Origin of the sequence: Pseudomonas laurentiana, assembly GCF_014648275.1 — a bacterium.
GTDB lineage: Bacteria > Pseudomonadota > Gammaproteobacteria > Pseudomonadales > Pseudomonadaceae > Aquipseudomonas > Aquipseudomonas laurentiana.
The window spans coordinates 1-55,538 of record NZ_BMQU01000022.1; the positions used below are offsets into that span (position 1 = coordinate 1).

The following is a 55,538-nucleotide window of genomic DNA, read 5'->3' on the forward strand; positions in this document are numbered from 1 at the left end:
GGGGTTTCCCCATGTGAGAGTAGGTCATCGTCAAGATTAAATTCCGAAACCCCTATCTGCACATGCAGGTAGGGGTTTTGTCTTTGTGGCGTTTCAGATACTTAGCCTTAGCCAACCTGTTCTAAAAGGAATTAGACATGGAAGTTGATCACCTCTTTATCTGCGTAACCAACCCTACTCAAAGTGCTGCCGCGCTGAGTGCTCTGGGACTTATCGAGGGCACACCGAACGCTCACCCTGGGCAGGGCACCGCGAACCGCAGGTTCTTCCTTCAAAACACATTTATTGAGCTGTTGTACCTCACGGATGCCCAGGAAGCTCAAAGCCCATTAACGGCCCCCACGCAGCTCTTCGAGCGTCTCAGCAGAGCAGATAGCAACGCATCACCCTTTGGTGTGTGCTTCAGGCCTGCTACGGTAAACGAGGTACTGCCTTTTCCCAGCTGGGCGTATCGTCCTGCTTACTTGCCAGTCAGCCTGAAAGTAGATGTAGGCCATGCGCCTGCCGCGGAACCCATGTGGTTCTTTCTGTCTTTCGCCAAACGTCCAGACCAGATGCCGCCCGAGCGAGCGCAGCCTATTGAGCATCCCAATGGCTTTCGCGAAATCACCGCAGCACGGGTGACTACAACCAGCGGATCAGCATTTTCCGCAGCGGCCTCTTGTGCAAATCACCTGAGCGAATTTGAGATCATCCAGGGCGACGAGCACTTGATGGAGCTGGAGATCGACCACGGTGTTCAAGGGCAGACACACGACTTCCGGCCTAGCTTGCCGCTGGTGATGAACTGGTAGTAAGCGTAGGAGCACGACCTGGCTCCGCAGGTGTTGGCCTTGCCGACTAAACTACCGTCTCCCCAAGAAGGGCTATCAAATTGACGCATATTTTCTCGGGAAGTTGCCTGTGCGGCGCGGTGGCGTATCGAGTTTCGTCTCGTCCCAAAGCGGTATCTCACTGCCATTGCAGCCAGTGTCGAAAAGGGCATGGTGCTGCATTTGCCAGCTACGGAAGTGTGCCGCGCTCAGACCTGCACATCATCAAGGGCCGTGAGAGCCTCAACACCTACCAGTCCTCTGCCACCGTTGCGCGGCAGTTCTGTTGCCAGTGCGGCTCGTCATTGTTTTGGTCGACAAGCGAAGGTGACTTTTCCGGGTGGATATCAATAGCCCTGGGTTGCCTCGACACGCCTTTCACCCCTGGCCATCAAAAGCATCTGCATCTAGGGGCGAAGGCAACGTGGTATGAGATTCAAGATCACTGCCCGGAATCGGATTAACCGCTGCAAGTAAGCCTGCCGCAAGGCGTGTGCGTGGATCTCCTGCAATGCAGTATTTCTAGACACAAAAAAGGCCGCCTTTCGGCAGCCTTCTTTTGAACTCAAGCCAGCATCAATCCCAGCTCAAAGCCCCACCAGTCTGATACTCGATAACCCGGGTCTCAAAGAAGTTCTTCTCTTTCTTCAAGTCCATGATTTCACTCATCCACGGGAACGGGTTGGTGGTACCTGGGTACTCTTCCTTCAGGCCGATCTGCGACAGGCGGCGGTTGGCGATGAACTTCAGGTAGTCTTCCATCATCGCGGCGTTCATGCCCAGTACACCGCGTGGCATGGTGTCACGGGCGTATTCGATTTCCAGTTGGGTGCCTTGCAGAATCATCTGCGTGGCTTCTTCCTTCATCTCGGCATCCCACAGGTGCGGGTTTTCGATCTTGATCTGGTTGATCACGTCGATACCGAAGTTCAGGTGCATGGATTCGTCACGCAGGATGTACTGGAACTGCTCGGCAACCCCCGTCATCTTGTTGCGACGACCCATGGACAGGATCTGGGTGAAGCCGCAGTAGAAGAAAATGCCTTCCAGTACGCAGTAGTAGGCGATCAGGTTGCGCAGCAGTTCCTTGTCGGTCTCGACGGTACCGGTGTTGAATTCGGGGTCGGAGATCGAGCGGGTGTAGCGCAGGCCCCAGGTGGCTTTTTTAGCGACCGATGGGATCTCGTGGTACATGTTGAAGATTTCGCCTTCATCCATGCCCAGCGATTCGATGCAGTACTGGTAGGCGTGGGTGTGGATCGCTTCTTCGAAGGCTTGGCGCAGGATGTACTGGCGGCACTCCGGGTTGGTGATCAGGCGGTACACGGCCAGTGCCAGGTTGTTGGCAACCAGGGAGTCTGCAGTGGAGAAGAAGCCCAGGTTGCGCATGACGATGCGGCGTTCGTCGTCGGTCAGGCCTTCCGGGTTTTTCCAGAGGGCGATGTCCGCGGTCATGTTGACCTCTTGCGGCATCCAGTGGTTGGCGCAGCCGTCCAGGTACTTCTGCCAGGCCCAGTCGTATTTGAATGGGACCAGTTGGTTGAGATCGGCGCGGCAGTTGATCATGCGCTTTTCGTCAACGGCCACACGGGCTGCGGAGCCTTCCAGCTCGGCCAGGCCTTCGGCGATGTCGAGTTCATCCAGTGCCGCTTTGGCACGGATTACGGCAGCCGAGTCGGCTGCCGTCACGGCACGGGCTTCGAGGGCGGCGGCACCGCCAGCGCTGTCGAGTTTGTCGATACCGTTTTCGCTTGCTTGGGCAGCACCAGCGGTTTTAGCGGCAACTTCGCCGTCTTCTTTGTCGAATTCGTCCCAGCTCAGCATGGTGGGTCTCCTGCATGAGGGCCATATTCAGTATGGCCTGATGGATCTTGGGTTGCGTAGCTCGCGTCGGGTACAGCAGTGCACGCAAAACTTTTGGAATGCTTGAGGGGAAAGGCCCCTCGGGTGGCGAAGGGGGCTGCTTGGCAGCCCTGTCGCCGACAAGGCCGGTTCCTGCTGGAACCGGCCTTGCGCGCCTTATTGGCAGGCTTCGCAGTCGGGTTCGTCGATTGCGCAGGCTTTAGGCACAGGGGCCGGTGCCGGGGCAGCCTGCACCGGGGCGCTGTCGCCACCGCTGGATACGGCGTTGAGCTTGCCGGTGTTGATGGTCGACTTCTCGGTGCTGGTGGCGGCCAGGGCACGGAGGTAGTAGGTGGTTTTCAGACCACGGTACCAGGCCATGCGGTAGGTGACGTCCAGCTTCTTGCCCGAGGCGCCGGCGATGTACAGGTTCAGCGATTGAGCCTGGTCGATCCACTTCTGGCGACGGCTGGCGGCGTCGACGATCCACTTGGTTTCCACTTCGAAGGCTGTCGCGTAGAGCTCTTTGAGTTCTTGCGGGATGCGCTCGATCTGCTGAACCGAACCGTCGTAGTACTTCAGGTCGTTGATCATGACCGCGTCCCACAGGCCACGGGCCTTAAGGTCGTGAACCAGGTACGGGTTGATCACGGTGAATTCGCCCGACAGGTTCGATTTCACGTACAGGTTCTGGTAGGTCGGCTCGATGGACTGCGATACGCCGGTGATGTTGGCGATGGTCGCGGTCGGCGCGATGGCCATGATGTTCGAGTTACGGATACCTTTCTGAACGCGCTCGCGAACGGGTGCCCAGTCCAGGGTCTCGTTCAGGTCGACGTCGATGTACTTCTGGCCACGGGCTTCGATCAGGATCTGTTGCGAATCCAGCGGCAGGATGCCTTTGGACCACAGCGAGCCCTGGAAGGTCTCGTAGGCGCCACGTTCGTCGGCCAGGTCACAGGATGCCTGGATGGCGAAGTAGCTGACCGCTTCCATGGAACGGTCGGCGAACTCGACGGCCGCGTCCGAACCATAAGGAATGTGCTGCAGGTACAGCGCGTCCTGGAAGCCCATGATGCCCAGGCCGACCGGGCGGTGCTTCATGTTCGAGTTGCGTGCCTGCGGTACCGAGTAGTAGTTGATGTCGATCACGTTGTCGAGCATGCGTACAGCGGTGTTGATGGTGCGCTGCAGCTTGGCGGTGTCCAGCTTGCCGTCGACGATGTGGTTCGGCAGGTTGATCGAGCCCAGGTTACATACCGCAATCTCATCCTTGTTGGTGTTCAAGGTGATTTCGGTGCAAAGGTTCGAGCTGTGGACCACGCCCACGTGCTGCTGCGGGCTACGCAGGTTGCACGGGTCTTTGAAGGTCAACCATGGGTGGCCGGTTTCAAACAGCATCGACAGCATCTTGCGCCACAGGTCTTTGGCCTGGACGGTCTTGAATACCTTGATCTTGTTGTACTCGGTCAGCGCTTCATAGTACTCGTAGCGCTCTTCGAAGGCCTTGCCGGTCAGGTCGTGCAGGTCTGGCACTTCCGAAGGCGAGAACAGGGTCCACTTGCCGTCATCGAAGACGCGCTTCATGAACAGGTCAGGGATCCAGTTGGCGGTGTTCATGTCGTGGGTACGACGACGGTCATCACCGGTGTTCTTGCGCAGTTCGATGAATTCTTCGATGTCCAGGTGCCAGGTTTCCAGGTAGGCACAGACAGCGCCTTTGCGCTTGCCGCCCTGGTTAACGGCAACGGCAGTGTCGTTGACGACTTTCAGGAACGGTACGACGCCCTGGGACTTGCCGTTGGTGCCCTTGATGTAGGAACCCAGAGCACGTACTGGCGTCCAGTCGTTGCCCAGGCCACCGGCGAATTTCGACAGCATGGCGTTGTCGTGGATCGCGTGGTAGATGCCCGAGAGGTCGTCCGGGACGGTGGTCAGGTAGCAGCTCGACAGCTGCGGACGCAGGGTGCCGGCGTTGAACAGGGTCGGGGTCGAGGCCATGTAGTCGAAGGACGACAACAGGTTGTAGAACTCGATCGCGCGGGCTTCCTTGTCTTTCTCTTCCAGCGCCAGGCCCATGGCCACACGCATGAAGAACACCTGTGGCAGCTCGAAACGTACGCCATCCTTGTGGATGAAGTAACGGTCGTAGAGGGTCTGCAGGCCCAGGTAGGTGAACTGCTGGTCGCGCTCGTGGTTGATCGCCTTGCCCAGTTTTTCCAGGTCGTAGTCGGCCATGGCCGGGTTGAGCAGTTCAAACTCCACACCCTTGGCGACGTAGGCCGGCAGGGCCTTGGCGTACAGGTCGGCCATTTCGTGGTGGGTGGCGCTTTCGGCAACTTGCAGGAACCCCAGGCCTTCGGCGCGCAGGGTGTCCATCAGCAGGCGAGCGGTCACGAAGGAGTAGTTCGGCTCACGCTCAACCAGAGTACGGGCGGTCATCACCAGGGCGGTGTTGACGTCCTTGATGGCCACGCCGTCGTACAGGTTCTTCAGGGTTTCGCGCTGGATCAGCTCGCCATCGACTTCGGCCAGGCCTTCGCAGGCTTCCGAAATGATGGTGTTCAGGCGGTTCATGTCCAGAGGCGCCAGGCTGCCATCGGCCAGGGTGATACGGATGCTCGGGTGTGGCTGTACGGCTACATCGCCGTTGCTGCGGGTGGCACGTTCCTTGGCGCGTTGGTCGCGATAGATCACGTAGTCACGGGCAACTTTCTGTTCGCCAGCACGCATCAGGGCCAGTTCGACCTGGTCCTGGATTTCTTCGATGTGGATAGTGCCGCCCGATGGCATGCGACGCTTGAAGGTCGCTGTTACCTGTTCGGTCAGACGGGCAACGGTGTCGTGGATACGCGACGAGGCAGCAGCAGTGCCGCCTTCAACTGCAAGGAACGCCTTGGTGATGGCAACGGTGATCTTGTCATCGGTATAGGCGACGACAGTACCGTTACGCTTGATCACGCGCAGTTGGCCCGGAGCGGTGGCAGCCAGATCCTGGTTCGAATCAGCGGCCTGCGGCGCCTTGGCCTGCGGGTTCTCGCGAGTTGTGTCGGTTTGCATGGGGGTCTCCACGTTTTCTAAGTTTGTTTAGGCACCGTACAGGTGCCAACCGTTCCGTCCAAAAGCTCGACAACCGACCCGCAGGCATGCGCAAGGGCAGCGTGCGGGGCAGGGCTTACCTACTTCGGGACAGATCAGGAAAAAGGGGCAATTGCTCGCCGCTCCCTGGCCGAAGTCAAAGGTCTCGGGCCAATGCCCAAAACTGTTGCTGTCGGATGTGCGTTTGTCTGCAACACCCGTACCCGAAACAAGCCCTCTGGTGGACTTGCAACGGTCGCCTCCGCAGGAGCGGTTTGGCTGCTGATTTCTTTCAAAGTTCAAGCAAAAAAAGCATTTTGCAAGGCTTGAGTTTAACGCTCGACTTGTGCTTGGGAATTAAGTGAAAACCCAAGATGTAGTGTTTTGTTTCGATAGGGATACAAGATAATGCGGTATCAGGGGTATTGCAAGGTGATGCTCTGTGGATAACTTGTGCGTAGTTTGTGAGTGATTCAGGGCAACGCCTTGTAGGCCGCGTCTCACCGCCATTGTGCCGTTGGTCACTCTTTTTTTACGTCGGCCATGACTCGAACGCGGAATTTTGCGGGCGCGAACCCTATCACAAAAAGCCCCATTGTCCAGCGCTCTTGGCACGGCTTTTAAGCATCGTCGGCGGCGGTTGGAATGTGTGGGTTCGCGTCGTAGTATCCGGTGCCATTATTGCCCTTTGTTGACGGGCGGTTTTCCAAGAACAACAAGCCCAGCAGAGGTGTCCGTGGAGCAGCAGCGCAGCCAGGTGTTGATCGTCGAGGATGACCAGCGATTGGCCGACCTCACGGGCGAGTACCTGCAGGCCAACGGTTTTGACGTGGCGGTGGAGGGCGACGGGGCCAAAGCGGCCCAGCGCATCATTGATGAGCAGCCTGATCTGGTAATCCTCGATCTGATGTTGCCTGGCGAGGATGGCCTGAGCATCTGTCGCAAGGTACGCGAGCGTTATGCCGGGGTGATACTGATGCTCACCGCTCGCAGCGACGATCTCGATCAGGTGCAGGGCCTGGACCTGGGGGCCGACGATTATGTGGTCAAGCCCGTACGCCCGCGCCTGTTGTTGGCGAGGATCAATGCCCTGTTGCGTCGCAGTGATGTGCCGAGTGGCGAGCGTCAGGCATTGGCGTTCGGCCCGTTGCGTGTCGATAACACGCTGCGCGAAGCCTGGTTGCGGGGTGCGAGCATTGAGTTGACTAGCGCCGAGTTCGATCTCCTCTGGCTATTGGTGAGCAATGCCGGGCGTGTGTTGTCTCGCGAAGAAATCTTCACCTCGTTGCGTGGTGTGGGCTATGACGGCCAGGACCGCTCTATCGATGTGCGTATTTCGCGCATACGCCCCAAAATCGGTGACGATCCGATCCAGCCGAAGATGATCAAGACCCTGCGTAGCAAAGGTTATCTGTTTGTAGCCGAGGCAGCGCAGGCCATGAGTCACGAGGCATGAACTCGATTTTCCTGCGCATCTATGGCGGTATGCTGGCTGCCTTGGTGCTGGTGGCGATGCTTGGTGCCTTGAGCCTGCACCTGCTTAACGAGGTGCGTGCGGATCAATACCGTGAGCGACTTGCCCACGGTACCTTTACCCTGATGGCTGACAGCCTGGTGCCGCTCAGTGAGGTCGAGCGCACACGGGCGCTGGCGATCTGGGAGCGCTTGCTGGGCATTCCGTTGACGCTGCAGTCGCTGGCCCACACCGGGCTTGATGGGCGCCAACGCAGCGTGTTGCAGCGTGGCCAGGTACTGGTAGAGAAGACTGGGCCTCATGCGGCCAGGGTGATGCGTCAGGTGGGTGACCAGCCGTTTTTGCTCATGGGTGAAGTCAAGCAGATCAGTGAGCAGTTGGCCCGCGCCACGATTTACCTGCTGGCCGATGAGTTGGTGCGTTATCCGGTTGCGGAGCAGCCTCGACGGCTTGAGGAATTGAGGGAAGCCAAGGGGTTTGGCTTTGATCTGCGTCTGCTGTCGATGACCAAGGCTGACCTGGATGAAGACCAGCGCCGACGGGTCGAGGAAGGCGACACGGTGATGGCGTTGGGCAAGGATGGTGATTCGATTCGTGTGTTCTCCGGCCTTGCCGGTACGCCCTGGGTACTGGAGCTTGGCCCGTTGTACCAGATGAATGCCTACCCACCGCAGTTGCTGGTGATGATTGCCGTGCTCGGGCTGTGTCTGATCGGTTTGATTGTCTATTTGCTGGTGCGCCAGCTAGAGCGTCGGCTATCGACCCTTGAGGTTGCTGCGACACGTATCGCGCAGGGTAGCCTGGAGACCCGTGTGGCTGCCGATGACGACGACTCGGTCGGTCGGCTGGCTGCGGCTTTCAATGGCATGGCTGAGCATTTGCAGCGCTCATTGAGCATCCAGCGTGAGCTGGTGCGTGCCGTGTCCCATGAACTGCGTACGCCGGTAGCCCGTTTACGGTTCGGCCTGGAGATGATCGCCGCAGCCAGCAACGATCAAGCTCGGGAAAAGTACCTGGATGGCATGGATGGTGACATTCAGGACCTCGACAAGCTGGTAGACGAAATGCTCACCTATGCGCGCCTGGAGCAGGGCTCGCCGGCGTTGCAGTTCCAGCAGATCGACCTGGACGCTCTGCTCGATCAAGTGATAGCCGAACTGGCGCCCTTGCGTCGCGAGGTGACGGTGGTACGTGGACCGTGCCAGGCGGGAGAGGAGGCCAAGGGGGCCTGGGTAGAGGCTGAGCCGCGCTACCTGCACCGGGCCCTGCAGAACCTGGTGAGCAACGCCATGCGCCATGCGGAGTCACAGGTCAGCCTGAGTTATCAGTTGGGCGCGCAGCGTTGCCGGATTGATGTGGAGGATGATGGGCCGGGCGTCCCTGAGCATGTCTGGGACCGGATCTTTACCCCCTTTACCCGTCTTGATGACAGCCGCACCCGGGCTTCCGGTGGGCACGGTCTGGGCTTGTCCATCGTACGCAGGATTATCTATTGGCATGCAGGGCGTGCCTCGGTCAGCCGTAGCGAGCGCCTGGGCGGGGCGTGTTTCAGCCTGAGCTGGCCGCGAAGCCAGGCCTCTGGTGCATCATGACGCAGACCGTGAGGCTGAGTGAGCTACTGCGTCCGGCGTACTTTCACAGGCTGCTGCTGGCGCTCTATGGGGCTGATTTGATGCCAGCCCAGTTGCCTGTACTGGTGTCGCAGTGGTCCAAGTACTATTTCTCGATGTTCTGGCGCGAGGCCGTGTCAGCTCGGTGTGCCGGGCGAGGGCTGGCGCTGCCAGGCAATGTCGGTGTGAGCCTGGACGAGCGCGGTCTGCCGCTGGCGTTTGAACCAATGGACGCAGGCAGCGAGGATTTGCAGGGGCTGTTGGAACAACACCTGGCGCCACTGATCCAGCAACTGGCCGCCTTGGGCTCGGTGCCGGTCGCCGTGCTCTGGGGTAATGCTGGCGATTGCCTGGAACAGTGCCTGCAGGCGCTTGAGGTCGACCTTGTCGAGGCGCGCGACCTACTGGATCGCCCTGGTGGCCCGTTGTTTGCGGCGGTCAGCTATGACGCGAACGGTCTGCGGCGTCGGCGAACCTGTTGTTTGAGTTACAAGGTGGCGTGGGTGGGGCACTGTGCGCATTGCCCGCTTAACCCCTGACTCAGACGCTGACCAAGGTCAGGATTTGGTCATTTTGTACGCTGAACTGACTTTCCAGTTCGTGGCCCTGACGCCAGTCGGTCGAGAGGTCTTTCAACAGGCGTAGCCGCGCATGGCCATCGGTGGACCATTCCAGTACCTCCGCGTGTTCAAAGTAGAAGCGCTGTTGCACGATGGGGTAGAGGGCCTTGAACAGGCTTTCCTTCAGGGAAAACGTCAGGGTAACCGCCAGGGCGGCAAGGTCCGGGTCCATCCGTTGCAGTTCATCGACCGTGAGAATCTCTGCTGCCAGGCGCTGGGCGCGTTCGTGGCTGAGCAGGGTTTCCTGATCCAGGCCAATGCCTGCGCACTGGTTGTTATGGGCAACCACCGCAGCGGCCCAGCCGTGGCTGTGGGTGATGGATCCGCGGATATCGTTTGGCCAGACCGGCGCACGGTCTTCACCGGTACCGGGGATGTACTCCCGGCCATCCAGCGCTTGCAGCGCTGCACGGGCACAGACCCGACCCGCCAGGTACTCGGCCTGACGCTTGGCAACAGAGCGTTGCAGGCTGCTGGTGTATTCGACACCGGCATGGATGAAGTCATCGGCAGCCAGTTGAGCGGGGTCGAAAGGGCAACTGACCAACACTGCACCGGGTACTGCCCGAGGCAGAGGCCAGTGGTGCTGGAGTGGTGAGCAGCAAGATGGGAGTCTGTTCATGGTCATTATTGTGCCGTTCTCCATGACGTCCGGCCAGCGCCCATTCCAATCCGTTTTTTTCTGCCCAAGTGCCGCCCCGCAGGGCTTCAGTTCAGCTTGAACACCTTCTTCAAGAAAACCTGCAAGTCCGCCCAAGCGCTTTCGTCGGCGCTTTTGTTGTAGGCAATGTCCGGTCCACCGTGCTCGCCGTGGCTGAGTCGGTCAGCATCCGGGTTAGTGAAACCGTGTTTGGCGCCCTGGATGCTCACGAACTCATAGGACGCACCTGCTGCATTCATTTCGTCTTTGAATTTATCCACCTGCTCTTGGGGGACCATGCTGTCGGCTGCACCGTGCTCCACTAGAATCTTGCTCTTTACGCTGCCGGGGGTTGCCGGGCTGCTGGTTGCCAGCGGGCCATGGAAGCTGACGACTCCCGCCAGCGGCTCGCCTCGCCGTGCAGCATCAAGCACGACTTTTCCGCCGAAGCAGTAGCCGATGGCCGCAATCCGATTGTTATCGGTTTGCGGTTGGAGTTTCAGCAGTTCAACACCGGCATCGAAGCGTTTGGCCGCTGCGACAGGATCTTTCATGGCGGCTTGCATGAAGGACATGGCGTCTGCAGGGTGCTCGGTGTGCTTGCCGTCGCCGTACATGTCGATCGCGAGCGCGCTATAGCCCAGCCCCGCCAAATCACGTGCGCGACGTTTAGCGTAATCGTTCAGGCCCCACCACTCATGCACCACCACCACGCCGGGGCGCTTGTCGTCGACCGCATCATCATAGGCGTAGTAGCCAACCAGACGCTTGCCGTCGGCATCCTGATAGGCAATTTCACGGGTCTGTATGGCAGCCTGAGCCAGGCCTGTGGCGCCGATCAGGGCAAGGGCAAGCAGATAGCGCATGGAGGGTACTCCTTGTGTGAGTCGATGCATCTGTTCAGCCGCGGTGTGGGGCGGGCTCAGCGACGACAGGGGATGTCCTGCTTACTCTAGCTTCCAGGCTCCATCCTGCAACGAATTGAACACATACCTTGGCTAAGTGGGCGGATAACCGCCATTGGCGAAGTCTTTTGGCGGACCGCGTGCGGAAATCCGCCAATGCGCACCGTTCTTCGTGCCACCTCCTAGTGCATGCAGGCCCCGAAAACCGGGGGGTTGCACCCATAAAGCGCACATTGGCATCGGGCTTGCTAAATAGCCACCAGAGCCCTGCCAGGCCGCTCGACAAAACAAATCCCTCCAGTGCAGGAGGGTTCGCGCTTTTGGTACCGCCACATCCTGGGAAGGATGACGGTGGGTACGCTTGAGGAATTAGCCATGACGACGCGTCAGCCGCTGTACAAATCGTTGTATGTCCAGGTGATCATCGCGATCACCATCGGTATCCTGCTGGGTCACTTCTATCCTGAGACCGGCGTGGCACTCAAGCCACTGGGTGACGGGTTCGTGAAGCTGATCAAAATGGTCATCGCCCCCATCATCTTCTGCACCGTGGTCAGCGGCATTGCCGGTATGCAGAACATGAAGTCGGTCGGCAAGACCGGCGGCTACGCGCTGTTGTACTTCGAGATTGTCTCCACCATCGCACTGATCATTGGCCTGGTTGTGGTCAACGTGGTCAAGCCGGGTGCAGGCATGCACATTGACGTGTCGACCCTGAACGCCAGCAGCATCGCAGCTTATGCGGCGGCAGGCGCGCAGCAGACCACCGTTGGCTTCCTGCTCAACATCATCCCGAACACCGTCGTCGGTGCCTTCGCCAACGGCGACATCCTGCAAGTACTGATGTTCTCGGTGATCTTCGGTTTCGCCCTGCATCGCCTGGGTGCTTACGGCAAGCCACTGCTGGACCTGATCGACCGTTTTGCCCATGTGATGTTCAACATCATCAACATGATCATGAAGCTGGCACCGATCGGCGCCTTCGGTGCCATGGCCTTCACCATCGGCCAGTACGGCGTGGGCTCGCTGGTTCAACTGGGCCAGTTGATGATCTGCTTCTACATCACCTGTGTCGTGTTCATTCTGGTGGTACTTGGCGGTATCGCCCGTGCCCACGGCTTCAGCGTGGTCAAGCTGATCCGCTACATCCGTGAGGAACTGATGATCGTGTTGGGCACGTCGTCTTCCGAGTCGGCCCTGCCACGCATGCTGATCAAGATGGAGCGCCTGGGTGCGAAGAAGTCGGTTGTCGGACTGGTAATCCCGACCGGCTACTCGTTCAACCTCGACGGTACCTCGATCTACCTGACCATGGCCGCCGTGTTCATTGCTCAGGCCACCGACACCACCATGGACATCACCCACCAGATCACGCTGCTGCTGGTGCTGCTGGTGGCCTCCAAGGGGGCGGCTGGCGTGACGGGTAGTGGCTTCATTGTACTGGCTGCCACGCTATCGGCCGTTGGCCACCTGCCGGTTGCCGGTCTGGCGCTGATCCTGGGTATCGACCGCTTCATGTCTGAAGCTCGCGCCCTGACCAACCTGATCGGCAACGCTGTAGCGACCGTAGTGGTAGCCAAGTGGGTCAACGAACTGGACGAGGACAAGCTGCAGGCCGAGTTGGCGTCTGGCGGCACGTCGATCACCGACACCCGTCCAGTCGACGACCTGGGTGTAGCTGAAGGTGCTGCCCGCTAAGCATTCGGGGTGTACTTGATCGCCGGCAAGGTCGGCTCCTGCATCAGGAGTCGGTCTTGCCGGCGATGTCGTTTATTCCACCCGCGTTTCTCCGGTAAACACTAATGTTTGCCGGCAGCGTCTGCACAGGTAGCGCCGCCCTTGGCGCACCAGGCCATGACGCTGGGCAGAGAACGGGAAGTCGCTACCCGCACAGGGGCAGCGGTAGATATAGCGGGTCATGCTACGGCGCTTTACTGCGTAGTTATGGCAGCGGTTCGGTGGAAGTTCATACACCCCGCGCATGATCAGTTGCCACTCTTCGCCATGAGGTTGGATGCTACCGCCGAACAGTTGGTGGGCGATCAGGTGGGCCACCTCATGGGCGACAGTCTGCGTCAGGAAGTCTTCACGGTTTTCCATGTACAACTGCAGGTTGAAGCGCAGCAGGTTTTCATGCAGATGTGCCACGCCGGCCTTCTGCCCGCGCAGTTTGAAACTCACTTCGGGGCGTTGGAAGGGGCGTTTGAAAAAGGCTTCAGCCTGCTGGAAACAGCTTTCGACGCGGGATTTGAGCAGATCGGGCATATCGGGGAACACTCCTGACCGGCAATTATGCCGCAACCTTGGCATTACTGCCGAGGCCGCCGGTCCGCGTACGGCATCAGGCCGCCCTGCGGCGGCCTGATGTTTGTTGCACCTATGTTGTTGCAGTGTTTCTAATTTGTTAGTTGGTATAGACGGGCCCCACGCCCAGTCCCCAGACGATCACCGTGAAGGCCATGATGGCTACCAGCACCACCAGGCCCACCGCCAACACTGAACTCGAGAACAGGAAGCCCTCGTCCGAAGGTATGTTCATGAAGGTCGGCAGGCCGACATAGAGCAGGTAGACCGTGTAGCAGATGGCTGCCGTACCGACAATCATCCCCAGCCACAGGTGTGGGTAAAGCGCCGCCAGCCCTCCGACGAACAGTGGGGTGGCGGTATAGGTTGCAAACGCGATGCATTGCGCCAGGCTTGGGTTGGCATCATAGGTGCGGGCCATCCAGTGGATGAATGCGCCCATGACCGCAACGCCGCCGAGCATGGCCAGGTACGACATGATGCTCATCCAGAGCGCACTTTCCATGGTCAGCATGACGGGCGCGCGCTCGCCGATGACCCAGCCTACCTGGGTGGTGCCTATAAATGCCGATACGGCGGGAATGGCCGCCAATATCAGGGTGTGGGTCAGGTACATGTGGCTGATGCTTTCCTCTTCGCCACGAATTTCTCGCCATTCCTGATCGGGATGGGTAAACAGCCCCAGAACGTGATGGATCATGCCAGTCACTCCTTTCGTTGTTGCCATCGCCCCCCAGAGGAGCGCTTGCTGGCCCGAGGTCCGGACCATACGACCAGGTCACATACACGGTGGCCCTATGTCGCAGTATAGGAAGGAGTTCGCTGCATAAAACCTGGCTTTTTAGAGCAAATTGCGCTGTCAGGCGGTTGCTTAATCACGATGCAGTCTTTATCGGATTGGCCTACGCCGCCAGTCGGTTTATGCGTAAAATAGGCCGCTTTTGTCATACCTCGCGGATTCCAAGCGCTATGGGCACCCTTTCGGTCAATCAGAACAAACTGCAAAAACGCCTTCGCCGCCTCGCGGGTGAGGCTGTCACCGACTTCAACATGATCGAAGACGGTGACAAGGTCATGGTCTGCCTGTCGGGCGGCAAAGACAGCTACACCATGCTCGATGTTCTGCTGCACCTGCAGAAGGTGGCGCCGATCAAGTTCGAGATCGTCGCGGTGAATATGGACCAGAAACAACCGGGGTTCCCCGAGGACGTGCTGCCGGCCTACCTCAAGACCCTGGGCATCGAGTACCACATCGTCGAGAAGGACACCTATTCGGTGGTCAAGGAATTGATCCCGGAAGGCAAGACCACCTGCTCGCTGTGCTCGCGCCTGCGCCGTGGCACCCTGTACACCTTCGCCGATGAAATCGGCGCGACCAAGATGGCCCTGGGTCATCACCGTGATGACATCGTCGAGACCTTCTTCCTCAACATGTTCTTCAATGGCACGCTCAAGGCCATGCCGCCAAAACTGCTGGCCGACGATGGCCGCAACGTGGTCATCCGGCCATTGGCCTACTGCAGCGAGAAGGACATCCAGGCCTACTCGGACATGAAGGAATTCCCGATCATCCCGTGCAACCTCTGTGGCTCGCAGGAAAACCTGCAGCGTCAGGTGGTCAAGGACATGCTTCAGGAGTGGGAGCGCAAGTCGCCAGGGCGTACCGAGAGCATCTTCCGTGGTTTGCAGAACGTGGTTCCGTCGCAATTGGCCGACCGCAACCTGTTCGACTTCGTCAATCTGCGTATCGACGACACCGCGACACCGCGCTTCCTCGACGTGCTGAACATCTGACGAACTTTCTGGCAAGGAACCGCCATGCGCGACTATCAATGGCTGCATGAGTACTGCCTGAACCGCTTCGGCTCTGCCGCTGCGCTGGAGGCACATCTGCCGGTGCCGCGAACCCCGGCGCAGTTGCGCGCTATCAGTGATGACCGTTACCTGTCGACCCTGGCCCTGCGCGTGTTTCGCGCGGGGCTCAAGCACAGCCTGGTAGATGCCAAGTGGCCGGCGTTTGAGCAGGTGTTCTTCGGTTTCGATCCGGAAAAGGTCGTACTGATGGGGGCCGAGCATCTGGAGCGGCTGATGCAGGACACCCGCATCATCCGTCACCTGGGCAAGCTCAAGAGCGTGCCCCGTAATGCGCAGATGGTGTTGGATGTGGCGAAGGAGAAGGGCAGTTTCGGCGCCTTGATCGCCGATTGGCCAGTGACAGACATCGTCGGTTTGTGGAAATACCTGGCCAAGCATGGCAACCAGCTTGGTGGCTTGTCTGCACCACGCTTTCTGCGCATGGTCGGCAAGGATACGTTCATCCCCACGGATGACATGGTTGCGGCCTTGGTGGCTCAGGACATCATCGACAAGGCACCGACCAGCCAGCGCGACCTGGCGCTAGTGCAAGCGGCGTTCAATCAGTGGCACGCCGAAAGTGGGCGGCCACTGTGCCAGCTCTCGGTAATGCTGGCGCATACCGTCAACCATTGAGTTAAGTACTGGCACTGCTCGGCAAGTCGAGCAGTGTCACGCCGAGCCTTCACCCGCCAGTTTGCGGTCGTACTGGAATCGCCAGCGTACATACAGCAATGCGCTGATGAACAGTGACAGGCTCAGCAGTACCTCCAGCCAGCCAAACAGCGCCCGATCCGGGACGAAGGCTGCCTGTACACCGCTGATGAAGTACAGGTTCACCACGAAACAGGTCCAGGCATGAGCGCGGGCACTGCCCAGCAGCATGCCTGGCAGCAATATCAGCAACGGCACCAGTTCGACCCCAAGAATCACCCAGGAACGTGCACCATGCAGGTCGGCGACCAGCAGGGTGTTGAGGCTCAGCAGGGCGATCAGACCGAAGAATGTCGCCAGGCTCAAGGCCCGGCTGATACGTACACGTGGGGCCAGCCATTCCAGTGGGGGCAGGATTTTCGGCTTCTTAGCCACGGCCATTCTCCAGTAGCGTGGCGGTGCTCGCCAGACGTTGGCCGAGCGCCCGGCACAGGGCGATTTCGTCGGGATCCAGGGCGCGTTTGCCGTCGGCACCGGCGTGGTGGCTGGCGCCATAAGGGGTACCGCCGCCACGGGTTTCCAGCAGTGCCGACTCGCTGTAGGGCAGGCCCATGATCAACATGCCGTGGTGCATCAGCGGCAGCAGCATGGACAGCAGCGTCGACTCCTGGCCGCCGTGCAGGCTGGCGGTAGCGGTGAACACTGCTGCAGGCTTGCCGACCAGGCCACCGCTCAGCCAGAGGCTGCTGGTGCTGTCGATGAAGTACTTGAGCGGCGCGGCCATGTTGCCGAAGCGGGTCGGACTGCCGAGCGCGAGGCCGGCACAGTTGCGCAGGTCGTCAAGGCTGGCATACAGCGCACCGTTTTCCGGAATGGCCGGGGCGACGGCTTCACACTCGCTGGAAATGGCCGGTACGGTACGAATACGGGCCTCCAGGCCACCCAGTTCAACGCCACGGGCAATTTGCCGGGCCATTTCGCTGGTGGAACCATGGCGGCTGTAATACAGGATCAGGATATAGGGCGTGCTCACGAGAGGATCTCCAGCACCTTCTCGGGTGGCCGGCCAATGACGGCTTTGTCGCCAGCGACCAGAATCGGTCGTTCGATCAGTTTCGGGCAACTGACCATGGCGGCGATCAGTTCATCTTCGGACAGGGCAGGGTTTGCCAGGTCAAGGGTCTTGTACTCGTCTTCGCCGCTGCGCAGCAGTTCACGGGCCGTGATTCCCAGTTTACCGAGCAGGCTACGCAGCGTCGCGGCGTCCGGCGGCGTTTCCAGATAGCGTACTACGGTTGGCGCCAGGCCACGGGCCTCGAGCAGTTCCAGCGCGCCACGGGATTTGGAACAGCGTGGGTTATGGTAAAGCGTCAAGTCGGTCATGTTCGGGTCGCATTCAGCATGAAGTGGCGGCTATTCTAACCGCAGCGACTTTGCATTTTGCTTGAATATTCAATAAGGATTGACCCATGACAAGGCGATTGGCAGCAGTACTGGCGATCACTACGAGCCTGTTGCTCGGCGGTTGCGGCGCAGACTATGGGCTGGATCAGAATGGCCGCAAAGTGGCCGCAGAACAATTGGACGGGCGCTGGCTGGTGCTTAACTATTGGGCCGAATGGTGTGGCCCCTGCCGGACGGAAATTCCAGAGCTCAATGCCGCGGCCAAAGAGCTGCAGGCCAAAGGTGTGACGGTGCTCGGGGTGAACTTCGACGGCTTGCGCGGCGATGAGTTGAAAAAGGCCAGTGACGCGCTGGGGATCGGTTTCACCGTGCTTGCTGACGACCCTGCCGAGCGCTTTGAGCTACCGCGTAGTGAAGGCTTGCCGGTCACCTACATCATCGATGACAAGGGCAAGGTGCGCGAGCAGTTGCTGGGTGAACAGACCGCTGCGGGGATTACCGAGAAATTGACGGCACTCAAGGGCGCCTGATGCCCCGGCTGCGCCTCGCAGCGTACGTGAATTATGCGTTCCTGTAGGCGCCAGCAAGGCTGGCCCTACAGGAAACCAAACAGGGCGCGGGGCGTGGTTTAGCCTTCCTCAGGCCAGAACCGCAGTGGTTTGCCTTGTGCTGGCCAAAACCGCACCTGCTCGATTGGCGAGATGTCCCAGCGTTGCACATCCTCCAATGCTTGCAGGAAACGCTGCTCCTGTTCCATCAGCGCTGGTGCACAGCGCTTGCGGGTGCTACCAACCTTGCCGAAGCTCAGTTTGTCGCCGTCCAACTGATACGGTGCAAACCAGTGGTTGCAGCCTGCATTGCCATACGCCCGACCATCGGCCGCCAAGGTCAGCGTCAGGTGGCTGTAGTCCATCAATGGTCGTTCGCCAATCCATTCCAGTATGTAGCTTCGCTCCTGCTCCAGCTTCATGGGCTCGGCAGCACAGCCGACCAGGCCTGCGGCTACCAGTCCCGAAAACAGAAGGTGTTTCACTGCGCCTGCCCCCGGCATTTCGGACACGTGTGTTTGTCGCCTTGAGTGGTCCAGCCCAGTTCGGCGATACGCGCCACGGCGGCTGGCTGCTGGGCTTTGTTACCCAGTTTGGCGTCTACCGCGAACTCGAAATCAAGGTTGGCCTGGCAGCTGTCGCAGTTGACTTGCCACTGATGGATTGCCAGTTCGCCGAAGACCGGACCGCTGGCCACGGCGACCCATTGACCGGGCGGGTTGATCAGGTGGCGTACCTTTTCCACAGTCAGGCGCATTGACAGTGTCTTGCTGCCCTTGAGGGTTACCAGCAAGACGTCGTCATTGTGGATTGAGCCACCATTGCCGGTGACCTGGTAGCGACCTGGTGCCAGGGAGCGGCATTCGATCAGGGTGTGTTGCGGATTAAACAGGTTGTAGCGGAAATCGTGTTCGACCATGGGTCCTCCAAATCTGCCGCGTATCCTAGCATCAACCTTCGACCAGATTCTGCGGATTCCCGACCGCCCAGCGGGCAATGTTCTCCAACGTGGTCTCGGCGATGGCGGCGAGGGCCTCACGGGTAAGGAACGCCTGATGGGCGGTGATGATCACGTTGGGGTAGGTCAGCAGCCGCGCCAGCACATCATCTTGCAGCGGCTGGTCTGAGCGGTCTTCAAAGAACAGCTGTGCTTCCTCTTCATAGACGTCCAGGCCCAGGTAGCCGAGGTGGCCGCTTTTCAGGGCATCACTCAGTGCCGGGGTGTCTACCAGCGCGCCACGGCCGGTATTGATCAACATCGATCCGCGTTGCATCAATGCCAGGCTTTGTTGATTGATCAGGTGGTGGGTTTGCTCGGTCAATGGGCAGTGCAGGCTGACGATGTGAGCCTGAGCCAGCAGCTCCGGCAGCGGCAGGTAGCGCGCGCCAAGCGCCTGCATTTGAGGGCTAGGGAAGGGGTCGTAGGCCAGTAACTGGCAACCGAAGCCGGCCATGATCCGTGCAAACGCCAAGCCTATCTGGCCGGTACCGATCACCCCGACGGTTTTGCCGTAGAGGTCGAAACCGGTCAGACCATGCAGGCTGAAGTCGCCTTCTCGGGTGCGGTTATAGGCCCGGTGCAGACGTCGATTGAGGGCCAGAATCAATGCTACGGCATGTTCGGCGACGGCATGCGGTGAATAGGCCGGCACCCGTACCACGCTTAACCCCAGGCGTTGGGCGGCCTTGAGGTCAATGTGGTTGTAGCCCGCCGAGCGCAGGGCAATCAGCCGCGTACCACCTGCGGCCAGGCGCTCCAGCACCGGTGCTGACAATTCATCGTTGATGAAGGCGCAGACGACTTCATGGCCGGCCGCCAGCGTGGCGGTTGCTTCGGTCAGGCGTGCCGCCTGGAAGTTCAGGCTCAGGCCCTCCATGGCAGGCGCAGCGCGGAAACTTTCCTGGTCATACGTCTGGCTGCTGAAAAATAGTGCGCGCATGGCAAAGCTCCTTGGCATCGAATGCCACCAGTCTAAACAACTGCTACGCCACTGGCCTTGCCTCAGGTCAGGCGCTCAGCCGCGCTTGGGCACTGAGCCGTGCAAGTGCACGATCCAGTTCGTCGAGGGCCTGCTGGGCTTGCGGAGCATTTTGCTTGAGCAGGGTTTCGCAGCGCTGGCAGGCCGCGCGCAGCTGCGGCACCCCACAATAGCGAGTGGCGCCATTCAGGCGGTGAACCCGCTCGATCAGCGCATTGCGATCACTTGCATTGCGTGCGGCCCGGATGGCATCGCGGTCGGCGTCCAGTGAGGCCAGCAGCATTGCCAGCATGTCCGCCGCCAAGTCCGGCTTGCCTGCGGCCAGGCGCAGGCCCTCGTCCGGGTCGAGTATCTTCAGTTCGGCACTGTCGACCGGGCGCTCGTTGAAACGCTCTACAGGCGGCTCGGCCAGTGAGAGCCCCGTCCATTTCAGCAAGACCTGCGCCAATTGCCGCTCGCTGATCGGCTTGGTCAGGTAGTCGTCCATACCGCTATGCAACAACGCGAGTTTTTCGTTGGCCATTGCGTGGGCGGTCAGCGCCACGATCGGTAGTGCAGCACTGTCGTTTTCGGTTTCCCAGAGGCGTATTTGTTCGGTGCATTCGCGCCCATCCATGCCGGGCATTTGTACGTCCATCAGGACGAGATCAAAACAGTCTTCCTGCACCGCCTTGATTGCCGCGCTACCGCTGTCGACGGCCTGTACCGAGGCGCCAAGGTCTTCCAGCAGGGTTTGCACCAAGAGCAGGTTGGCAGGGTTGTCGTCGACACACAGCACTTTGGGTTGGCGCTGTCCTGGCACCAGGCGTGTCAGTTCAGCCTCGCTGCGTCGTGGTTCGGTCAAGTCCAACAGGGCTCGGCGAAGTTTGCGAGTACAGGTCGGCTTGACCTGCAGTTGGCTGTGCGGGTTCGGCAGGCAGGATTGGAACGCCCGTTGCTCGGTGGTCGGGCACAGCACCATGGCTTGGCAGTTAAGGTGCTCAAGCGTTTGCACATGCTGGCCAAGCCGCTCTGGAGAAAGGTTGGCAAGGCTTACGCCAAATACGGCCAGTTCAAATGGCTGGCCGGCCAAGCGAGCAGCATCCACGCCCTTGAGCAACTGATCGAGCGTGCTGAATACGGTAATACTCAACCCACAGTCCTGCAGCTGGTGCTGGAGTGCCTGGCACGCCAAGGGGTGCGGGTCGATCACGGCCGTACGGCGTCCCTGCAGCGACGATGGCGGCAAGTCTTCGGCATCATCCAGGGCTTTGGGCAGACGTAGGCTGACCCAGAACTGCGAGCCTTCGCCCGGAGTGCTATCGACACCAATTTCGCCGCCCATCTGTTCAATCAGGCGCTTGGAAATCACCAGGCCCAGGCCTGTTCCACCGGGCTGGCGCGAGAGTGAATTGTCGGCCTGGCTGAAGGCCTGGAACAGGGCGCGCACGTCTTGCGGCGACAGCCCGATGCCTGTGTCCTGAACACTGATGCGCAGGTGAACGCTGTCCTCATCATCGTCGTCATCCTCCAGCATGGCGCGAGCGACGATGGTGCCTTCACGGGTGAACTTGATGGCGTTGCTGACCAGGTTAGTGATGATCTGTTTCAGTCGCAGCGGGTCGCCGACCACTGACAAGGGGGTGTCGCGGTAAATCAGGCTGAGCAATTCAAGCTGCTTGGCGTGGGCGGACGGTGCGAGGATGGTCAGGGTTTCCTGAATGACGTCACGCAGGTTGAACGGGATACTGTCGAGCACCAGTTTCCCGGCCTCGATTTTCGAGAAATCGAGAATTTCATTGATGATGCCCAGCAGGTTGTCGGCAGACTTTTCAATGGTGCCCAGGTACTCAAGCTGGCGCGGGCTCAGCTCGCTTTTCTGCAGCAGGTGGGTAAAGCCGAGGATCCCGTTGAGTGGTGTACGGATCTCGTGGCTCATGTTGGCCAGAAACTCGGATTTGATCCGGCTGGCCTCCAGGGCCTCCTTGCGGGCCATGTCCAGTTCGATGTTCTGAATTTCGATGGTTTCCAGGTTCTGGCGGACATCCTCTGTGGCCTGGTCGATGCTGTGTTGCAGTTCTTCGTGGGCGTTTTGCAGGGTTTGGGCCATACGGTTGATACCGTCGGCCAACTCGTCCAGTTCATGGCTGCCCAGGGTGGGCAGGCGTTGTTCCAGATTGCCGTCCTTGAGCTGGTTCACCGTATGCTTGATTTGTCCGATAGGGCCATTGATGGCTCGGCTCATGCGCAGGGCAACCAAGGCGGTTACCGCCAGGCCAATGAAAATCAGCAACATGCTGGTGAAGAGGCTACGGTAGCCACGCAGCAGTGTGCCGTCGTGGGACAGTTCGACTTCCACCCAACCGAGCAGGCGGTGGGATTCACCGGGAATCAAATCACCCGCCAGATCGCGATGGCGACCGAACACCGGCAGCAGGTAGCGTGTTGCGTCACTGCCGCTGCGTTGCAGCAGTTGGCTGGTGTCGCCATTGGGTGCCTGGTTGAGCATGCTCGGCCCGGCATGGGCAAGGCTACTGCGGTCGGGAGCAAGAAAACTCACCGCACGCACATCGGCTTGTTCCAGCGCTTGGGCGGCAATGCGCTCCAGTTGTGCCGGGTTGTTGCTGACCAGTGCCGGGGCTACCAGAGGGGCCAGTTGCTCTGCGATCATCTTGCCGCGTTGCAGCAATTGAGACTGCAACTCGTTTTGCTGCAGCCAGGTGAAATAACCGCCCAGTACCAGCGCCATCAGGCTGGTCGGCAAGAGCGCGAGCAACAGCACACGGCTTCTGATACCCAATCTATTCAGCACGCCACTCTCCTGTGCTTAGGCAGTTGCTGTAAGGCGCCGTAAGATCCAAGTGGCGACCCAGGTCGGAAAATTACCGCGACTGTCAGCGCAATGCACTCATTTGTATCTACTTTTATCTTTTTGTAGGAAATCTCCTAGATGTTTGTCGGTAATTGGTTGCTTGGCGCGGATGGAATCTGAATAATCGCGCTATTGAGAATTAATAGCGTCTACCAATGAATTCCCCATCTACGCCTGTCCCCAACATTCTTGCGATCGAAGACGACCCGATCCTGGGTAGCTATCTGCATGAACAGATGCAACGCAGTGGTTTTCGGGTGACGTGGTGCCGGGATGGCTGCGAGGGGCTGGCGCTGGCAACACGCGAGCCTTTCGATGTCGTGTTGATGGACATCCTGTTGCCGGGGTTGAATGGCCTGGACGCCTTGTCGCAGTTGCGTGCTCGTAGTTCGACACCGGTCATTCTGATGTCTGCCCTGGGTGCGGAGGCTGATCGTATCAGTGGTTTTCAGCGAGGCGCAGATGATTACCTGCCCAAGCCCTTCAGCATGGCCGAATTGCAGGTGCGGGTCGAAGCGATCCTGCGACGTGTTGCGCTGGAGCGGCGTTACCAGCAACCCGAGCCCATGCTGTCGGGCGAGTTGCAGTTCGATGAACGGGCCACTGATGTGTGTTTTGAACAGCGTTGGGCAGGCCTGACGCCCAGCGAGTACCGTTTACTGGAAACCCTGCAACGCAGCGCCGAAGAGGTGCTGAGCAAGCCGTTCCTTTACCAGCAGGTGCTGCAGCGCGGTTACTCCCGGCACGACCGTAGTCTGGACATGCATGTGAGCCAGATCCGTCGAAAACTGAAGGGCATTGGCTATCTGGAGCGTCAGGTGCTGACGGTTTGGGGCAAGGGCTACCGACTCAGTGCTGTCGAGGCCGATTAAGTGCCCGGTCGTCATTCGTTGTTCTGGAAACTGGCCGTTCTGCTGGTGGGCTTCTGCCTGCTGATGATTGGATTGAGCTGGACATGGGGCCGCCAGATGGAAACCCGTACAGCCTTTCTCTCCAGTGACGCGCGGGCAGTGCTCGAAGGGTATGCTGAAGACGCCGAACAGGCCTGGCGACAGGGCGGGGAGGCGGCCGTCGACAACTGGTTGGCGGCGATGCGGGGCGGTGAGGGCGTCTGGGTCGGGCTTATTGGCCGTGATTTGCAATCCCTTGGCAGCGTGCCCTTGAGTGATGCCGAAACCCAGCACCTGACCACGTTGCGTGGCGCGGACTGGCCGATCAGTCGTCGTGCCACGCAGCCACCCTGGATCAAGCTGCCTTTTCCCCATGATGCCAGACAGGGCAGCCTGGTCATCGAGCTGCCGCAGCGACTGATGCCTCAACGCCATGTCACGTTGCTCTGGGCGTTGTTCATCAATGGGATTATTCCGGGTCTGTTGACGCTGCTGTTCTGTGTCGGGCTCTACCGCATGTTGATCATGCCCCTTAATCAACTGCGCCGACAGGCCAACGCCTGGCGGGCGAATCAGCTTTCTGCGCGAGTAGCCAGCGCGACCACCTGTCGACGTGATGAGCTGGGTGAGCTGGGGCGGGCATTTGATGATATGGCCCAACGGCTGCAACGTACCGTGATCCTGCAGCAGCAGTTGCTGCGAGACCTGTCCCATGAGTTGCGCACGCCGCTCAGCCGATTGCGTGTCGCATGTGACTCGGAGGTTGACGAAGGGTGTTTGCGCGAGCGCTTGAGCCGTGAGGTCGAGGGGATGCAGCGGCTGGTCGAGGACACGCTGCAACTGGCGTGGCTAGAGGCTGAGCAAAGTCCGTTGGTGCAAGAGCCGATTCAAGTGCAGGCATTGTGGGAGATGCTGGTTGATGATGCCTGCTTCGAAAGTGGCTGGTCTGCCGATCAGCTGCAGTGTGCGTTGGACAGCTCCTGTTGGGTGCTGGGTAACCTCAATAGCCTGGCCCAGGCTCTGGAGAACATTCTGCGCAATGCCATTCGGCACTCACCGGTCGGCGGTGTGATCCGGCTGGATGGGCGTCGTTCCGGCAGCTTATGGGTGCTCTGGATCGAAGATCAGGGCGGCGGCGTGGCCAAGGGCGCACTGGAGCGCATTTTTGAGCCCTTTGCCCGGTTGGATGGTTCGCGTCCCGGCGATGGCGGCTTTGGCCTGGGTTTGAGCATCGCCCGTAATGCGCTGATGCGCCAAGGCGGCCAGCTGTGGGCACACAATACGAGCGAAGGCCTACGGCTGTCGATGCAACTGCCCGCTGCAACCAATCTTATAGCTCAAGGCTATAAGGAGCATACATTGCGTGATATGGGCGCACGCCGTTTGCCGGTATGATGGAGGCTTCCCGCAGTCTGGATTGCGAATACGCCATGACCTTGCAGTACCCTACGATCGCCGATTGCGTCGGCAATACGCCTCTGGTTCGCCTGCAGCGCATCGCTGGCGACACAAGCAATACCCTCCTGCTCAAGCTTGAAGGCAACAACCCGGCAGGTTCGGTCAAGGACCGGCCAGCGTTGTCGATGATTACCCGTGCCGAGCTGCGTGGGCAGATCAAGCCGGGTGACACCCTGATCGAAGCAACTTCGGGTAATACCGGGATTGCCCTGGCCATGGCGGCAGCGATCAAGGGTTACAAGATGATTCTGATCATGCCGGACAACTCCAGCGCCGAGCGCAAGGCGGCCATGACCGCCTACGGCGCCGAGTTGATTCTGGTGAGCAAGGAAGAGGGCATGGAAGGTGCCCGCGATTTGGCCGGGCGACTGGAGGCTGAAGGCCGTGGCCAGGTGCTCGACCAGTTCGGCAATGGTGATAACCCTGAAGCCCACTACGTCAGTACCGGTCCGGAAATCTGGCGTCAGACCCAGGGCACCATTACCCATTTCATCAGCTCCATGGGTACCACCGGCACCATCATGGGCTGCTCGCGCTACCTCAAGGAGCAGAACCCGGCAATACAGATCGTCGGTTTGCAGCCGATGGAAGGCTCGGCGATCCCTGGCATTCGCCGCTGGCCGCATGAGTACCTGCCGAAGATCTTCGAGGCTGAGCGGGTTGATCGTGTGGTCGATATGTCCCAGGCCGAGGCCGAGGAGACCACTCGCCGCCTGGCCCGTGAAGAAGGTATTTTTTGTGGCGTGTCCTCCGGCGGTGCCGTGGCAGCCATGTTGCGCCTGTCTCGCGAGGTAGAGAACGCGGTCATGGTGGCGATCATTTGCGACCGTGGCGACCGTTACCTGTCGACCGGCATTTTTGACGCTGGTAACTGATGTCCAAGAACAAACGTAATAGCGGCCTGCGCTTTCAGCCGGCCGGCGGCAACCGTACGCCACAGGTTCCTGTTGGCAAAAAGCAGCGCCTGACACTCGAGCGTTTGTCCGGCGATGGCCGTGGCATTGCCTTTGTTGAAGGGCGTACCTGGTTTGTCAGCGGTGCGCTGGCAGGCGAAGAGGTCGAAGCACGGGTGCTTAGTGCCCACGGCAAGGTGGTCGAGGCACGCCTGGAGCGCGTGTTCAGCGCCAGCCCACTGCGTCGTGCGGCGCCGTGCGCGCATTTTGCCCGTTGCGGCGGTTGCAACCTGCAGCACGTTCCTCATGCCGAGCAGTTGGCGCTCAAGCAGCGTCTGCTCGCCGAGCAGTTGCAGCGTGTAGCGGGTGTTGTGCCTGAGCACTGGGCCCCCCCATTGAGCGGGCCGGAGTTCGGCTACCGTCGCCGCGCACGTGTGGCGGTACGTTGGGATGCCCGTGCCAAGCACCTTGATGTCGGATTTCGCGCCGAGGCCAGTCAGGACATTGTCGCGATCGACGAGTGCCCGGTACTGGTCGAGGCCCTTCAGCCGATCATGCGGCAGTTGCCTGCGTTACTGCGTGGCTTGCGCAAGCCACAGGTGGTCGGCCATGTCGAGTTGTTCAGTGGCACGGCGCTGGCGTTATTGCTGCGTCACACCGGGCCTCTGGCTGAGGGTGATCTACAGTACCTGCAGGCTTTTTGTAGCGAGGCTGGCGTGCAGCTCTGGCTACAGGGTGACGGTAAGCCAACGGCGGTCGATCAGACTCAGGCCCTGGGTTTTGTTCTCGAACCGTGGAACCTGGAGTTGGCCTACAGGCCCGGCGATTTCGTTCAGGTCAATGCCCAGGTCAATACGGCGATGATCGAGCAAGCCCTTGCGTGGCTCGCCCCGCAGAATGATGAGCGTGTGCTTGATCTGTTCTGTGGTTTGGGCAACTTCGCCCTGCCGCTCGCCCAGCAAGCCCGTGAAGTCGTGGCGGTGGAAGGGGTACAGACCATGGTCGAGCGTGCCGAGGACAATGCCCGTAGTAATAATCTGCATAATGTTCGCTTTTTTCAGGCCGATTTATCCCTGCCTTTGGCAGGCGTGGAATGGGCCAGCGAGGGCTTTTCTGCGGTACTCTTGGATCCACCACGTGACGGTGCTTTTGAGGTGGTCAGCAAAATCTCCGACTTGGGGGCCAAGCGCCTGGTCTATGTTTCGTGTAACCCGGCCACTCTGGCGCGCGATACCCAAGCGTTGCTTCGGCAGGGTTACCGGTTAAAGTGTGCCGGGATTCTCGACATGTTTCCTCAGACGGCCCATGTCGAGGCCATGGCGTTATTCGAGGCGGGTTAGCGCAGCAAACCCGTTCGGCGGTTGTCCCTTGGATCCGGCAGGGGCAACGCCTGTGATTTCAAGCGCATCACGTATGCGCGGTAGGGAAAGGTAAACAAAGATGGTACAGGTGAGAGTGCACCAGCCGGTCAACACAGACGGTAGTATCAATCTCGAGGCATGGTTGGATCATGTGGTCAGCGTCGATACGGCGCTGGACCGGGAAGCCCTCAAGGCCGCCTGTGAGTTCACCCAGGAGGTCGAGAAAAAGGGCAACCCGGCCAAACATTCCTGGGCCGACGGTACGTCGAGTTTCCAGGCCGGGCTTGAGATCGCGGAAATTCTCGCCGATCTGAAGCTTGATCAGGACTCTTTGGTGGCAGCGGTCATCTATCGCTCCGTGCGCGAAGGCAAGGTGACCCTGGCCGAAGTGGGCCAGCGTTTTGGTCAGGTCGTGTCCAAACTGATCGATGGTGTGCTGCGCATGGCGGCCATCACTGACAGCCTCAATCCGCGTCATTCGCTGGTGCTGGGTTCCCAGGCGCAGGTAGAAAACCTGCGCAAGATGCTGGTGGCCATGGTCGACGATGTGCGTGTGGCCCTGATCAAGCTGGCTGAGCGGACGTGTGCGATCCGCGCAGTGAAGAGCGCCGACGACGAGAAGCGCCACCGGGTCGCCCGTGAAGTGTTCGATATCTATGCGCCGTTGGCTCATCGCCTCGGTATCGGGCATATCAAATGGGAGCTGGAAGACCTGTCCTTCCGCTATCTGGAGCCCGAGCAGTACAAGCAGATCGCCAAGTTGCTGCACGAGCGTCGGCTGGATCGCGAGCGTTTCATTGCCGATGTCATGAGTCAGCTACAGAACGAGCTGCTGGCCACCGGGGTCAAGGCCGACATCAGCGGTCGTGCCAAGCATATCTATTCGATCTGGCGCAAAATGCAGCGCAAAGGCCTGGAGTTCAGCCAGATCTACGACGTGCGGGCCGTGCGCGTGCTGGTACCAGAGATGCGCGACTGTTATACCGCGCTGGGTATCGTGCATACCCTTTGGCGGCACATTCCCAAGGAGTTCGACGACTACATCGCCAACCCGAAGGAGAATGGTTACCGCTCGCTGCATACTGCGGTTATCGGCCCAGAGGGCAAGGTGCTGGAGGTTCAGATCCGTACTCATGCCATGCATGAAGAGGCCGAACTCGGCGTCTGTGCGCACTGGCGCTACAAGGGCACGGATGTCAAATCCAGCTCCAACCACTATGAAGAGAAGATTTCCTGGCTGCGTCAGGTTCTCGAGTGGCATGAAGAGCTGGGCGATATTGGCGGGCTGGCTGAACAGTTGCGGGTCGATATCGAGCCGGATCGTGTCTACGTCTTTACCCCGGACGGGCACGCCATTGACCTGCCCAAGGGCGCGACCCCGCTCGACTTCGCTTACCGCGTGCATACCGAGATCGGTCACAACTGCCGTGGCGCCAAGATCAATGGGCGGATCGTACCGCTCAACTACAGCCTGCAGACTGGCGAGCAGGTCGAAATCATCACCAGCAAGCACGGAAATCCGAGCCGCGACTGGCTGAATACGAACCTGGGCTATGTCACCACTTCGCGGGCGCGGGCCAAGATCGTTCACTGGTTCAAATTGCAGGCCCGTGATCAGAACGTTGCCGCAGGCAAGACCTTGCTTGAGCGTGAACTCACGCGGCTGGGCCTGCCTCAGGTGGACTTCGAGCGCCTGGCGGAAAAAGCCAACGTCAAGACCGCCGAGGACATGTTTGCCTCATTGGGTGCGGGCGACCTGCGCCTGGCTCACCTGGTCAACGCAGCGCAGCAACTGGTAGAACCGGAGCGCGTTGAGCAACTGGAGTTCATCACCCGCAAGGCTACCGGTATCAAGCCGGGCAAGCGTGGCGATATCCAGATCCAGGGTGTGGGTAACCTGCTGACGCAGATGGCGGGTTGCTGCCAGCCGCTGCCGGGCGATGCCATCGTTGGCTACATCACCCAAGGCCGTGGTGTGACCATTCACCGCCAGGACTGCGCTTCGGCGTTGCAATTGGCTGGGCGTGAGCCGGAACGGATCATCCAGGTCAGCTGGGGACCGGTACCGGTGCAGACGTATCCGGTGGATATCGTTATCCGCGCCTACGACCGTCCGGGCTTGCTGCGTGATGTCTCCCAGGTGCTGCTCAACGAGAAGATCAACGTGCTTGCGGTCAACACCCGCTCGAACAAGGAAGACAACACCGCGCTGATGTCGCTGACTATCGAAATCCCTGGGCTTGATGCACTTGGGCGTTTGCTGGGGCGCATTTCGCAGTTGCCGAACATCATCGAGACTCGGCGTAATCGTACTTCCTGAGGTGCTTTCGCCCGTACTGCCGGTTTCCCCGGGAACCGCAGTGCGGGTGATGATGCCAGGCCCTCCGACACAGAGAACCCATGATGCACACCCTAGATGACCTGCTCCATCTCATGGCTCGCCTGCGTGATCCGCAGTACGGCTGCCCGTGGGATCTCAAGCAGACCTACGCGACCATCGTTCCCTACACCCTTGAGGAAGCCTACGAGGTGGCTGATGCTATCGAGCGCAGTGACTTCGAGCACCTGCAGGGCGAGTTGGGCGACCTGCTGTTTCAGGTGGTGTATTACAGCCAGTTGGCTCGGGAGGAGGGGCGTTTCGAGTTTGATGGTGTGGTCGACAGCATCACCCGCAAACTGATCCGTCGCCATCCCCATGTGTTTCCGACGGGCGAGTTGTATGCCCCGCTGGATACGCCGCGCCTCGATGAAGCGCAGGTCAAGCAGCGCTGGGAAGAAATCAAGGCTCAGGAGCGTGCCGAGAAGGCCGAGCCCGAGCAGTTGTCGCTGCTTGATGACGTGCCGGCTGCATTGCCGGCCTTGTCTCGGGCGGCCAAGCTGCAAAAACGTGCGGCTCAGGTCGGCTTTGACTGGCCTGATGCCCTGCCCGTGTTGGACAAGGTTCGTGAGGAGCTCGATGAGGTGCTCCAGGCCATGGCCGACAATGACCCGGCGGCATTGGCCGACGAGGTGGGCGACTTGTTGTTTGCCGCCGTCAATCTGGCGCGGCATGTGAAGGTCGATCCGGAAACTGCGCTGCGTAGCGCCAACGCCAAGTTTGAAAGACGCTTCCGTTTTATCGAACAGGCATTGCGCGATACGGGCCGTCCGATCGAAGATTGCACCCTCGAAGACTTGGACGCGCTCTGGGGCGAGGCCAAACGTCAGGAAAAGAACCTGTCCAGCTGCGGCTGAACTGTTGCATAAGTGAGTAAGCACCCATGAGTCTTTCCCTTCGTGACCAATTGCTCAAGGCCGGTCTGGTCAACCAGAAGCAGGTCAAGCAGGTCACCAAAGAGCAGAAGAAGCAAAAACGCCTGGAGCACAAAGGCCAGGTAGAGGTTGATGACACCCAGCAGCGTCTGGCCAAGGAAGCCATGGCCGAGAAGGCCAAGCGCGACCAGGAGCTGAACCGTCAGCAACAGGAAAAAGCCGAGCAGAAGGCCCGTACCGCTCAGGTCAAGCAACTGATTGAAGTGTCGCGCTTGCCCAAGCTGAATACCGAGGACTACTACAACTTCGTCGATGACAAGAAGGTCAAGCGCCTGTCGGTCAACGCCCTGATGCGTAGCAAGCTGAGCAGTGGCTCATTGGCTATCGTGCATCACGGTGGTGGATACGAAGTGATTCCACGTGAAGCCGCGTTGAAGATTCAGGAACGAGATCCCAAGCGTATCGTCCTGCTCAATACTCAGGTTGAGGAGCCGGATGCCGATGATCCGTATGCGGCCTATCAGATCCCTGATGACCTGATGTGGTAAAGCAACAAACCCCGCTTCGGCGGGGTTTGTCGTTACTGGCGCTGAAACTGAAAACCCCGCACAAGGCGGGGTTTTTGGGCATGCTGTCGGGCTTCAGTTGCCTTTGACAGGTTTTCCGTCGACCGTACCGTCCTGCAGTATGATCACGTATTCCTTGCCGTCGGTTTCAACCTGGCGCAGTTGCACCAACAGGTAGTCCCAGTCCTTGGCGAACCACAGCTCAGTGATGCGCTTGCTCTGGCTTGGGTCGCGTACGCGCTCGACCTTGATGGCGTCAACCTGGCCAGCCTTGGTCGAAACTTTCTCGGTGCCCAGGACGCGGAAGTCGTAGGTGTCGATTTCGTCGCCATCAACCACTTGGTAGCTGAGGCTTTTCTTGCCGGCCGCAACGTCATGTTGCAGGGCAAGTTGATACGAGGATTTATCCAGCACGCCCCGGTTGAGTGGCAGCTTCACGGCATCACCGCGGTCGGTGCCGGTGATCATGTTGCTCGACCAGTCGAAGTCCAGGTCAACTTTCTTCGCCTTGCCCAGGCCGCCACGTTCGAAGTGGTAGGTCTGAGGCAACAAGGTGTCCTTGTCCATGCGCAAGGTGCTTTGCTCGGTCAGGCTGGCGATCATCATCGCGGCCTTGAAGTTGAGGCTCCAGGTACCGTTGGCATTCTTGACCAGGCTGCGCTCGGCGGTGCCGCTCATGGGCAGCTGTTTCCAGTCGGCGGTATAGCTGGCCGAGTAGGGCTTCAGCTCGGCTGCCTGAAGCGGTAACGCAAGCACGGCGAGGGCGAAAAGCAGGGCACGACGCATAAAATCTCCTAGGGTCGAATCAAGTGGCCGCTGGCCGCCAGAGGCTGGCCATCCATTAATGCACCGGTTTCGCCCAAGCGTAAACGACCTTCGGCGAACCAGCGAACTGCCAGCGGGTAAATCTGATGTTCCTGGCTGTGAACCCTTTGCGCCAGGCTTTCTGGCGTGTCGTCCAACTCTACCGGTATTACTGCTTGTACGACCAGTGGTCCGCCGTCGAGTTCCTCGGTGACGAAGTGGACACTGCAGCCATGCTCGCGATCGCCCGCTTCCAGCGCGCGCTGATGGGTGTGCAGGCCCTTGTACTTGGGCAGTAGGGAAGGGTGGATGTTCAGCAGCCGGCCCTGGTAGTGACGGACGAATCCGGCACTGAGAATACGCATGAAACCGGCCAGTACGACCAGTTGCGGTGAGTAGCTGTCGATCAGCTCGACCAGTGCCGCATCGAACGCCTCGCGGCCATCGAAGGCCTTGTGGTCGAGTACGGCAGTGTCGATGCCTGCATCGCGGGCGCGTTGCAGGCCGTAGGCATCGGCGCGGTTGGAAATCACCGCGCGGATGCGCACCGGGTTGCCCTCGGTGCGGGTGCTGTGGATCAGCGCTTGCAGGTTGCTGCCGGAACCCGACAGCAGTACCACTACATCACAGAGCGTGCTCGGCATTAGTGCGCCTTGAGGTTCTTCAGCTCGACCTGGGCAGCACCTTCGGCAGCGGTGGCGATCTGGCCGATCACCCATGGCTGCTCGCCGGCTTCGCGCAGCACGTTCAGTGCCTTCTGGACATCGTCCTGAGCCACGCAGATGACCATGCCAACGCCGCAGTTCAGCACGCGGTGCATTTCGGTTTCATTGACGTTGCCTTGCTCTTGCAGCCAGTTGAACACCGCTGGACGTTCCCAGCTGGCGACGTCGACTACCGCCTGGGCGCCTTTTGGCAGCACGCGCGGGATGTTGTCGAGCAGGCCACCACCGGTGATGTGGGCCATGGCCTTGACTGCGCCAGTTTCCTTGATCAGCTTGAGCAGCGGCTTGACGTAGATGCGCGTTGGGGCCATCAGCAGGTCGGTCAGCGGTTTGCCTTCGAGCTGGATGTTCTCGATGTCTGCGCCAGCGACTTCGATGATCTTGCGGATCAGCGAGTAACCGTTGGAGTGCGGGCCGGACGATGGCAGTGCGATCAGGGCGTCGCCGCTGGCAACACGGGAGCCATCGATGATATCGGCTTTCTCGACCACGCCGACGCAGAAACCTGCCAGGTCGTAGTCTTCGCCTTCGTACATGCCCGGCATTTCGGCGGTTTCACCACCGACCAGCGAGCAGCCAGCCAGTTCGCAACCGGCGCCGATACCGGTGACCACTTGGGCTGCGGTGTCGACGTTGAGCTTGCCGGTGGCATAGTAGTCAAGGAAGAACAGTGGCTCGGCGCCGCAGACCACCAGGTCGTTTACGCACATGGCGACCAGGTCGATGCCGATGCTGTCGTGCTTGTTCAGGTTCAGCGCCAGACGCAGCTTGGTGCCGACACCGTCGGTACCCGAGACCAGAACCGGCTGTTTGTAGCCGGCCGGGATTTCGCAGAGGGCGCCAAAACCGCCCAGGCCGCCCATGACTTCCGGGCGCGCCGTGCGCTTGGCCACGCCTTTGATGCGTTCGACCAATGCTTCACCGGCGTCGATGTCTACACCGGCGTCCTTGTAGCTCAGGGAGGGTTGCTTGCTCATGATCCAGGCCTTTAGGGGGAGGGATTCGGGGGAATCGACCGTGACCTGCCAGGCAAAGCGGAGGTTGTCCTGCTGCCTGACCGTCGCCGGTCTGCGAAGGCGCGCGATTTTATCAGGGTTACCGGGTAGCGGCCATCCTCAGGCCGACGGGTAGAGCCTCAAACGATAGAAAAATGATGATTAACCACCTGTGACTGGTTGCCGCGCCATGTGCTGTATAAGGTATAGCCATGGTGTAGTGATGAAAATCACCGCGACGATTGAATGTTTTATCGGGGCCAGCGGTCTGAACCCGGGCGCGTTCAAGCGGCGCTTCTATTTATATAGGGACGGGAACCTCACATGCGTTTGTGCTCATATCTGGTCGTCGGCTGTGTTGCGCTGTTTGGCCTGGCGGCTCAGGCTGAAACCCTCTCCGGTTTGTACCAGGTGCGTGAACCGGTCAGTGGCCAGGGCGCCGAGGCGCGTACCCAGGCCACCGAGCAGGCACTCAATACCCTCGTGCTGCGCCTGACCGGTGACAGCAAGGCTCTGCAGAATCCGGCTGTTGTGGCCTTGCGCAAAGACCCGCAACAGATCATCAGTCAGTTTGGCTACGAAGCCGGTCCGCCTGAAACCCTGTTGGTGGACTTCGATCCGGGCAGCACTGATCGGGCATTGCGTCAGGCGGGCCTGGCCCTGTGGGGTAACAACCGCCCCGCGATTCTCGGTTGGTGGTTGAACGACAGCCCTGACGGTTCAACCCTGGTTGGCGATGGTCAAGGCAGTGCCGTGACCTTGCGCCGTGCGGCCCAGCACCGAGGCTTGCCTCTGCGTTTGCCGCTGGGGGATCTCGGCGAGCAACTGGTCGCTACTGCGAAGAATCTGGAGGGCACAGACCCGGCGCCACTGCGAGACGCTTCCGAGCGTTACGGTGCCGACGCATTGTTGGCGGTGCATGCCACTGAAACCGACGGTAAATGGCAGGGCACCTGGCGCCTGTGGCAGGGCGAGCAGCGTGAGCAGGGCAAGGTCGAAGGTGCGGACCCTGCGGCCTTGGCCGATGCGGTCATGCTGGCCGTGAGCAGTCGTTTGGCGTCGCAATTTGTTGCGCGCCCGGGGGCTGGCAGTGCAATGCAGTTGCAGGTGCAAGGCGCCAACCTGGAGCGTTACGCAGAGTTGGGACGGGTGCTGGAGCCATTCGGTGCACACTTGATCAGTGCCGAAAAGGACATCCTGACGTACACGGTTACGGGGAGCAGTGAGCAGCTTCGCGCCCAGTTGGGCCTGGCCAAGTTGCAGGAAATCCCTGCCAATACGCCGGGTGCGACAGCATCGGCCAGCGCTGAGCCTGCGGCTGTCGGTACACAAGCCGCTGCACCGCAGCCGTTCAATGGCCTGCGTTTTCGCTGGTAAAGGGAGTGACTGATGACGGACATGCGCCGTTGGGTGTGGTTGGGCATGGGGTTGCTCTGTGCGGCCCTGGTGTACTGGTTGCATGCCATTCTTACGCCGTTCCTGGTGGGGATCATGCTGGCTTACCTGGCCGACCCGCTGGTCGATCGCCTGGAGCGAGCAGGGTTGTCGCGCACCTGGGGTGTGGTGGTGGTTTTCAGTCTGTTCGGCTTGGTGATGCTGGCGCTGCTGCTGGTGTTGATTCCGATGTTGGCCAGGCAACTGGTACGCCTCTATGAGCTGACGCCGCAGATGCTGGATTGGCTGCAGCATGTGGCACTGCCCTGGGTGCAGGCGCGCCTGGGGCTGGCAGAAGGTTTCTGGCGTTTTGACAAGGTCAAGGCTGCGATCAGCGCGCATATGGGGCAAACCAGCGACATTGTTGGTGTGGTGTTGTCGCAGGCGACTGCGTCGGGTCTGGCCTTGCTCGGCTGGTTGGCCAACCTGGTGTTGATCCCCGTGGTCGGCTTCTACCTGCTGCGCGATTGGGACCTGATGATGGCCAGGCTGCGCAGCCTGTTGCCACGCCAGCGTGAAGCGCAAGCGGTGGTGCTGGCTGGCGAGTGTCACGATGTGCTGGGGGCGTTCGTTCGCGGCCAGTTGCTGGTCATGCTGGCGCTTGGGGTGATCTATGCGGCCGGGTTGATGCTGGTCGGACTGGAGCTGGGTCTGTTGATCGGTGTGCTGGCTGGGCTGGCGGCCATCGTGCCTTACATGGGGTTTATCATTGGTATCGGGGCGGCAATGGTCGCCGGGCTGTTCCAGTTTGGGGGTGAGTTGTATCCGTTACTGGGTATCGCCGCCGTATTCATGGTCGGTCAGATGCTCGAAGGCATGGTGCTGACGCCCTGGCTGGTAGGCGATCGTATTGGCCTGCATCCCGTGGCGGTGATTTTCGCCATTCTTGCCGGTGGTGAGTTGTTCGGCTTTACCGGCGTGTTACTGGCCTTGCCTGTTGCAGCGGTGATCATGGTGTTGTTGCGGCATGTCCATGACCTTTATAAAGAATCGGACATTTACGCAGGGCAGGTTGATCCTGATCTCTAGGCTGATAGCAGTTGGCTTGCACCGGCGTCAGGTGTCGAATGCAAGCCTTTGATTTTGCTTATGGTCTTCTGCGATTGTGCGAGTGGCCTCACGGGTATAAACTTTGCAGACTTTTCAAGAAAGGCCCTTTGCGGCTTCCCAAGCCGCCCAGCCAGCATGAAACCGATCCAGTTGCCCCTGGGTGTGCGTCTGCGTGATGACGCCACCTTCATCAACTACTATCCGGGTGCCAACGCCGCAGCATTGGGCTACGTCGAGCGACTCTGCGAAGCCGACGCCGGCTGGACCGAAAGCCTTATCTACCTGTGGGGCAAGCAGGGTGTGGGCCGTACTCACCTGCTGCAGGCCGCCTGCCTGCGTTTTGAGCAGATGGGAGAGCCAGCCGTCTACCTGCCACTGGCGCAATTGCTCGACCGTGGCGTCGAGCTGCTGGATAACCTCGAACAGTACGAACTTGTCTGCCTTGACGACTTGCAGGCCATTGCCGGCAAGCCAGAATGGGAAGAGGCAATGTTTCACCTGTTCAACCGCTTGCGTGACAGCGGCCGGCGGTTGTTGATTGCAGCGTCCAGTTCGCCTCGCGAGCTGCCAATCAAGCTGGCTGACCTCAAATCGCGCCTGACCATGGCGTTGATCTTCCAAATGCGCGCCTTGTCCGACGAAGACAAGCTGCGTGCCCTGCAATTACGTGCTTCGCGCCGTGGCCTGCACCTGACCGATGAGGTTGGGCACTTCATTCTTACCCGTGGTACTCGCAGCATGAGTGCGCTGTTCGATCTGCTCGAACGTCTTGATCAGGCGTCGCTGCAAGCGCAACGCAAGCTGACGATTCCTTTTTTGAAGGAAACCTTGGGCTGGTAACGGCGAGCTAGAGCCTCAGCACATAAAAGTCACATTTTTTTCGATTGAATTTGCAAATCGACCCGATAGAAGGCATAGTTTCCCCCTCATTGAACTCTAGACACGGTCGTGCCCATGCTAAATCGCTTCGCACCCCTCGTGCCCCTCGCACTTGTAACCCTGCTTTTTGGCTGCGCGGCGCATAGCCCTGTATCGCAGCAGCAGGCGCAGCAATCCATCGCTGCTCATCACGCGTTCACCAAATCTTCTGGCACCTCGTCGGTGTTTGACGAGGAGCTGGCAACTGAAGAAGAGTTGAGCGAGTTTGGCAGCAGCAAGCCTTACCAGCTGCCAGCACTGGCCGATAACATTCTTGAGCGCGGCATGTCCCTGATCGGTACCCGTTACCGTTTCGGCGGCACCACCGAGGCTTCGGGCTTCGACTGCAGCGGTTTCATCGGTTATCTGTTTCGTGAGGAAGCTGGCATGAACCTGCCACGTTCGACCCGCGAGATGATCAACGTCAAGGCGCCTCAGGTTGCGCGTAACAACCTGAAACCGGGCGATTTGCTGTTCTTCAGCACCAATGGTCGCGGCCGCGTCAGCCATGCCGGTATCTACCTGGGTGACGATCAGTTCATTCACTCCAGCAGCCGTCGTAGCGGTGGCGTGCGAATCGACAGCCTTGGCGATCGCTACTGGAGCAAAACCTTCATCGAAGCCAAGCGTGCGCTGGCAATGGCGGGTCCGACCACCATTTCGCGCAACTAAGCCTCGATCAGGTTTGACACGGCGACGTAGCCCCAGGGCGCGTCGCCGTGCGTGTTTGTAGAAAGCGTCTAATCTTCACTACCACTATTTTCTGGCCAAGTGCCAGCCGGCTTCAGACAGGACGTTCTGACTATGTCGATGATGGCGCGTTTCGCTGTACTTGCCCTGGCAGCGCTGCTGGGCGCTTGCTCAAGCCAGGCTCCGGCCCCGCGTGTGGTTGAACCCGCTGCTGCGGCGCCGCAAGTCTATTTCTCCCCGGTTGCCGAAGATGTACTGTTCCGAGCCTTGGGCCTGGTAGGTACGCCGTACCGTTGGGGCGGTAACACCCCGGACTCCGGATTCGATTGCAGCGGCCTGATCGGCTATGTTTATCGTGATGCTGCAGGCATTTCCCTGCCGCGCTCTACCCGTGAAATGATCGGTATTCGTGCACCGACCATCGACCGTAATGCGTTGCAGTCTGGCGATCTGGTGTTTTTTGCCACCAATGGTGGTTCAGAGGTCAGCCATGCGGGCATCTATGTCGGCGAAGGGCGTTTCGTCCATGCGCCTCGTACCGGTGGTACGGTGCGCCTGGACTACCTGGCCAACAGCTATTGGCAAAAGGCTTACCTGAACGCCAAGCGTGTCCTGCCGTCACCGCAGCCGGACCTGGCGCGCAACCCCTGATCTTGAGCGAGGTAGGCGATGACCGGTCAGACGCTCTACCTCGACGATGCCCTCTACCACTACCTGCAAGGTGTTTCACTGCGTGAAACGCCGCTGCTGGCGCGCTTGCGTGCCGAGACCCAGGCCTTACCCGAAGCGCGTTGGCAGGTTGCGCCCGAGCAGGGGCAGTTGCTTGCGTTGCTGATACGGTTGATTGGTGCTCGTCGAGTCATCGAAGTGGGCACGTTTACCGGTTACAGCGCCTTGTGCATGGCGCAGGCCATGGAGGCAGGGCATCTACTGTGTTGCGACCTGCCTGGCGATTACAACGCCACCGCCCAGCGCTACTGGCACGATGCCGGTGTTGCCGAGCGTATTGAGCTGCGGTTGGGCCCGGCCTTGCAAACCCTGGCGACACTGAGCGCAGAATCGTTCGACATGATCTTCATTGATGCCGACAAGGCCAATTACCCACGTTACCTGGAGGAAGCCTTGCGCTTGCTGCGGCCGGGTGGCTTGGTGGCTTTCGACAACACCCTGTGGAGTGGGCGCGTGCTTCAGGTCGTGCCAGACAGCGAAGACACCCGAGCCATCCAGGCGCTGAATGCCGCGTTGAGGGATGATCAGCGGGTGGATGTGTCGTTGTTGCCGCTGGGGGATGGGTTGACCCTGTGCCGCAAGCGTTGAGACGGCCGACTAGAGTGTCCTGCACCGTATTGATCTGCGGCAGCATGACAGCATTCATTGACGCTCCTTGCCCAACCCTCTAACCTTCGCGACTTGTTTCAGGTGCTCTGCAGTCATAGTGGCTGGCAGGGTGAAACAGGGAAGCCGGTGGGCGCTTGCAGCGCGATTCCGGCGCTGCCCCCGCAACGGTAGGTGAGTCAAGGCTACGCAGGGCCACGGGGTCAACGACCCTGGAAGGCGCGTTGCCAGGGTGTTCATAGCCCCGCTCACAAGCCCGGAGACCGGCCTGTTACAGCCAACGGCATCACGGAGGGTGATGCGCGGTACGCCGGCCCCTGGCCGCAGCCCTGCGCGTTTTCCGTGTGCTTTGTCCATTCATCTGTCGCGCCGCCTGGTGGCCTTCCAAACCCCAGCCCTTGCCGGTCGTTGTTGCTGACGATGACCTGTGCTGCCCGGCCGACAGTTGCCTGCGGAGACTACCGATGACCGAATCCACCGAGCGCGACGAACGCCACTTGGCGCGCATGCTGCGTAAAAAGGCAGTGATCGACGAGCGCATTGCCAATTCCCCCAACGAGTGCGGTTTGCTGCTGGTCCTGGGCGGTAATGGCAAGGGCAAGAGCAGTTCGGCATTTGGCATGCTCGCTCGCGCCATGGGCCACGGCATGCAGTGCGGTGTGGTGCAGTTCATCAAGGGCCGTAACAGTACCGGCGAAGAGCTGTTTTTCCGGCGTTTCCCTGAACAGGTGCGTTACCACGTCATGGGCGAGGGCTTTACCTGGGAAACCCAGGACCGGCAGCGCGATATTGCGGCAGCTGAAGCGGCTTGGGCCGTGACGCGCGAGTTGTTGCAGGACCCAGGTATCAGCCTGGTGGTGCTCGACGAGCTGAACATCGCCCTCAAGCACGGCTACCTCGACCTGGATCAGGTGCTCACCGACCTGCAGGCCCGACCGCCGATGCAGCATGTGATCGTCACTGGTCGCGGCGCCAAGCCAGAGCTGATCGAGCTGGCCGATACCGTCACCGAAATGGGCATGATCAAGCATGCGTTCCAAGCGGGTATTCGTGCCCAGAAAGGCATTGAGCTATGAGTGAAACCCGGCATTGCCCGGCGGTATTGATTGCTGCGCCGGCGTCCGGTCAGGGCAAGACCACGGTCACTGCGGCGTTGGCGCGGCTGCACCGCAATCAGGGCCGAAAGGTGCGGGTGTTCAAATGTGGCCCGGACTTTCTCGATCCAATGATCCTGGAGCGAGCCAGTGGCGCCCCGGTCTACCAGTTGGACCTGTGGATGATCGGCGCCGAGCAGAGCCGCCGCTTGCTGTGGGAAGCCGCGGCTGAAGCCGACGTGATTCTCATCGAGGGCGTGATGGGCCTGTTTGACGGTACGCCATCGAGTGCCGATCTGGCCCGGCACTTTGGCGTGCCCGTGCTGGCCGTGATCGATGGTACGGCCATGGCGCAAACCTTCGGTGCTTTGGCGTTGGGCCTGGCGCGCTATCAGCCCGACCTGCCATTTGCTGGCGTACTGGCTAACCGCGTCGGCTCATTGCGCCACGCACAACTTCTGGAGGGTAGCCTCACCGAGGGGCTGCGTTGGTATGGTGGCCTGTCACGGGAAACCGCCATCGAGTTGCCAAGTCGGCACTTGGGGCTGGTCCAGGCCAGTGAATTGAATGACCTTGACTTGCGTCTTGATGCCGCCGCCCAGGCACTGGGAGGTAGCTGCGAGTCGGCGTTGCCACCGAGCGTGGCATTTGCTGCTCCGCAACCGTACACGGTTGACGCGTTGCTGGCCGGCGTGCGGATTGCCGTGGCCCGTGACGAGGCTTTTGCCTTTACCTATGGCGCCAACCTCGATCTGCTCCGGGAGATGGGAGCACAATTGAGCTTTTTCTCGCCGCTGCATGACGCCCAACTGCCGGAGGCCGACAGCCTGTATTTACCGGGTGGCTATCCCGAGCTGCACCATCGGGCCTTGGCGGCCAACCTGCCCATGCTGACGGCTATTCGCGCCCATCATCAATTGGGCAAGCCCGTGTTGGCTGAGTGCGGCGGTATGCTTTATCTGCTTGATGCTCTCACCGATGTGGCAGGTGAGCGGGCCGAGTTGCTGGGTCTGTTGCCGGGTGAGGCTGTGATGCAAAAGCGTCTGGCGGCACTGGCACTGCAAAGCGTGGCGTTGCCGGAAGGCACGCTGCGCGGACACACCTACCACCATTCGTTGACCCAGACCGAATTGACCCCGATTGCACGTGGACAGAGCCCTAACGGTGGTCGCGGGGCTGAAGCTGTCTACCGTGCCGGGCGGCTGACGGCCTCCTACGTACATTTCTATTTTCCTTCCAACCCACAAGCGTCGGCGGCGCTATTGGCACCATGAGCGAACAAGCTTTCAGCGCAGACGAACGGGCGGCGGTTTATCGTGCGATCGCCGAGCGCCGTGATATGCGTCATTTCATCGGCGGCAAGGTGGCACCTGAGCTCCTGGCGCGCCTGCTTCAGGCCGCACACCAGGCGCCCAGCGTTGGCTTGATGCAGCCTTGGCGTTTTATCCGCATCACTGACCGGGGCTTGCGTCAGCGTATCCAGGCTGTTGTGGAGCAGGAGCGGGTGCGCACCGCCGAAGCGCTTGGCGAGCGCGCCGATGATTTCATGAAGCTCAAGGTCGAAGGTATCAGCGACTGTGCCGAGGTGCTGGTGGCGGCGTTGATGGACAAGCGCGAGGGGCATATTTTCGGCCGCCGTACCTTGCCCGAAATGGACTTGGCGTCACTTTCCTGCGCTATCCAGAACCTCTGGTTGGCAGCACGGGCCGAAGGCCTGGGGATGGGCTGGGTATCCCTGTTCGAACCACAGGCCCTGGCTGATCTGCTGGGTATGCCCGAGGGCGCCAAGCCGCTGGCGGTGCTCTGCCTGGGCCCGGTGGCGGCATTCTACCCTGCACCAATGCTTGAGCTGGAAGGCTGGACCAAGGCGCGTCCACTCGACGACATGCTGTATGAAAACCAATGGGGGGAGCGTTGATGAGTGTGGCCTTGCTGAGCGTGGCCGGTGTGGCGCTGGATGCGCTGCTGGGGGAGCCCGAACGTCGGCATCCGCTGGTCGCTTTCGGGCGTTTCGCCTCGCGCCTGGAGCAGCGCTTCAATGCCGGCGGACGCGGCTGGCGTAGCCATGGTGTGACGGCCTGGTTTCTTGCCGTGGTGCCGCTGACCCTGCTGGCTACGCTGTTGTCCTGGCTGCCCTATATCGGATGGCTGGTGGAAATCCTCGCCCTTTACTGTGCGCTGGGGCTGCGTAGCCTCGGCGAGCATGTCATGCCCGTGGCCGATGCCTTGCGTCGAGGTGATCTTGAAGAAGCGCGACGGCGAGTCGGCTTCCTGGTCAGTCGGGAGACGCGGGAACTGGACGAGACAGCAGTCGCCCGAGCCGCTACCGAGTCGGTGCTGGAAAACGGCAGCGATGCGGTGTTTGCTGCCTTGTTCTGGTTTGTGATTGCCGGCGCGCCGGGTGTGGTGCTGTATCGCCTGAGCAATACCCTGGATGCGATGTGGGGCTACCGCAACGAGCGCTTCGAGCGCTTCGGTTGGGCCGCGGCACGAATTGACGATGTACTCAACTATGTTCCGGCGCGGTTGGTGGCCCTGACCTACGCCGTGCTGGGCAAGACGCGCCTGGCGCTGCGTTGCTGGCGCCGTCAGGCCCCGCAATGGGACAGCCCGAATGCCGGGCCGGTGATGGCGTCCGGGGCTGGGGCGCTGGGCGTCGAGCTGGGCGGTGCAGCGGTCTATCATGGCGAGCTGCATGAGCGTGCCCAGTTGGGCGAAGGTCCGGCGGCCGATGCCGACGCTATCGAGCGTGGTTGGCAACTGGTGTGCCGGGGTATCTGGTTGTGGTTGCTGGTGTTGTGCCTGGGAGCAGCATTCTATGCTTGAACACGGGGGGCGCCTGCAGCGTGCGATCCAGCAGTACGGTATTGCTCAGGAACACTGGCTCGATCTGTCCAGTGGTATTGCGCCCTGGCCGTTCAGTGTACCGCCCATTCCGTTACGCGCCTGGGCGCGGCTGCCGGAGACTGACGATGGCCTGGAGCAGGCCGCCGCCGAATACTATGGCGTGACGCACCTGTTGCCGGTGGCGGGTTCCCAAGCCGCGATTCAGGCGCTACCGCGCCTGCGCCGGACGGGCAAGGTCGGTGTGCTGTCGCCCTGTTACGCCGAGCATGCAGAGGGCTGGCGACGTGCCGGGCATCGGGTGCGCGAGCTGGACGAGACGCAGGTCGATCACTACCTCGACAGCCTTGATGTACTGGTTGTGGTCAACCCCAACAATCCGACCGGACGTGTCGTGTCGCCAGAGCAACTGCTGAGCTGGCATGCGCGACTGGCCCTGCACGGTGGCTGGTTACTGGTTGACGAAGCGTTCATGGACAACACCCCCGCGCAGAGCATTACCGCTCACGCCGATCGCCCTGGACTGATTGTGTTGCGTTCGTTCGGCAAGTTCTTCGGGCTTGCCGGTGTGCGTCTGGGCTTTGTCGTGGCTGAGCGGCAGTTGCTGCAACTGTTGGCGGAGCAGCTTGGGCCTTGGGCTATCAGTGGACCAACCCGTGTATTGGGGCAGGCCTGCCTGCAGGACCGGGTCGCCCATCAGTTGCAGATCGAGCGCTGTGCCGATGCGAGCCGACGCCTGGCTCGTCTGCTGGAGTCTGTTGGCTTGCCTCCCAGTGGTGGCTGCGACCTGTTCCAGTACCTGGTGACTGAGCACGCTGCCCACATCCATGAGTTCATGGCGCGGCGGGGTATTTTGTTGCGCCTGTTCGAGCAACCGGCCAGTTTGCGCTTTGGTTTGCCCGATACGGAAGGCGATTGGCAGCGCCTGGGCCTCGCGCTGAATGACTACCGCAAGGAGCAGCCATGACCACCCTGATGGTGCAAGGCACCACGTCGGATGCAGGCAAGAGCACCCTGGTGACCGCGTTATGCCGCTGGTTGGCCCGCCAAGGTGTGGGTGTCGTACCGTTCAAGCCGCAGAACATGGCGCTCAACAGCGCGGTAACCGCCGACGGAGGCGAGATTGGCCGAGCCCAGGCGGTGCAGGCCCAAGCCGCAGGCCTCGTGCCGCATACCGACATGAACCCGGTACTGCTCAAGCCGAACAGTGATACCGGTGCCCAGGTTATCGTGCATGGGCGTGCCGTCACCCATATGAATGCCGTGGCGTATCACGACTACAAGGCCATTGCCATGCAGGCGGTACTGGTGTCGCACCAGCGGCTCAGTGAGGCCTATCCGGTGGTGATGGTTGAAGGTGCGGGCTCGCCAGCGGAAATAAACTTGCGTGCCGGTGACATTGCCAACATGGGCTTTGCCGAAGCGGTGGACTGCCCGGTGATCCTGATTGCCGACATCAATCGCGGCGGTGTCTTTGCGCACCTGGTCGGTACCCTGGAACTGCTGTCGCCCACTGAGCAGGCGCGGGTCAAAGGCTTTGTGATCAACCGATTTCGCGGCGACATCGCCTTGCTTCAGCCGGGGCTCGACTGGCTGGAGGCGCGCACCGGCAAGCCGGTATTGGGCGTGTTGCCCTATGTGATGGACTTGCACCTGGAGGCCGAGGACGGTCTCGATCAGCGTCAGGGTGACAAAGCGGCACAGGTGCTCAAGGTGATTGTGCCGGTCTTGCCGCGTATCAGTAACCATACCGATTTCGACCCGTTGCGCCTGCATCCCCAGGTTGACCTGCAGTTCATTGGTCCGGGCCAGGCGATCCCGCCAGCCGACCTGATTATCCTGCCAGGCTCCAAGAGCGTGCGCGGCGACCTGGCGCAATTGCGTGAGCGCGGTTGGGAAACGGCTATCGCGCGACACCTGCGCTATGGCGGCAAGGTGCTGGGCATTTGTGGTGGCTTGCAGATGCTCGGTCAGCGAGTGGACGATCCGCTGGGCCTGGAAGGTGACGCTGGTTCCAGCCCAGGCTTGGGCCTGCTGGACTTTGTCACCGAACTGGAAGCTGAGAAACAGCTGCGCAACGTTGTCGGGCATTTGTCGCTGGAGGACGCCGCTATCAGCGGTTATGAAATCCATGCCGGGGTCAGCCGTGGCCCGGCACTGGAACAGCCTGCCGTGTACCTGAGCGACGGCCGCTGCGACGGTGCGATCAGTGCCGATGGGCAAATCCTCTGTACCTACCTGCATGGCCTGTTCGAGTCACCCGCTTCCTGTACCGCGCTGTTGCGCTGGGCAGGGCTGGAGGACGTTGAACAGGTCGATTATCACGCCCTGCGTGAACTGGACATCGAACGCTTGGCCGACCTGGTCGAGCAGCATCTGGATACCCCTCGGTTGCGACAATTGTGTGGGCTGGACTGACATGCTTAATCTGATCCTCGGCGGTGCCCGCTCTGGCAAGAGCCGTCTGGCTGAACAGCGGGCGCAGCAGAGCGCCTTGCCGGTTACCTACATTGCTACCAGCGAGCCGCTGGATGGCGAAATGAATGCTCGGGTGCAACTGCACCGCGAGCGCCGTCCCGCTGAGTGGGGGCTGATTGAAGAGCCTCTGGCACTGGCCCGAACCTTGATCGGCAACGCATCGCCTGGGCGCTGTCTGTTGGTGGACTGCCTGACGCTCTGGCTGACCAACCTGCTCATGCTGGAGGACCCGCAGCGCTTGAACGATGAGCGCAACGCGTTGCTTGACTGTCTGCCCGATCTGCCGGGCGAGATCATTCTGGTGAGTAATGAAACCGGCCTGGGGGTTGTGCCCATGGGCGAACTGACCCGCCGTTATGTCGATGAAGCGGGCTGGCTGCATCAAGCCATTGCCGAACGTTGCCAGCGCGTGGTGTTGACCGTCGCTGGCCTGCCCCTCGTTTTGAAAGGACCTGCACTATGAGTCAGAACTGGTGGCAGAACCCCTGCCAGGCGCCAGATGAAGCGATCTACCAGCAAGCACTGGAGCGACAGCAACAATTGACCAAGCCGGCGGGTTCGCTGGGCCGTCTGGAGGCGTTGGCAGTGCAACTGGCCAGCCTGCAAGGGCGGCTCAAGCCGGACCTGGCGCAGGTCTGGATCACGATCTTTGCGGGTGATCACGGCGTTGTGGCGGAAGGTATCTCTGCATATCCGCAGGCCGTCACCGCACAAATGCTGCAGAACTTCGTCAATGGCGGAGCCGCGATCAGCGTCCTGGCACGGCAGCTGGACGCGCGCCTGGAAGTTGTTGACCTCGGTACGGCCACGCTGCAAGACGACCTGCCCGGCGTGCGACATGTGCGCATTGGCGCGGGCACCGCCAACTTCGCCGAGGTGCCGGCAATGACGGTTGAGCAGGGGTTGCTGGCCTTGCAGGCTGGGCGCGAGAGCGTCTTGCGGGCCGCAGCGAATGGCGCGCAGCTGTTTATCGGTGGTGAAATGGGCATTGGCAATACCACTGCTGCCAGTGCCTTGGCGTGCGCGCTGCTCGGCTGTGCGGCCAGCGACCTCAGCGGCCCGGGTACTGGTCTGGATGCTGCGGGTGTGCGGCACAAGGCCGAGGTCATCGAGCGAGCCCTTAAGCAGCATGCCGTTTCCGGTGATGACCCTCTGCAGGTTCTGCTTTGCTTCGGCGGCTTTGAGATCGCCGCGCTGGTGGGCGCCTACCTGGCCTGTGCCCAGGAAGGTATCGCCGTGCTGGTTGACGGATTCATCTGCACGGTCGCCGCGTTGCTGGCGGTTCGTCTGAACCCGCAGTCTCAACGCTGGCTGCTGTTTGGGCACCGTGGTGCCGAGCCTGGCCATCGCCTGGTATTGGCGCAACTGGATGCCGAACCGGTGCTTGAACTTGGATTGCGGTTGGGAGAGGGCAGTGGTGCTGCGCTAGCGGTGCCGCTGTTGCGCCTGGCCTGTGAGCTGCACGGGCAGATGGCGACCTTTGCCGAGGCGGCTGTGGCGGATCGTCCTGCATGATCATTGATCTGTTGCGTCATGGCGAAACCGAACAGGGTGGAGGCTTGCGTGGCAGCCTTGATGATGCCCTGACCGATCAGGGGTGGGCACAGATGCGGGCGGCGACCGCTAGTCGTGCGCCGTGGAAGCGGCTGATCAGCTCGCCACTGCAGCGCTGTGCGCGCTTTGCCGAGATGCTCTCCGGGCAACTGGGCGTGCCGTTGCAGTTGGAGCCGGAGCTGCAGGAGCTGCACTTTGGTGAGTGGGAAGGGCGCAGTGCGGCTGCGTTGATGGAAACCCATGCGCAGGAACTGGGTCAGTTCTGGGCTGATCCCTATGCATTCACCCCGCCCGGTGGCGAACCCGTGGAGGCGTTTGAGGCGCGGGTGCTGCGTGCCTTGGCACGCTTGCAGCAGCGATATGTGGGTGAGCATCTGTTGCTGGTCACTCACGGTGGGGTGATGCGGCTGTTGCTGGCGCGGGCCCGGGGCTTGCCGCGTGAGCAACTGCTGCAGGTCGAGGTTGGGCATGGGGCGCTGGTGCGGCTGGTGCTGGATGTTGATGGGCAATGGCGAGAGCCACGCTGATGTTGCCGTTCTGGATTGCCTTGCAGTTCCTCAGCAGCCTGCCGGTGCGCTTGCCGGGTATGCCGACGGCTGAGCAAATGGGGCGTTCGTTGCTGTTCTACCCTTTGGTAGGGCTATTGTTCGGCGTGTTGCTGTGGGGGTGTGACAGTCTCTTGGGCGCAAGCCCGTTGCTGCTGCATGCGGCATTGTTGCTTGCGCTCTGGGTGTTGCTCAGTGGTGCGCTGCATCTGGACGGGTTGGCCGACAGTGCTGACGCATGGCTGGGAGGCTTTGGTGATCGTGAGCGAACCCTGACGATCATGAAGGACCCACGCAGCGGTCCAATTGCCGTGGTCACCCTGATTCTGGTGTTGCTGCTGAAGTTCACTGCGTTGTTGGCGCTGGTTCAGGCTGGACAGAGCATGGCGTTGCTGCTGGCACCACTGATCGGGCGAGCGGCCATGCTTGGGTTGTTCCTCTGTACGCCCTATGTACGTGCTGGCGGGCTGGGTCAGGCCTTGGCCCAACACCTGCCGCGACGTGCAGGGTGTATGGTCCTGGTGCTCAGTGGCCTGGCCTGCGTGCTGCTGGCAGGCAAGCAGGGTGCGCTGGCATTGTTGCTGGCAGCTGTCGTGTTTTTTTGGCTGCGCGGCTTGATGGTGCGCCGATTGGGCGGCACCACGGGCGACACGGCTGGCGCCTTGCTGGAACTGTTGGAGCTGGCGGTACTGGTCGGCCTGGCGTTGTAGCGATTGGGACCTGCCATTGGCAGGTGATCGCGCCATGTTCTGCATTAATGCTTGTGTTGAAGAAGATGCGGGTATATACACGTACCATGTTGACCAGCCAATGCCTCTGTACCCATTTGCGTCGCGCTGCCCGTGGGGTGAGCCGACGTTACGACGAAGCCCTTGAAGGCTTCGGCATCAACGTTGCCCAGTTTTCCTTGCTTCGCCATTTGCAACGCCTCGACCGTCCGAGCATCTCCAGCCTGGCTGAAGCCATGGGGCTTGATCGCAGCACGTTGGGGCGCAACCTGCGTGTGCTGGAGGCCGATGGTTTGGTGGCACTGGCTGAAGGCGATGACTTGCGTAACCGTCTTGTGCTGCTGACCGAGCAGGGTAAGGCGCGTCTTTCTGCTGCAGAACCTGCCTGGGAGCAGGCTCAGTTGAAGATGGTGACGGCGTTGGGTGAAGCGCAGCGCGACGAATTGGTGCGCTTGCTGAAGCAATTGGCATGAAACATTACCCCAAACGCGGGTATATACCCGTGTAACCTTGCGGCAGTCAGGAGACAATAATAATGACCACGGTATGGCGAACGAGCGGCTGGATACTCTTGGGCGCAGCCCTGATCTTGGCGTTATCGCTGGGTATACGGCACGGTTTTGGCCTGTTCCTGGCGCCAATGAGCGCCGAGTTCGGGTGGGGGCGTGAGGTTTTTGCGTTTGCCATCGCCCTGCAGAACCTTATCTGGGGCCTGGCCCAGCCCTTTGCGGGTGCCTTGGCTGACCGCCTGGGTGCCGCCCGGGTAGTGATGATCGGCGGCATCCTCTATGCCGTTGGCCTGCTCATGATGGGTATGGCCGATTCGCCCCTGTCGCTGTCTCTCAGCGCTGGCCTGTTGATTGGCATTGGCCTCTCAGGTACCTCGTTCTCCGTGATCCTCGGGGTGGTGGGGCGTGCGGTGCCGGCAGAAAAGCGCAGTGTTGCCATGGGTATTGCCAGTGCTGCAGGCTCGTTTGGTCAGTTTGCGATGCTGCCCGGTACGCTGAGCCTGATTGGCTGGCTCGGCTGGTCAGCGGCACTGCTGGTACTGGGGCTGCTGGTCGCGTTGATCGTGCCGCTGGTGGGCATGCTGCGCGACCGCCCATTGCCGAGTCACGCAGATGAGCAGACCTTGGGCGAAGCCTTGCGCGAGGCCTGTTCCCACTCGGGGTTCTGGTTGCTGGCCCTGGGCTTTTTTGTCTGCGGTTTTCAGGTGGTGTTCATCGGCGTGCACTTGCCGGCCTACCTGGTTGACCAGCACCTGCCTGCCACCATCGGTACCACGGTGCTGGCGCTGGTGGGCTTGTTCAATATTTTCGGTACCTACACGGCGGGTTGGCTTGGTGGGCGGATGTCCAAGCCGCGCTTGTTGACCGCGCTCTACCTGTTGCGTGCGGTTGTGATCGTGTTGTTCCTTTGGGCGCCGGTCTCGGCGGTCAGTGCCTATCTGTTTGGTATCGCCATGGGCGTGCTCTGGTTGTCCACCGTTCCCTTGACCAATGGCACTGTCGCCACCTTGTTCGGTGTGCGAAATCTGTCGATGCTGGGTGGAATTGTTTTCCTCTTCCATCAGTTAGGCGCGTTCTTGGGTGGCTGGCTGGGCGGGGTGGTGTATGACCGCACGGGTAACTACGACCTGGTCTGGCAGATCGCGATTCTTCTCAGTGTGCTGGCCGCGGCGCTCAATTGGCCTGTGCGCGAGCGTCCGGTCGCGCGGTTGCAAGCGCAGGTGGGTGCGGCGTGAGTGGCCAGGCGTTGCGCTGGCTTGCGTTGGCGGGAGGCCTGCTGGTGCTTGGGTTGGCGTGGTGGGGCTGGCATCGGGGTGGGCTGGCGCTGATGCAATTGGGCATGGGCGTTTGCTAGGCGTATTCTGATCGTCTGGAGTCTATTCATGGGAGAGGCATGATGCGCACACGCTGGTTGTGGATTCCGCTGTTGACGCTTGTTTCCGGTGCAGCTGCCGTTGCCGGCCAATGCCCTGACTTGTTGCAAGGTGAACTGCCCAAGTTGCGCGCCAAGGAGCAGATCAACCTCTGTGAACAGTTTGCCGGGAAGCCGCTGGTGGTGGTCAATACCGCCAGCTATTGCGGCTTCGCGCCGCAATTTGAAGGCCTTGAGGCGGTTTACAAGGCGTATCACGAGCAAGGTCTGGAAATGCTCGGTGTGCCCTCCAATGATTTCAAGCAGGAAGCTGCCAATAGCGTCGAGACAGCCAAGGTGTGTTACGCCAACTACGGCGTGACCTTCACCATGACCGAACCGCAGGCCGTGCGTGGTGATGACGCTACGCACCTGTTTCGGGAGCTGGCGCGTCAGAGCAGTGCGCCGAAGTGGAACTTCTACAAATATGTTGTGGACCGTCAGGGGCATGTCGTGGCCAGTTTCTCCAGCCTCACCAAGCCGGATGACCCGCAATTCAAGGCGGCCATCGACAAGGCCATCGCTTCACCGCCCTGAGCGCTTCAGTGCGGGGCATGCACTGTCAGGGCCACCAGCTTGATCACAATCGGGCGTACGACGAGTACGCAGGCAAATGCCACGGGCATTGCCAGTTGGTAGGCCTTGAGCACGTGGCCGAGGTAATCGTCATGAATGCCGCTGTTGGCGGCGGTAATGACGAAGCACATCAGCAGGGCCATGATGCCTGACATGTAGAACGCAAATACATAAGGGGTGGCGCGCACGCCGAGCTTCAGGCGGCGCTGGGTGTTCGTTGTGCTCATGTTGGCTCCTTGAAAGGTATGGGTGACAGCCTAACAAGCTTGGGTAGGGGGAGGTAGACGGCGCCTGCTTAGGTCTTTATAAAGAAAAAATTACGAATAGCGGACGCAAGCATGAACCTGCTGGGCTCAATCAGGAGCTTTATCAAAGTGGTCGAAGCGGGCAGCATCGCTGCGGGTGCCCGTACCTTGGGGCTCAGTGCTGCTGCAGTCAGCCAGAACATTGCTCGGTTGGAAAAACACTTGCAGGTGCGCCTGTTGTCGCGCACCACGCGCAGTATGGTCTTGACTGCAGCCGGAAGTATTTATTACGAGAAGGTCAAACACATCGAGCGTGATCTTGAGCATGCTCAGGTGGCAATCACTGCGCCGGATGCCGAGCCGCACGGGCGGCTGTGCATTGCCTCGTCGTCGGCCTTTGCCCGCCATGTGCTAGCGCGTCTGATTCCGGCGTTCAGTGCCCGTTACCCCAGGCTGTCGATAGAAATCGTGACCAGTGACAGGCGTGTCAATCATGCTCAGGAAGGGGTGGATGTCAGTGTCCGCATCACCCCGCAGCTGGAAGACGGTCTGCTCGCACGGCACATCGCCCAAGTGCCCTTCATCTGTTGTGCGTCACCGGCTTACCTGGCAACTGCCGGGTGGCCGGCAGCACCGGAAGAACTCAAGCAGCACCGCTGTCTGGTATTTCGCTATCCGGTCGAAGGGCGCTTTCTGCCTTGGGGGTTTGTGCGTGAGGGGCTGCGTTTCGATGTCGAGTTCGGCAACGTGTTGATCAGTGACGACATTGATGTGCTGGCTCAGATGGCCGCGCAGGGAGGCGGTATCACACGTTTGGCCGAGTTTGTGGCGCGCCCCTACCTGGCGCGTGGCGAGTTGGTGCCGTTGTTCAAGTATTCCCAAGCGAGTCGGGCCTACGCTCAAACCGAGCCGATGGATGTCTACCTGTGTGTAGCTGACCGCTTTGCCCTGACACCCAAGGTGCGTGCCTTCATGGATTATGTGCAGCAGGCCCTGGACGACTACCGGGTGCCGGCAGGGCAAGCCTAGAAACGCAAACGCCCCGAACCGGTCGGGGCGTTTGCGTTGCGTGGGCGGCATACCCCGCATGCATGAGATCAGAAACGGTAGGTGAGGGATGCACCAACACCGTGTGCGCTGTTCTCGTACTTGGCGTTGTAGGTGCCTTTGAAGTGCGCAGGGTCCAAGCTGGACTGATTGACTGTGGTGTCTTCTTCCATCAGGTAGGAGTAGGCGACGTCGATGGTCATGTCGTCGCTTGGGCTCCAGCCTGCGCCAAGGCTGAACACCCGGCGGTCGCCGGTGGGAATGCGTGGCGAACGGTTGACGTTGTTGGTTGGCGACTGGTCAACGGTGAAACCTGCGCGCAGGGTCCATTCCTTGTTCACTTTGTAGGCCGCACCGATGGCATATGCCCACGTGTCGTGCCAGTTCTGTTCTTCGCTGATCTGCCCCAGGCTTGGCGCCAGGGGAGCCGGAACGCCTTCGTTGTTGGCGGTGATGGCTTCCAGGCGGCTCCAGCGGGTCCAGGTGCTGCCCGCGTAGAGGGTCCAATTGTCGTCCAGTTCGTGGGTGAGCGAGAAGTCCACCGATTCTGGCGTCTTGATTTTCAGCGAAGCGTCGTACTTGCTGCCGCTGAACGGGCCGAATCCGGTACCGTTGATCTCGGTGTCGCCTTTGAGCTTGTAATCGACCATCGAGTGGTAAGTCAGGCCAAGACGGGTGCGGTCGGTAGCCTGAACCAGGATGCCGATGTTGTAGCCTACGGCGGTGTCGTCGCCAGAGATTTTTACCCTGCCGTCGTTGGTGCCGGGGCTTGCGCGGTTCACCGTAGCAGACTCCAGGGTGCCATCAATGCGGTTGATGGTCGGGCCAAAACCGATGGAAACCTTGTCGTTGAAGGCATAGCTGACCGTCGGCTGCAGGGTGATGACCCGTACTTCGCTCTTGCTGCCGAAGTAGCGGCCGGCAAAGCTGTTTTCATAGTCGGTGAGCAGGCCGAAAGGTACGTACATGCCCAGGCCGAATGCCCAGTGTTCGTCGATAGGTTTGACGTAATAGCCCATGGGCACGCCAACTACCGGGACCATGTCTCCGTTGCTGGTGCCGCCAAAGGTACCTGTGCCTTCGATATCGGACCGTGCGATGACGGCTGCGCCGCCAACGGTCACTTGTTCGCGCTTGAGGCGCGACATGCCGGCAGGGTTGCCAAATACGGTGCTGGCATCATCGGCAGAAGAAGAGCGACCCGCAAAACCAGTTCCCATGCTGCTGATGCTTTGTTCGTTAAGAGCAAAGCCGCTGGCGAACAGTTGAGTGGACGCGAGCGTGACAGCGAGACCTAGCGACTTTTTGAGTATTGCTTTTTTCATTATTAGAACTCCTTGGGATCACCGGTTCGCAAATTACCAACATTTTGTCCGTCGCGCTACAGGGTATATCAAGGGAGATCGCGCGTTTTTGTAGGACAATCTGACCAAAATTCCTTTTTTTCGTTGCGAGGGCAAGGGGCTCTCAGCAGGCTTGAAGGTGCTCCGGATCGATGCAGATGTGCCACGCCTGAGTGAAGTCGCGCAGGCGGCCTTGAGGTTGGAAGATCTGGCGCCAGATGCGCGCCAGGCCGAGTACGTCGTCGGCGGCTGGCAATTGCGGGCTTTGTTCTTCGATCAACATCCAGGCGATGGCGGTGGCGTAGCGCAAGTTGACGGTCAGTTCCAGGTGAGGGCCGGCGAGGAATGCGTGCTGGCTGGCTAGGCCGCGGATCAGGCTGGCCAGTTCGGGGTCGCGGGCGAGGAAACGATCCCAGAGCGATTGATGGCGTGGCTCGGAAATTCGATACAGGCCATGGCCGCGACGATCGTGAAGGGCGTCGCCAAGCCTGGATTGACTGGCCGCTATGCCCAGTAACAGTGCTTCTGCGCTGGCGCAATGGCGATTCAGGTAGAGCAGCGTGGGGCGGATCACGTGCTGGCTTAATTCGCTCGCGGCGATACCCATAATGCCCTCGTGCTTGAAGGTGGCCGGCGGGGCGCTGGAGCTTGGCAGCTGGAGAGTCGGTCAGGCCCGCCGGAAGCGGTCCGTGCCGCTTGAGTTGAAGTGTAGTGTCATATTCGTGGTGTAAAGAGCTGTTTTTAAATCATTTCTGGTTCGTGGTTATAGCGTATATGCACTTGGGTGCTTAGCGGGTGTGCGTGTAGAGGGCAAAAAAAAGCCCCGCGGCAAGGGCGGGGCTTGGGGCGCATTGCGTAACGTCGTGTTACGCAACCATCGACTGGCGTGCGCGGTCAATGACCGCTTGCAGCGGTTCGGCGCCGGTGTACTGATCTGGGTACAGCCGTTCGCTGTGTTGAGCGATACCGTGTTCATCGACCAGGGTGAAGCTGAAGCTGCCCTTGCGCGAAGCGAGGATCAAGCAGTTCAGGGGGGCAAATGCCTGGCTTAGGGTGCGAATCGCAGCCTGAGTATGGGTGCTATGTTTCATCATTATTGGAAGTTCCTGCAAAAGACACGGCAACGGAGCCGTGTACGCTTTAAACGTTCCAGTAACGCCTGGCTTTAGGCCGGTGCGAAGAACCTGACTGGAACAGGGCAGCCAGTTTGTAGCGCATTATCATGTGGCGCTTGGGCTGACTGGTAGGTACTTAGAAGGCAGGCAACACGCCAGGGTCAAGGTTCTTGGACGCTGGGTGAGAGAAATACTGCTCAATCTGCAGGTTGGTTCATGCAAACAAGGAAACTTGTGGGCGAACCATCGAGTGGCCGGTCCTGGTTTCAGCAGGGCGCTCTATCTATTGAAGTGAGCTATGCCTGCAAGGACCACTTTGGCCTGAATTGACTTTCAGCTTGGTACTAACGGTTGCAAGACTACCGTGCCAAATGCTGTTTGGCAAGCGTTGTTGTCTTCTTTCTGGCTAGCCGCACAGTATCTCTGCTTTTTGGCCCTCTGTGAAGCCTGTAAACCGGGGGTGAGCTAAATCTGTGCAAGGGGTTGCCATTCTTTGGGGCGGTTGTACACACATCGAGCGGGCGCTGTCACGGTGTTGCAACAGGTGTTCGGTGGCCAGCCAATGACTCGCTCTCTGAGACAAGTCAATGAAAAAAAACACTTTTTTTAGCTGGTGAAAAAATCGACAGTTTGACTGAAGCCCACATTCCATGGGGCTTTGCGGGGAGTGAAGGGGGGTTGTCCACCGAGTTATCCACAGCTTCTGTGGATTGTCCCGAGCGCTTGCTCTAGGACGGGCGTTCCAGCTTTTTGTCCTTTTTCGACAATCCGGGCTGGTGGTGGATCGTGTGAAATATTCCCACAAATGCGTCAAGAAAAAATGTGCGTATCGGGCGAAAAAAAACGCTCGGTCCGGTTGCTCCATTGCTGAAGAAAAGGAGTAGAGTGGCGCGCCTTTCGAGTTGCCTCCATCGTTTTTATGAAGTTTCGCAGTAAAGTCCCCGCGTCCAGCCTTGTCCAAATGCCTCTTCCCGAACCACGGCGACTGTCGTTGAAGGTTGCCCTGTGGTTGCTCGACAGCCCGCGCCTTGGTGATAACCGCAACATCAAGCACATTGCGGGTCGCCTGCTCAAGCAACCCGCTCGCCAGGGCGTCGTGGTTG

The 55,538-nt window shown here is 60.2% G+C and carries 58 protein-coding genes and 1 riboswitch (1 of these 59 running past the window's edge); of the genes, 38 read left to right on the plus strand and 20 right to left on the minus strand.

Translation table 11 applies throughout. The features are described 5' to 3' along the window. Positions 1-137: 137 nt before the first annotated feature. Complete coding sequence (locus IE038_RS19600; RefSeq protein WP_189396157.1) at positions 138-794, plus strand: VOC family protein; 657 nt, start codon at positions 138-140, stop codon at positions 792-794. Positions 795-874: 80 nt separating this feature from the next. Further along, the gene (locus tag IE038_RS19605; RefSeq protein ID WP_163933292.1) at positions 875-1,276 is read left to right on the plus strand and encodes a GFA family protein; all 402 of its coding nucleotides are present in this window, start codon (positions 875-877) and stop codon (positions 1,274-1,276) included. Positions 1,277-1,388: 112 nt separating this feature from the next. Here IE038_RS19605 and IE038_RS19610 read toward each other — a convergent pair whose 3' ends face one another. Together IE038_RS19610 and IE038_RS19615 are read right to left on the minus strand one after the other, a co-directional pair. Further along, complete coding sequence (locus IE038_RS19610; protein ID WP_163933295.1) at positions 1,389-2,636, minus strand: ribonucleotide-diphosphate reductase subunit beta; 1,248 nt, start codon at positions 2,634-2,636, stop codon at positions 1,389-1,391. A 195-nt stretch (positions 2,637-2,831) separates the two neighbouring features. Beyond that, the gene (locus IE038_RS19615) at positions 2,832-5,714 is read right to left on the minus strand and encodes a ribonucleoside-diphosphate reductase subunit alpha (RefSeq protein ID WP_163933298.1); all 2,883 of its coding nucleotides are present in this window, start codon (positions 5,712-5,714) and stop codon (positions 2,832-2,834) included. 754 nt (positions 5,715-6,468) lie between these two features. Between IE038_RS19615 and IE038_RS19620 the strand changes: the two genes are divergently transcribed. The 3 genes from IE038_RS19620 to fhuF are packed head-to-tail and all read left to right on the plus strand — an operon-like array spanning position 6,469 to position 9,355. Then, on the plus strand, positions 6,469-7,188 hold the full coding sequence (locus IE038_RS19620) for a response regulator (RefSeq protein WP_163933301.1): 720 nt from the start codon (positions 6,469-6,471) through the stop codon (positions 7,186-7,188). Next, on the plus strand, positions 7,185-8,798 hold the full coding sequence (locus IE038_RS19625) for an ATP-binding protein (RefSeq protein ID WP_163933303.1): 1,614 nt from the start codon (positions 7,185-7,187) through the stop codon (positions 8,796-8,798). The genes IE038_RS19620 and IE038_RS19625 overlap by 4 nt, the downstream gene beginning before the upstream one ends. Further along, complete coding sequence (gene fhuF / locus IE038_RS19630; protein ID WP_163933306.1) at positions 8,795-9,355, plus strand: siderophore-iron reductase FhuF; 561 nt, start codon at positions 8,795-8,797, stop codon at positions 9,353-9,355. The genes IE038_RS19625 and fhuF overlap by 4 nt, the downstream gene beginning before the upstream one ends. Before the next feature lies 1 nt (position 9,356). Here fhuF and IE038_RS19635 read toward each other — a convergent pair whose 3' ends face one another. Both IE038_RS19635 and IE038_RS19640 read right to left on the minus strand, forming a co-directional pair. Next, positions 9,357-10,058 carry a 4'-phosphopantetheinyl transferase family protein gene (locus tag IE038_RS19635; protein ID WP_189396159.1) on the minus strand — a complete coding sequence of 234 codons (702 nt, stop codon included), beginning with the start codon at positions 10,056-10,058 and terminating at the stop codon, positions 9,357-9,359. Positions 10,059-10,144: 86 nt separating this feature from the next. Then, positions 10,145-10,942: a dienelactone hydrolase family protein gene (locus IE038_RS19640; RefSeq protein WP_163933309.1), complete on the minus strand. Its 798-nt coding sequence runs from the start codon at positions 10,940-10,942 to the stop codon at positions 10,145-10,147. 414 nt (positions 10,943-11,356) lie between these two features. Here IE038_RS19640 and IE038_RS19645 point away from each other — a divergent pair, with 414 nt between their 5' ends. Beyond that, positions 11,357-12,679: a dicarboxylate/amino acid:cation symporter gene (locus tag IE038_RS19645; RefSeq protein WP_189396160.1), complete on the plus strand. Its 1,323-nt coding sequence runs from the start codon at positions 11,357-11,359 to the stop codon at positions 12,677-12,679. Between the two features lie 72 nt (positions 12,680-12,751). Here the strand turns inward: IE038_RS19645 and IE038_RS19650 are convergent, their stop codons facing one another. Both IE038_RS19650 and IE038_RS19655 read right to left on the minus strand, forming a co-directional pair. Beyond that, positions 12,752-13,246 (minus strand): SprT family zinc-dependent metalloprotease, encoded by a 495-nt coding sequence (locus IE038_RS19650; RefSeq protein WP_163933312.1) that lies wholly within the window; start codon positions 13,244-13,246, stop codon positions 12,752-12,754. 139 nt (positions 13,247-13,385) lie between these two features. After that, positions 13,386-13,985, minus strand: a complete 600-nt coding sequence (locus tag IE038_RS19655; protein WP_102053262.1) for a Yip1 family protein — start codon at positions 13,983-13,985, stop codon at positions 13,386-13,388. A gap of 269 nt (positions 13,986-14,254) precedes the next feature. Between IE038_RS19655 and ttcA the strand changes: the two genes are divergently transcribed. Further along, the gene (gene ttcA / locus IE038_RS19660; protein WP_065761337.1) at positions 14,255-15,079 is read left to right on the plus strand and encodes a tRNA 2-thiocytidine(32) synthetase TtcA; all 825 of its coding nucleotides are present in this window, start codon (positions 14,255-14,257) and stop codon (positions 15,077-15,079) included. Between the two features lie 24 nt (positions 15,080-15,103). After that, entirely contained in the window at positions 15,104-15,775 is a 672-nt protein-coding gene (locus tag IE038_RS19665; RefSeq protein ID WP_189396161.1) for a DNA-3-methyladenine glycosylase I, read from the plus strand. Between the two features lie 36 nt (positions 15,776-15,811). On the opposite strand, the gene IE038_RS19670 is transcribed toward IE038_RS19665, so the two are convergent. The 3 genes from IE038_RS19670 to arsC are packed head-to-tail and all read right to left on the minus strand — an operon-like array spanning position 15,812 to position 17,176. Continuing rightward, a complete protein-coding gene (locus IE038_RS19670; protein ID WP_163933315.1) occupies positions 15,812-16,228 on the minus strand; it encodes a DUF2069 domain-containing protein in 417 nt (138 codons plus the stop codon). Further along, entirely contained in the window at positions 16,221-16,826 is a 606-nt protein-coding gene (wrbA, locus tag IE038_RS19675; protein WP_163933317.1) for an NAD(P)H:quinone oxidoreductase, read from the minus strand. The genes IE038_RS19670 and wrbA overlap by 8 nt, the downstream gene beginning before the upstream one ends. Continuing rightward, on the minus strand, positions 16,823-17,176 hold the full coding sequence (gene arsC, locus IE038_RS19680) for an arsenate reductase (glutaredoxin) (RefSeq protein ID WP_163933320.1): 354 nt from the start codon (positions 17,174-17,176) through the stop codon (positions 16,823-16,825). The genes wrbA and arsC overlap by 4 nt, the downstream gene beginning before the upstream one ends. 86 nt (positions 17,177-17,262) lie before the next feature. Between arsC and IE038_RS19685 the strand changes: the two genes are divergently transcribed. After that, positions 17,263-17,727: a TlpA disulfide reductase family protein gene (locus tag IE038_RS19685; protein WP_163933322.1), complete on the plus strand. Its 465-nt coding sequence runs from the start codon at positions 17,263-17,265 to the stop codon at positions 17,725-17,727. A gap of 98 nt (positions 17,728-17,825) precedes the next feature. Here IE038_RS19685 and IE038_RS19690 read toward each other — a convergent pair whose 3' ends face one another. From IE038_RS19690 to IE038_RS19705, 4 genes are all read right to left on the minus strand, one after another. Beyond that, complete coding sequence (locus IE038_RS19690) at positions 17,826-18,230, minus strand: META domain-containing protein (protein WP_163933325.1); 405 nt, start codon at positions 18,228-18,230, stop codon at positions 17,826-17,828. Beyond that, the gene (locus IE038_RS19695) at positions 18,227-18,664 is read right to left on the minus strand and encodes a hypothetical protein (RefSeq protein ID WP_163933329.1); all 438 of its coding nucleotides are present in this window, start codon (positions 18,662-18,664) and stop codon (positions 18,227-18,229) included. Before IE038_RS19695 ends, IE038_RS19690 begins: the two co-directional genes overlap by 4 nt. Before the next feature lie 31 nt (positions 18,665-18,695). Continuing rightward, on the minus strand, positions 18,696-19,685 hold the full coding sequence (locus IE038_RS19700; protein WP_189396162.1) for a 2-hydroxyacid dehydrogenase: 990 nt from the start codon (positions 19,683-19,685) through the stop codon (positions 18,696-18,698). Positions 19,686-19,752: 67 nt separating this feature from the next. Then, positions 19,753-22,515, minus strand: coding sequence for a response regulator (locus IE038_RS19705; protein ID WP_163933335.1), 2,763 nt, complete (start codon positions 22,513-22,515; stop codon positions 19,753-19,755). 215 nt (positions 22,516-22,730) lie between these two features. On the opposite strand from IE038_RS19705, the gene IE038_RS19710 reads away from it, so the two are divergent. The 7 genes from IE038_RS19710 to IE038_RS19740 all read left to right on the plus strand — a co-directional run bounded on the left by IE038_RS19710 (position 22,731) and on the right by IE038_RS19740 (position 30,977). Then, positions 22,731-23,447, plus strand: a complete 717-nt coding sequence (locus IE038_RS19710) for a response regulator transcription factor (protein ID WP_189396163.1) — start codon at positions 22,731-22,733, stop codon at positions 23,445-23,447. Continuing rightward, entirely contained in the window at positions 23,448-24,860 is a 1,413-nt protein-coding gene (locus IE038_RS19715) for a sensor histidine kinase (RefSeq protein ID WP_308425304.1), read from the plus strand. 35 nt (positions 24,861-24,895) lie between these two features. Continuing rightward, positions 24,896-25,798, plus strand: a complete 903-nt coding sequence (cysM, locus tag IE038_RS19720) for a cysteine synthase CysM (RefSeq protein ID WP_163936303.1) — start codon at positions 24,896-24,898, stop codon at positions 25,796-25,798. Then, positions 25,798-27,156, plus strand: a complete 1,359-nt coding sequence (gene rlmD, locus IE038_RS19725) for a 23S rRNA (uracil(1939)-C(5))-methyltransferase RlmD (RefSeq protein WP_189396164.1) — start codon at positions 25,798-25,800, stop codon at positions 27,154-27,156. Before cysM ends, rlmD begins: the two co-directional genes overlap by 1 nt. A 100-nt stretch (positions 27,157-27,256) precedes the next feature. Then, positions 27,257-29,497 (plus strand): GTP diphosphokinase, encoded by a 2,241-nt coding sequence (gene relA / locus IE038_RS19730; RefSeq protein ID WP_163936300.1) that lies wholly within the window; start codon positions 27,257-27,259, stop codon positions 29,495-29,497. An 83-nt stretch (positions 29,498-29,580) separates the two neighbouring features. Continuing rightward, positions 29,581-30,411: a nucleoside triphosphate pyrophosphohydrolase gene (mazG, locus tag IE038_RS19735; protein ID WP_189396170.1), complete on the plus strand. Its 831-nt coding sequence runs from the start codon at positions 29,581-29,583 to the stop codon at positions 30,409-30,411. A gap of 26 nt (positions 30,412-30,437) precedes the next feature. Further along, positions 30,438-30,977: a DUF2058 domain-containing protein gene (locus tag IE038_RS19740; protein ID WP_163936297.1), complete on the plus strand. Its 540-nt coding sequence runs from the start codon at positions 30,438-30,440 to the stop codon at positions 30,975-30,977. Positions 30,978-31,070: 93 nt separating this feature from the next. On the opposite strand, the gene IE038_RS19745 is transcribed toward IE038_RS19740, so the two are convergent. The 3 genes from IE038_RS19745 to purM are packed head-to-tail and all read right to left on the minus strand — an operon-like array spanning position 31,071 to position 33,501. After that, positions 31,071-31,781: a DUF3108 domain-containing protein gene (locus IE038_RS19745; protein WP_163936294.1), complete on the minus strand. Its 711-nt coding sequence runs from the start codon at positions 31,779-31,781 to the stop codon at positions 31,071-31,073. Between the two features lie 8 nt (positions 31,782-31,789). Beyond that, a complete protein-coding gene (gene purN, locus IE038_RS19750) occupies positions 31,790-32,443 on the minus strand; it encodes a phosphoribosylglycinamide formyltransferase (RefSeq protein WP_163936291.1) in 654 nt (217 codons plus the stop codon). Then, entirely contained in the window at positions 32,443-33,501 is a 1,059-nt protein-coding gene (purM, locus tag IE038_RS19755) for a phosphoribosylformylglycinamidine cyclo-ligase (protein ID WP_163936287.1), read from the minus strand. The genes purN and purM overlap by 1 nt, the downstream gene beginning before the upstream one ends. Positions 33,502-33,843: 342 nt before the next feature. Here purM and IE038_RS19760 point away from each other — a divergent pair, with 342 nt between their 5' ends. From IE038_RS19760 to IE038_RS19850, 20 genes are all read left to right on the plus strand, one after another. Beyond that, on the plus strand, positions 33,844-34,896 hold the full coding sequence (locus IE038_RS19760; RefSeq protein ID WP_189396165.1) for a DUF2066 domain-containing protein: 1,053 nt from the start codon (positions 33,844-33,846) through the stop codon (positions 34,894-34,896). 12 nt (positions 34,897-34,908) lie between these two features. Continuing rightward, positions 34,909-35,982, plus strand: a complete 1,074-nt coding sequence (locus IE038_RS19765) for an AI-2E family transporter (protein ID WP_189396166.1) — start codon at positions 34,909-34,911, stop codon at positions 35,980-35,982. A 156-nt stretch (positions 35,983-36,138) separates the two neighbouring features. Continuing rightward, complete coding sequence (hda, locus tag IE038_RS19770) at positions 36,139-36,843, plus strand: DnaA regulatory inactivator Hda (protein ID WP_163937954.1); 705 nt, start codon at positions 36,139-36,141, stop codon at positions 36,841-36,843. 114 nt (positions 36,844-36,957) lie between these two features. Continuing rightward, positions 36,958-37,593, plus strand: coding sequence for a C40 family peptidase (locus IE038_RS19775; protein WP_163937952.1), 636 nt, complete (start codon positions 36,958-36,960; stop codon positions 37,591-37,593). 132 nt (positions 37,594-37,725) lie between these two features. After that, positions 37,726-38,262 (plus strand): C40 family peptidase, encoded by a 537-nt coding sequence (locus IE038_RS19780; protein ID WP_163937949.1) that lies wholly within the window; start codon positions 37,726-37,728, stop codon positions 38,260-38,262. A gap of 18 nt (positions 38,263-38,280) precedes the next feature. Continuing rightward, a complete protein-coding gene (locus tag IE038_RS19785) occupies positions 38,281-38,928 on the plus strand; it encodes an O-methyltransferase (protein ID WP_163937946.1) in 648 nt (215 codons plus the stop codon). Positions 38,929-39,011: 83 nt separating this feature from the next. Beyond that, positions 39,012-39,232: riboswitch (cobalamin riboswitch) on the plus strand. A 178-nt stretch (positions 39,233-39,410) separates the two neighbouring features. Continuing rightward, positions 39,411-40,022 (plus strand): cob(I)yrinic acid a,c-diamide adenosyltransferase, encoded by a 612-nt coding sequence (gene cobO / locus IE038_RS19790; RefSeq protein WP_163937943.1) that lies wholly within the window; start codon positions 39,411-39,413, stop codon positions 40,020-40,022. After that, a complete protein-coding gene (locus tag IE038_RS19795; RefSeq protein ID WP_163937940.1) occupies positions 40,019-41,314 on the plus strand; it encodes a cobyrinic acid a,c-diamide synthase CobB in 1,296 nt (431 codons plus the stop codon). The genes cobO and IE038_RS19795 overlap by 4 nt, the downstream gene beginning before the upstream one ends. Continuing rightward, positions 41,311-41,958, plus strand: a complete 648-nt coding sequence (gene bluB / locus IE038_RS19800) for a 5,6-dimethylbenzimidazole synthase (protein WP_163937937.1) — start codon at positions 41,311-41,313, stop codon at positions 41,956-41,958. Before IE038_RS19795 ends, bluB begins: the two co-directional genes overlap by 4 nt. Continuing rightward, positions 41,958-42,866, plus strand: a complete 909-nt coding sequence (gene cbiB, locus IE038_RS19805) for an adenosylcobinamide-phosphate synthase CbiB (protein WP_163937934.1) — start codon at positions 41,958-41,960, stop codon at positions 42,864-42,866. Before bluB ends, cbiB begins: the two co-directional genes overlap by 1 nt. Next, positions 42,859-43,851 (plus strand): threonine-phosphate decarboxylase CobD, encoded by a 993-nt coding sequence (gene cobD / locus IE038_RS19810; RefSeq protein WP_163937931.1) that lies wholly within the window; start codon positions 42,859-42,861, stop codon positions 43,849-43,851. Before cbiB ends, cobD begins: the two co-directional genes overlap by 8 nt. Continuing rightward, the gene (locus IE038_RS19815; protein WP_189396167.1) at positions 43,848-45,302 is read left to right on the plus strand and encodes a cobyric acid synthase; all 1,455 of its coding nucleotides are present in this window, start codon (positions 43,848-43,850) and stop codon (positions 45,300-45,302) included. The genes cobD and IE038_RS19815 overlap by 4 nt, the downstream gene beginning before the upstream one ends. A gap of 1 nt (position 45,303) precedes the next feature. Then, a complete protein-coding gene (cobU, locus tag IE038_RS19820; RefSeq protein WP_163937929.1) occupies positions 45,304-45,825 on the plus strand; it encodes a bifunctional adenosylcobinamide kinase/adenosylcobinamide-phosphate guanylyltransferase in 522 nt (173 codons plus the stop codon). Next, on the plus strand, positions 45,822-46,877 hold the full coding sequence (cobT, locus tag IE038_RS19825; protein WP_163937926.1) for a nicotinate-nucleotide--dimethylbenzimidazole phosphoribosyltransferase: 1,056 nt from the start codon (positions 45,822-45,824) through the stop codon (positions 46,875-46,877). Before cobU ends, cobT begins: the two co-directional genes overlap by 4 nt. Further along, entirely contained in the window at positions 46,874-47,443 is a 570-nt protein-coding gene (gene cobC / locus IE038_RS19830; RefSeq protein ID WP_163937923.1) for an alpha-ribazole phosphatase, read from the plus strand. The genes cobT and cobC overlap by 4 nt, the downstream gene beginning before the upstream one ends. Beyond that, positions 47,443-48,171 (plus strand): adenosylcobinamide-GDP ribazoletransferase, encoded by a 729-nt coding sequence (locus tag IE038_RS19835; protein ID WP_163937966.1) that lies wholly within the window; start codon positions 47,443-47,445, stop codon positions 48,169-48,171. Before cobC ends, IE038_RS19835 begins: the two co-directional genes overlap by 1 nt. A gap of 86 nt (positions 48,172-48,257) precedes the next feature. Next, positions 48,258-48,662: a MarR family winged helix-turn-helix transcriptional regulator gene (locus tag IE038_RS19840; protein WP_163937920.1), complete on the plus strand. Its 405-nt coding sequence runs from the start codon at positions 48,258-48,260 to the stop codon at positions 48,660-48,662. A gap of 62 nt (positions 48,663-48,724) precedes the next feature. After that, positions 48,725-49,933: an MFS transporter gene (locus IE038_RS19845; protein ID WP_163937917.1), complete on the plus strand. Its 1,209-nt coding sequence runs from the start codon at positions 48,725-48,727 to the stop codon at positions 49,931-49,933. Beyond that, on the plus strand, positions 49,930-50,052 hold the full coding sequence (locus tag IE038_RS24710; RefSeq protein WP_268244586.1) for a hypothetical protein: 123 nt from the start codon (positions 49,930-49,932) through the stop codon (positions 50,050-50,052). The genes IE038_RS19845 and IE038_RS24710 overlap by 4 nt, the downstream gene beginning before the upstream one ends. Before the next feature lie 42 nt (positions 50,053-50,094). Next, a complete protein-coding gene (locus IE038_RS19850; RefSeq protein WP_163937963.1) occupies positions 50,095-50,646 on the plus strand; it encodes a glutathione peroxidase in 552 nt (183 codons plus the stop codon). A 5-nt stretch (positions 50,647-50,651) separates the two neighbouring features. Here the strand turns inward: IE038_RS19850 and IE038_RS19855 are convergent, their stop codons facing one another. Continuing rightward, positions 50,652-50,912 carry a DUF2798 domain-containing protein gene (locus tag IE038_RS19855; RefSeq protein WP_163937914.1) on the minus strand — a complete coding sequence of 87 codons (261 nt, stop codon included), beginning with the start codon at positions 50,910-50,912 and terminating at the stop codon, positions 50,652-50,654. Positions 50,913-51,023: 111 nt separating this feature from the next. On the opposite strand from IE038_RS19855, the gene IE038_RS19860 reads away from it, so the two are divergent. Then, a complete protein-coding gene (locus tag IE038_RS19860) occupies positions 51,024-51,959 on the plus strand; it encodes a LysR family transcriptional regulator (RefSeq protein ID WP_163937911.1) in 936 nt (311 codons plus the stop codon). Between the two features lie 68 nt (positions 51,960-52,027). Here the strand turns inward: IE038_RS19860 and IE038_RS19865 are convergent, their stop codons facing one another. From IE038_RS19865 to IE038_RS19875, 3 genes are all read right to left on the minus strand, one after another. Further along, complete coding sequence (locus tag IE038_RS19865) at positions 52,028-53,302, minus strand: OmpP1/FadL family transporter (protein ID WP_163937908.1); 1,275 nt, start codon at positions 53,300-53,302, stop codon at positions 52,028-52,030. A 142-nt stretch (positions 53,303-53,444) separates the two neighbouring features. Continuing rightward, positions 53,445-53,927 carry a hypothetical protein gene (locus IE038_RS19870; RefSeq protein WP_163937905.1) on the minus strand — a complete coding sequence of 161 codons (483 nt, stop codon included), beginning with the start codon at positions 53,925-53,927 and terminating at the stop codon, positions 53,445-53,447. 259 nt (positions 53,928-54,186) lie between these two features. Beyond that, complete coding sequence (locus IE038_RS19875; RefSeq protein ID WP_163937960.1) at positions 54,187-54,411, minus strand: hypothetical protein; 225 nt, start codon at positions 54,409-54,411, stop codon at positions 54,187-54,189. A 943-nt stretch (positions 54,412-55,354) separates the two neighbouring features. Between IE038_RS19875 and IE038_RS19880 the strand changes: the two genes are divergently transcribed. Beyond that, on the plus strand, positions 55,355-55,538 hold the beginning of the coding sequence (locus tag IE038_RS19880) for a tetratricopeptide repeat protein (protein WP_163937902.1). The gene runs 245 nt beyond the window's last position; only the first 184 of its 429 coding nucleotides appear in the window; its start codon is at positions 55,355-55,357; its stop codon lies off the right edge, out of view.

Coding starts and splice junctions, on each gene's coding strand:
- IE038_RS19600 (WP_189396157.1), top strand. CDS start 138: ATGGAAGTTGATCACCTCTTTATCTGCGTAACCAACCCTACTCAAAGT.
- IE038_RS19610 (WP_163933295.1), bottom strand. CDS start 2,636: ATGCTGAGCTGGGACGAATTCGACAAAGAAGACGGCGAAGTTGCCGCT.
- IE038_RS19615 (WP_163933298.1), bottom strand. CDS start 5,714: ATGCAAACCGACACAACTCGCGAGAACCCGCAGGCCAAGGCGCCGCAG.
- IE038_RS19625 (WP_163933303.1), top strand. CDS start 7,185: ATGAACTCGATTTTCCTGCGCATCTATGGCGGTATGCTGGCTGCCTTG.
- fhuF (WP_163933306.1), top strand. CDS start 8,795: ATGACGCAGACCGTGAGGCTGAGTGAGCTACTGCGTCCGGCGTACTTT.
- IE038_RS19635 (WP_189396159.1), bottom strand. CDS start 10,058: ATGAACAGACTCCCATCTTGCTGCTCACCACTCCAGCACCACTGGCCT.
- IE038_RS19640 (WP_163933309.1), bottom strand. CDS start 10,942: ATGCGCTATCTGCTTGCCCTTGCCCTGATCGGCGCCACAGGCCTGGCT.
- IE038_RS19645 (WP_189396160.1), top strand. CDS start 11,357: ATGACGACGCGTCAGCCGCTGTACAAATCGTTGTATGTCCAGGTGATC.
- IE038_RS19650 (WP_163933312.1), bottom strand. CDS start 13,246: ATGCCCGATCTGCTCAAATCCCGCGTCGAAAGCTGTTTCCAGCAGGCT.
- IE038_RS19655 (WP_102053262.1), bottom strand. CDS start 13,985: ATGATCCATCACGTTCTGGGGCTGTTTACCCATCCCGATCAGGAATGG.
- ttcA (WP_065761337.1), top strand. CDS start 14,255: ATGGGCACCCTTTCGGTCAATCAGAACAAACTGCAAAAACGCCTTCGC.
- IE038_RS19665 (WP_189396161.1), top strand. CDS start 15,104: ATGCGCGACTATCAATGGCTGCATGAGTACTGCCTGAACCGCTTCGGC.
- arsC (WP_163933320.1), bottom strand. CDS start 17,176: ATGACCGACTTGACGCTTTACCATAACCCACGCTGTTCCAAATCCCGT.
- IE038_RS19685 (WP_163933322.1), top strand. CDS start 17,263: ATGACAAGGCGATTGGCAGCAGTACTGGCGATCACTACGAGCCTGTTG.
- IE038_RS19695 (WP_163933329.1), bottom strand. CDS start 18,664: ATGGTCGAACACGATTTCCGCTACAACCTGTTTAATCCGCAACACACC.
- IE038_RS19700 (WP_189396162.1), bottom strand. CDS start 19,685: ATGCGCGCACTATTTTTCAGCAGCCAGACGTATGACCAGGAAAGTTTC.
- IE038_RS19710 (WP_189396163.1), top strand. CDS start 22,731: ATGAATTCCCCATCTACGCCTGTCCCCAACATTCTTGCGATCGAAGAC.
- cysM (WP_163936303.1), top strand. CDS start 24,896: ATGACCTTGCAGTACCCTACGATCGCCGATTGCGTCGGCAATACGCCT.
- rlmD (WP_189396164.1), top strand. CDS start 25,798: ATGTCCAAGAACAAACGTAATAGCGGCCTGCGCTTTCAGCCGGCCGGC.
- relA (WP_163936300.1), top strand. CDS start 27,257: ATGGTACAGGTGAGAGTGCACCAGCCGGTCAACACAGACGGTAGTATC.
- mazG (WP_189396170.1), top strand. CDS start 29,581: ATGCACACCCTAGATGACCTGCTCCATCTCATGGCTCGCCTGCGTGAT.
- IE038_RS19740 (WP_163936297.1), top strand. CDS start 30,438: ATGAGTCTTTCCCTTCGTGACCAATTGCTCAAGGCCGGTCTGGTCAAC.
- IE038_RS19745 (WP_163936294.1), bottom strand. CDS start 31,781: ATGCGTCGTGCCCTGCTTTTCGCCCTCGCCGTGCTTGCGTTACCGCTT.
- purN (WP_163936291.1), bottom strand. CDS start 32,443: ATGCCGAGCACGCTCTGTGATGTAGTGGTACTGCTGTCGGGTTCCGGC.
- purM (WP_163936287.1), bottom strand. CDS start 33,501: ATGAGCAAGCAACCCTCCCTGAGCTACAAGGACGCCGGTGTAGACATC.
- IE038_RS19760 (WP_189396165.1), top strand. CDS start 33,844: ATGCGTTTGTGCTCATATCTGGTCGTCGGCTGTGTTGCGCTGTTTGGC.
- IE038_RS19765 (WP_189396166.1), top strand. CDS start 34,909: ATGACGGACATGCGCCGTTGGGTGTGGTTGGGCATGGGGTTGCTCTGT.
- hda (WP_163937954.1), top strand. CDS start 36,139: ATGAAACCGATCCAGTTGCCCCTGGGTGTGCGTCTGCGTGATGACGCC.
- IE038_RS19775 (WP_163937952.1), top strand. CDS start 36,958: ATGCTAAATCGCTTCGCACCCCTCGTGCCCCTCGCACTTGTAACCCTG.
- IE038_RS19780 (WP_163937949.1), top strand. CDS start 37,726: ATGTCGATGATGGCGCGTTTCGCTGTACTTGCCCTGGCAGCGCTGCTG.
- IE038_RS19785 (WP_163937946.1), top strand. CDS start 38,281: ATGACCGGTCAGACGCTCTACCTCGACGATGCCCTCTACCACTACCTG.
- cobO (WP_163937943.1), top strand. CDS start 39,411: ATGACCGAATCCACCGAGCGCGACGAACGCCACTTGGCGCGCATGCTG.
- IE038_RS19795 (WP_163937940.1), top strand. CDS start 40,019: ATGAGTGAAACCCGGCATTGCCCGGCGGTATTGATTGCTGCGCCGGCG.
- bluB (WP_163937937.1), top strand. CDS start 41,311: ATGAGCGAACAAGCTTTCAGCGCAGACGAACGGGCGGCGGTTTATCGT.
- cbiB (WP_163937934.1), top strand. CDS start 41,958: ATGAGTGTGGCCTTGCTGAGCGTGGCCGGTGTGGCGCTGGATGCGCTG.
- cobD (WP_163937931.1), top strand. CDS start 42,859: ATGCTTGAACACGGGGGGCGCCTGCAGCGTGCGATCCAGCAGTACGGT.
- IE038_RS19815 (WP_189396167.1), top strand. CDS start 43,848: ATGACCACCCTGATGGTGCAAGGCACCACGTCGGATGCAGGCAAGAGC.
- cobU (WP_163937929.1), top strand. CDS start 45,304: ATGCTTAATCTGATCCTCGGCGGTGCCCGCTCTGGCAAGAGCCGTCTG.
- cobT (WP_163937926.1), top strand. CDS start 45,822: ATGAGTCAGAACTGGTGGCAGAACCCCTGCCAGGCGCCAGATGAAGCG.
- cobC (WP_163937923.1), top strand. CDS start 46,874: ATGATCATTGATCTGTTGCGTCATGGCGAAACCGAACAGGGTGGAGGC.
- IE038_RS19835 (WP_163937966.1), top strand. CDS start 47,443: ATGTTGCCGTTCTGGATTGCCTTGCAGTTCCTCAGCAGCCTGCCGGTG.
- IE038_RS19840 (WP_163937920.1), top strand. CDS start 48,258: ATGTTGACCAGCCAATGCCTCTGTACCCATTTGCGTCGCGCTGCCCGT.
- IE038_RS19845 (WP_163937917.1), top strand. CDS start 48,725: ATGACCACGGTATGGCGAACGAGCGGCTGGATACTCTTGGGCGCAGCC.
- IE038_RS19850 (WP_163937963.1), top strand. CDS start 50,095: ATGCGCACACGCTGGTTGTGGATTCCGCTGTTGACGCTTGTTTCCGGT.
- IE038_RS19855 (WP_163937914.1), bottom strand. CDS start 50,912: ATGAGCACAACGAACACCCAGCGCCGCCTGAAGCTCGGCGTGCGCGCC.
- IE038_RS19860 (WP_163937911.1), top strand. CDS start 51,024: ATGAACCTGCTGGGCTCAATCAGGAGCTTTATCAAAGTGGTCGAAGCG.
- IE038_RS19865 (WP_163937908.1), bottom strand. CDS start 53,302: ATGAAAAAAGCAATACTCAAAAAGTCGCTAGGTCTCGCTGTCACGCTC.
- IE038_RS19870 (WP_163937905.1), bottom strand. CDS start 53,927: ATGGGTATCGCCGCGAGCGAATTAAGCCAGCACGTGATCCGCCCCACG.
- IE038_RS19875 (WP_163937960.1), bottom strand. CDS start 54,411: ATGAAACATAGCACCCATACTCAGGCTGCGATTCGCACCCTAAGCCAG.